This is a genomic window from Flavobacterium riviphilum (genome assembly GCF_055231795.1).
This window is the reverse complement of sequence record NZ_JBUYSY010000013.1, coordinates 1-57,671: the sequence shown is the minus strand read 5'-3', so window position 1 is coordinate 57,671 and position 57,671 is coordinate 1. Positions and strand designations below refer to the sequence as shown.

Sequence of the window (57,671 nt, the reverse complement as noted above, 5' to 3'; positions counted from 1 at the left end):
CAAGCATTAATTAGTGGTTCTTTTACCCTTATAAACGAAGCAATGCGATTGAATTTTTGGCCAAAAGTTAGAATCAAATATCCAACTGAGTTAAAAGGACAATTATACATTCCTTCCATAAATTGGCTATTATTAGCTGGATGTATTGGTATCGTACTCCATTTTGAAGAGTCAAGTAATATGGAACACGCATACGGTTTAGCCATCATACTTTGTATGATCATGACAACCATTTTATTAAATTATTATTTAATTCTTAAAAGAGTAAAATGGTACTATTTCTCTCCACTAATAACCATTTACTTGCTAATTGAATTTAGCTTTTTGGCAGCAAACATTACCAAATTTGCAGAGGGAGGTTATGTCACTTTATTAATTGCCATACTTTTAATTTCGATTATGACCATATGGTATTTAGCTAAGAAAGTTAACAAGAGCTACACCAAAATTGTTAAAATTGAAAATTACAAAAAAGTACTAGTTGAGCTAAGCAAAGACATGTCTATTCCAAAATATGCAACGCATTTAGTATACATGACAAATGCAGGTAGAGCTGATGAAATTGAAGAAAAAGTGACTTATTCCATTCTTCAAAAACGTCCCAAGAGAGCTGATGTGTATTGGTTTGTACACGTAAATGTGCTCAACGAACCCTACAAAAAAGAATACCGAGTTACCGAAATTGTAAAAGATGATATCTATAGAGTTGATTTTAACCTAGGATTTAGAGAGCCTACAAAAATCAATTTAATGTTTAGAGAAGTAATCACAGACATGGTAACCAAAGGTGAAGTTGATGTTACAAGCCGATACGAATCGCTTAATAAAAACAATATTGTTGGCGATTTCAAATTCGTTCTTTCAGAGAAATTTTTGTCCAATGACTCCGATTTATTGTGGCATGAAAAGATCATCATGAACTCTTATTTCTTAATCAAAAAACTCAGTTTATCTGAGGAAAGTGCTTTTGGCTTAGATAGTAGCTCTGTCAAAATTGAAAAATTCCCTATGGTGCTTCACGCTCCAGAAAAAATAGGATTAAAAAGAGTTAAATAATTATAATTCACAAAAAAGCATTGTTTCTACAATGCTTTTTTTATGTTTTGTACACTGTAACACAACAATATCAACTAAAAATTCAAGATTCAAGCAATAAATAGTACCTTTGCATTTCAATTATACAAAATGAGATTACATAGAAATTTAGTTTACACCACAATTGATGCTTTAAATGCTATTTTCAACGAAGGCGAATATGCTGACAAAGTAGTAGCTCGATCATTAAAAAAAGACAAAAGATGGGGAAGCCACGATAGAAAATTTGTAGCTGAAACCATATACGAAATAGTACGTTGGAAAAGATTATACGCCGAAATTGCAGAAGTTAAAGAACCTTTTGACCGAGATAATCTTTGGCGAATTTTTGCTGTTTGGGCCGTATTAAGAGGCTATCCAATTCCGGATTGGAGGCAATTAGAAGGAACACCGGAGCGAAAAATTAAAGGACGATTTGATGAACTTTCGAAAAAAAGAGTATTCAAAGAATCGATTCCAGATTGGATGGATGAATTAGGCGTTAAAGAATTAGGAGAAACGGTTTGGTCTAAAGAAATTGCCGCTCAAAACCAACCCGCAAAAGTAGTTTTACGTGTCAATACTTTAAAAACGACTAAAGAACAACTTAAAGCGATTTTGATGGATTTAGACATCGAAACCGAGACTTTAAAAAACCAACCTGACGCTTTAGTTCTAAAAGAAAGAGCAAATGTCTTCTTAACAGATGCTTTCAAACAAGGATTATTTGAAGTACAAGATGCCAATTCACAATTAGTAGCTCAATTTCTCGATGTTAAACCCGGAATGAGAGTGGTTGATACTTGTGCTGGTGCAGGTGGAAAAACATTGCATATCGCGGCCTTGATGCAAAACAAAGGCCAATTAATTGCCATGGATTTATACGAAAGTAAGTTAAAACAATTGAAACTAAGAGCTAAACGCGATAGTGCCTTCAATATTGAATATCGTATCATCGATTCAAGCAAAGTAATCAAAAAATTGCATCAAAAAGCAGACAGGGTCCTGATTGACGCCCCTTGTAGTGGCTTGGGCGTGTTAAAAAGAAACCCAGATTCAAAATGGAAATTACAACCTGAGTTCATTGACAATATTAGAAAAACACAAGCAGAAGTATTAGAAAGCTATTCTAAAATTGTTAAACCTGGCGGGAAATTAGTTTATGCCACATGCTCTGTATTACCATCAGAAAATCAAGAACAAGTTAAAAAATTCTTAGCCACAGAAATTGGTAAAGAATTTACATTTATCAAAGATCATAAGCTATTAGCTTCAGAATCTGGCTATGATGGTTTTTACATGGCATTACTAGAGAGAAAAGAAGCCAATTCTTAGTACTTTTTTAGTACTAAATAAAAATTACAACAACTAAAAAAGCCTAAAAAGTGAATCACTTTTTAGGCTTTTTTTTATAGAATTTATCGATTTTTAATCATTCATTGAGATTAAAAATTCTTCATTATTTTTAGTCTTTTTAAATCGGTCGTTGATGAAATCCATAGCTTCAACAGGATTCATATCCGACAAATATTTTCTCATAATCCACATACGTTGCAGCGTATTTGGATCTAACAATAAATCATCACGTCTTGTACTTGAGGAAGTTAAATCTATAGCTGGGAAAATACGTTTGTTAGCAATTTTTCTATCTAATTGCAATTCCATATTACCTGTTCCCTTAAACTCTTCAAAAATCACCTCATCCATTTTTGAACCAGTCTCGGTCAATGCAGTTGCAATAATACTTAATGAACCACCGTTTTCAACATTTCGAGCGGCACCAAAAAAACGTTTTGGTTTTTGTAACGCATTGGCATCTACACCCCCACTCAAAACTTTTCCAGAAGCCGGTTGCACGGTATTATAGGCTCTAGCCAATCGTGTGATGGAATCCAACAACACAACAACATCGTGTCCACATTCCACAAGTCGCTTGGCTTTTTCTAGAACAATATTTGCAATTTTAACATGCTCTTGAGGTTCCTTATCAAAAGTTGAAGCAATTACTTCTCCACGCACACTTCGTTGCATATCGGTAACCTCTTCAGGTCGTTCATCTATCAACAAGACAATCAAATAAACTTCTGGGTGATTGGCAGCAATGGCATTAGCAATGTCCTTTAACAGCATTGTTTTACCAGTTTTAGGTTGTGCCACAATCATACCACGTTGCCCCTTTCCTATCGGTGAAAACAAATCAATAATGCGGGTAGAAATCGTGCTTTGTTTCTCGGCCAATTTGAATTTTTCAGAAGGGAAGATTGGTGTTAAATGCTCAAAAGAGATTCGATCACGCACTACTTGTGGATCATGACCATTAATTTTTAAAACACGAACTAAAGGGAAATATTTTTCACCTTCCTTTGGAGGCCGAACCACTCCTTTGACAGTATCTCCAGTTTTAAGTCCAAACAAACGAATTTGAGAAGTAGACAAATAAATATCATCGGGAGAGGCTAAGTAATTATAATCAGACGAACGCAAAAAACCATATCCGTCGGGCATCATCTCTAAAACCCCTTCACTTTCAATTATCCCCTCAAATTCATAATCCGCATCTTTAAAGTGACTTTTTTTGTTTTTGAAATTTGGATTTTGATTCCCGTTGGAATTTTGATTTTGATTTTGATTTTGCTTCTTATTTTGATTTGCGTTGTTCTTAGATAATTGATTCGAATTATCTTCAACCGTGGCAATCGGAGAATCCCCTCCCTCCATTTGTTTTGCTTCCTCGGAAACAGCAGACTCAACAACTGGATTTGTTTTTTTATTAGAAGACTTCTCTTTTTGAAGAGCCATCTTCTTTTCATAAGCCGCTTTATTGAACTTCACTGGCTTCGTAACCTTGGGCTCAGTGGATTCTCTATCACTATGAGAAGATGAATCGGTATTTGATGCTTCTGTACTATTTACAGCAGAGGTATTTTCAATTACTTCGGGATTTCTTTCTGTTACTTGAGGCTTTTCCTCTTCAACTTTTGATTCAGGAGCAGGAAGTTGTGCTTCAGAATTTGCTTTTTTTGAAGGAGCAATACGCACCCGTTTAGGCCTTTCGCTTACAGCAGGCTCAGTTGCAGCCTCTACCTTTTCAACAGAGTTAGCAGCTGCTTGATGTTCTAAAATCATAGCAATCAGCTTTTCTTTCTTAACTCCGTTATACTTAATATTTTTAGCTGCCTTAGCAATTTCTTGAAGCTCAGCAAGCTTCAATTCTTTTAATACAGAAATTTCAAACATGAATGTTCTATTATATTGTTTATTTTGAAAAAATCGTGAGAAGTAATAGTATAGATTTTATTTTCTTGAACGCACCGCAAAATGAAGTGATTACGGATTTACAATGCAATAATACGAATAAAAATCTATCATACAATAGTATTTATAAAAAAGAAACTATATTTTTGCGAAAGAATATTGAATACAATGATACAACGTATACAAACCATTTATTTAGTTTTTGCTTTTTTAGTAGTTTTGGTATTGCCCTATTTATTCCCTTTGTGGACATATGACAATGGCCAATCCTATTATTTTATGCAAAATTTGATTTATGTTTCCTTATTTGGATTAAGTGCTACGTTGTCAATCTTTAGCGTATTTTTATATAAAAAGAGACAAAATCAATTTGTATTAGGCAGATTGAACATCATATTAAATTTAATTTTATTAGGATTATTTGTATATCGTTCACTAAATTTATCTGGAGAAACCCCTTTGGTTTCTGAGAAAGGTATTGGGATGTTTGTTCCTGTCTTAGCTATCGTATTGTTAGTATTAGCTAACAAGGCCATTAAGAAAGACGAAGGTCTTGTAAAATCTGTGGATAGATTGAGATAAACCTATAAACTTAGTTTATTTGTGCGAAAAAAACCCGAATTTTTATTCGGGTTTTTTATTTAATTATTCTTTTTTATTCAATAAATTCTCTATTTTTGGTAAGAACATAACCAATTCTAATGCCTAATACAACCATTAAAATTCATTTAGCCGATGACCATCAGATTCTTATTGATGGTATGAAAACCTTACTACAAACCCATCCTGAATTTCATGTTATTGGCAGTTCTTTAAACGGAGTGACAATATATGATGAAGTGACTCAAAATCAAGCCGACGTTTTAGTATTAGACATTAGCATGCCTGTCAAAGATGGAATTCAAGTTTTAAAAGAATTTGCAGAAAAAGGATTTCCCTGCAAAGTAATAATACTGTCTAGTTATGATGATTTGAAAATTGTTAAAGAAGTCATGAAACTAGGCGCAAGCGGATATCTCACCAAACAGTGTGCAAGCGAGAATATCATTGAGGCAATACAAGTAATTATCAAAAACGAAGAATATTTCTGTCAATCTATTCAAAAAAAGATTTTTGAAAAAGCTGCACAAATCAACCCCAAATCCCTGAGTTTCCCAATTCATGCAGACCCTATTTTATCCGATAGAGAAATCGAAATTATCCGTCTTATCGCACTAGAATATAGTGGAAAAGAAATTGGCGATCTTTTGTTCATCAGCGCCAACACTGTAGAAACGCATCGAAAAAACATCATGAAAAAAATAAAGGCCAAGAACACTATTAGCATTGTAAAATATGCACTAAAGCATCAACTTATTCTAAATTAAACCCTACAAATGAATACACAACAGTATTGTTCTTTGACTATTTTTTTCAGAAACTTCTTGTTGTGGATGGCTCTATTTTGCATACCGACGCAAATAACTTTTTCTCAAACTACAAGCCAAAAAAGTAAAAAAGCACACATTCTATCAGAAAATGCTATAAAAAACATGCACAATGATTTTTTTGAAAAATCATTGATTCAAGCAAGACAAGCTTTGGAAATTGCAGTAAATCTAAATGATGTGGCTTTAATCGCCTCATTATACAACACCATTGGAGGAAATTTCGATGGTCTATTGGAATACGAAAAAGCCCTATTTTTCTACAAAAAAGGACTGATATACGCTGACAAAGCAAATAAAGACGAACTAAAAAAACTTCTCCACAATAACATCGGTAACATCTATTTTTTTGACAAAAAAGAATTCGACAAAGGTGTTTATCATTACAACAAAGCCATAGAAAATAGTTTGGCTATAAACGATACTTCACAAGTAGTTTTTACAAAAATCAACATGGCCTGGGCCTATTTTGATATTGGTAGTTTTGATGAAGGCTTCAAACATCTTCAATTTGCTAATCAATATTTTAAAAAACATGGCGACCCGTCACTTTTATGTGTTCAAAACATGCTAAATGGCATGTATTATAATTATAAAAATGACAACCAAAAAGCTACACTTTTTTTTGATAATGCTATAAAATACGGTATCTCAGAAAACGAAAGATCTGATTTGTCTTATGCCTATTTGGAGTATTCTAAGTTTTTTAATAAAAATGGCGCTTACAAAAAAGCCTACAGTAATTTGTCCAAATTCAACAGTTTAAATGAAGAATTGAATGCCGAAGAAAAAATAAAAAAAGCTAATTTAGCCGGTATAAACTTAGAAATTGACGAGTATAAAAGAGAAATCGACAACATTTCAAGCGCCTACAAATCAAAAGAAATTATTTGGAAAGAAGAACATGAAAACCATCAAAAAACGGTAATTATTATTTTGCTGCTTTCCATTGTAACGGTACTTGTTTTCTTTGGTTACTCTCGTTATGAAAAGTTAAAACAATTGCACAAATACAGAGCCATAGAAATTGTAAACCAACAAAACATGATCAATGCCACCATTGATGGCCAAGAGATGGAGCGCAAAAAAATTGCTGCTTTTTTACACGATAATATTAGCGCTTTGCTTTCATCAGCGGGAATGCATCTGAATGTTTTTAGCACACAAAATAACAATAGCCCACAAGAAATCATCAAAACCAAAAACATACTTGAGGAAGCCCACAAAAAGGTGCGTGACCTTTCACACGAATTAATCCCTGCTTTATTAGTTCGATTTGGTTTAGTTTACGCTATTGAAGATTTGTGCGAGAAAATTTCCAACTCCAAAATCACCATACAGTTTGAACAAAAATCAGATAGTTCCTTCCGATTAGAAGAAACCTTAGAATTGAAAATTTATTTCATTTTGTCCGAATTAATAAACAATATCATCAAACACAGCGAAGCAAGTTGGGCCAAGATTAGTATCCATTTAGAAAACAACCAAGTCCACATTGAAGTAAAAGACAATGGTAAAGGATTTAATCTACAAGACCATCTAATAAAAGAAGGTTACGGAATCAACCGAATTAAGGCACGTATTACCAATATAAACGGGACGATTGACATTCAATCCGCCCCTCAAGAAGGGACAACTATTCGACTTTGTATACCGGTAGTTTAATGAATTATTTTTTTACTTCAATTACGCCTAAATCTTTTATTTCTTTCCCATCGATTACAAACCGAAGCATGGTTCTAACTTGATGAAAACCACTTTTACCAGCAGCACCAGGATTCATATGCAACAAATTATGCTGTTTGTCAAATTGTACTTTTAAAATATGCGAATGCCCACAAATAAACAATTTTGGCGGATTGCTTTTCAATTCATCTCTAACCGATGGATGGTATTTTCCGGGATACCCACCAATATGAGTGATCCAGACATCTACTTGTTCACAAACAAAGCGATTGTGTAATGGAAATCTCAATCGAGCCTCCGTACCATCAACATTTCCATAGACCGCACGTAGTGTTTTTAGTTGCGCTATCTTATCTGTTACTTCTAAAGCTCCAATATCACCCGCATGCCAAACTTCATCAGCCCAATGAACATGTTTTAAAATCACCTCATCTATATAACTATGCGTATCCGAAAGCAGAAGAATCTTTTTCATGGAGTAATTGATATTGCTGACAAAAATAGTTTTTATTTACAACAATAGCGCGCATAAAAGATTGAATCAACAACCATAAAGTCAAAGCATTTTATAAGTATCTTTGCGTATCAAAAAAACAACAGAATTCAAGTATGACTTGAATCTAAAAAGCATATATATTTTGAGGTATTTTATACAATTAGCTTATAACGGATCGGCTTTTCATGGTTGGCAAATACAACCCAACGCGTCATCTGTACAAGAAACACTGAACAATGCACTTTCGGTTTTATTAAACACTCCAATAAATTGTATGGGAGCTGGCAGAACCGATACAGGCGTTCATGCCAGTAAAATGTTTGCCCATTTTGATTGCAATACTCCATTACAAACTACCTCTTTTGCTCATAAATTAAATTCTTTTTTATCAAAAGACATAGCCATTCAAGCCATATACCCAGTTAGTCCAGAAGCACATTGCCGATTTGACGCTACCAAACGCACGTATGAATATCACATCCACTCTTTAAAAAACCCATTTTTAGAAGGTTTAAGTTGGTATAATCCTCAAAATTTAGATGTTGACCTCATGAATAAGGCTTGCGTAATTTTGTTGCTGCATACCAATTTTCAATGTTTTTCAAAAGTAAAAACCGAAGTCAATAATTTTGATTGCAGTATTTATGAAGCGTTTTGGAAAAAAGACAATGATCGACTTGTTTTTAAGATATCAGCCAATCGTTTTTTGAGAAACATGGTGCGTTCTATTGTGGGCACTATGATATCTATTGGTTTACACAAAATAACGCTATCAGAATTTGAAAGCATTATAGAAAGCAAAAATCGAGAAAAAGCAGGCTTTTCAGTTCCAGCTCACGGGTTGTATTTGACTGACATCACCTATGATTTTATCTAATAAAAATTTCAATTTTTAAAAACCAAAAGAATATTCCAAACACAATTTTCAATAAGTTTGTAACCTTCAAATTCAACAAAAAAAGGTTTCCCAATACGACCTTAAAATCAAAAACATGAAAGCAAAAGCATTCGACATACGGCTATTTAAAAGAATCCTACAGTACACCAAACCTTATCAACTACGATTCAATGGTGTAGTTGCCTTTGCCATTTCCCTGTCAATTTTTGCTGCACTTCGCCCCTACTTATTAAAATACACCGTTGATGGCTATATTAAAAATCATGATCTAAACGGCCTCTTTTTTTATGTTTGTTTAATGGGCGTAGTATTATTGCTCGAAGTTTTTTCTCAATATTACTTTGTATTTTGGGCCAATTGGTTGGGACAAGACATCATAAAAGACATACGCATCAAATTGTTTGGTCATTTGCTCAGTTTCCGAATGAAATACTTTGATCACGTACCTGTGGGGCAAGTAGTAACTCGATGTGTATCTGACATAGAAGCTATAGCGAGAATCTTTAGCCAAGGCTTGTTCATGATTATAAGTGACTTGATGAAAATGATAGTTGTGTTGGCTTTCATGTTTTATATGAACTGGAAACTCACCTGGATTGTTATTGTTGCCATGCCCATTTTGGTCTTTTTTACTCGAATTTTTCAAAAGAAAATGCAAGTTGCATTTGAAGAAGTTAGAACACAAATTGCCAATTTAAACACTTTCGTGCAAGAGAGAGTTACTGGAATGAAAATCGTTCAATTGTTTCATAGAGAAGATATCGAATTTGAAAAATTCAAATCCATTAATGAAAAACATAATAAAGCATGGATTAAAACCATCTTGTACAACTCCATCTTCTTTCCTATTGCTGATATCATTTCGTCATTAACTTTAGGATGTATTGTATTATTTGGGGGTATAAAAATAATCCACGGAGATGCTTTTACCACTTTTGGAGATTTATTCTCTTACACCATGTTTATCGGTATGTTATTCAACCCTTTGCGACAAATTGCAGACAAATTCAACGAAATGCAATTAGGGATGATTGCCGCCAATAGAGTTTTTGATATTTTGGATACCGAAGATCAAATACAAGATACCGGAACAATTATAGCTCCCGTTTTCCAAGGTACAATTTCATTTAAAGAGGTACGATTTGGCTACATCCCCGAAGAAGAAGTACTCAAAGGCATCAATTTGGAAGTCAAAGCAGGACAAACCATTGCCATTGTAGGATCTACAGGCGCTGGAAAATCAACAATTATCAATTTACTGAATCGATTCTATGAAATCAACAGTGGTAGTATTTGTATTGATGGTTTCAATATTGAAAATTACACTTTAAGTTCATTACGAAAACAAATTGCCGTGGTTTTACAAGATGTTTTCCTATTTGCCGATAGTATTTACAACAACATTACACTAAACAATCCGGAAATTTCCAAAGAAGAAGTTATAATTGCAGCCAAAAAAATTGGGGTTCACGATTTTATCATGAGTCTCCCCGACAACTATGACTTTGATGTAAAAGAAAGAGGAGCCGTTTTATCGTCGGGTCAACGACAATTGATTGCCTTTCTACGTGCCTATGTTTCCAATCCGAGTATATTAATTCTAGACGAAGCCACCTCATCTATTGACACGCATTCTGAAGAAATGATACAACGCGCCACCGAAACTATTACCAAAAACAGAACATCAATTATCATCGCCCATCGCTTAGCCACAATTGTTAATGCAGATCAGATAATCGTAATGGATCAAGGAAAAATTGTAGAACAAGGCACACATCTTGAATTGATCAATCAAGAAAATGGGGTTTACAAAAATTTATATGAAGTACAATTTGCAATTGCAAATTAAACGAGAGGTTTTCCTCTGATTGGTAAAAAGAATAATAATTAAAAAAAGTTTGAAAAACACTATTTGTGAAATTCCTACTTTATGTGATTTAAAGTTTCTTAGAAACAGAATAAATGTTTATTTTTGACCGATTTTTCAAAATCACTTTCAAAAGTATAAACTACAATCATAGACTTAAATAATTAATATTAATAAAAATGAAATACGACATCATAGTATTAGGAAGTGGGCCTGGAGGTTATGTTACTGCAATTAGAGCTTCACAGTTAGGGTTCAAAGTAGCGGTAATCGAAAAAGAAAACTTAGGCGGTGTTTGCTTGAATTGGGGATGTATTCCAACCAAAGCTTTATTGAAATCAGCTCAAGTTTTTGATTACCTAAAACACGCCTCTGATTACGGATTGACTGTAAAAGAATTTGACAAAGACTTTGGTGCAGTGGTAAAACGCAGTCGTAATGTTGCTGAAGGAATGAGCAAAGGAGTTCAATTCCTAATGAAAAAAAACAAAATTGATGTTATTGAAGGTTTTGGAAAACTTAAACCAGGAAAAAAATTAGACGTTACTGCTAAAGATGGAAAAGTAACAGAATATAGCGCAGACCATATTATTATTGCTACAGGTGCTCGTTCTCGTGAGTTACCAAACTTACCACAAGATGGTGTAAAAGTAATTGGTTACAGACAAGCCATGACGTTACCAACCCAACCTAAATCCATGATTATTGTTGGATCAGGTGCAATTGGAGTGGAGTTTGCACATTTCTACAACTCCATGGGAACTGATGTAACTATTGTTGAATTCATGCCAAATATTGTTCCTGTAGAAGACGAAGACATTTCAAAACAAATGGAGCGTTCTATGAAAAAAGCAGGAGTTAAAATCATGACTAACTCTTCTGTAGAACGTATCGATACTACTGGTGCTGGCGTGAAAGCGTTTGTAAAAACAGCTAAAGGCGAAGAAGTTTTAGAGGCAGATATCATTTTATCAGCTGTTGGAATCAAAACCAACATCGAAAACATTGGATTAGAAGAAGTAGGTATTGCTACTGATAGAGATAAAATTTTAGTAAATGCATACAATGCTACTAACATTCCTGGTTACTACGCAATTGGAGATGTAACTCCAGGTCAAGCATTAGCACACGTGGCTTCTGCTGAAGGAATTAACTGTGTTGAAAAAATTGCAGGTCTTCACGTAGAACCAATCGATTACGGAAATGTACCAGGTTGTACTTATGCAACGCCAGAAATTGCTTCTGTTGGTTTGACAGAAAAACAAGCCAAAGAAAAAGGATACGAATTGAAAATTGGTAAATTCCCATTCTCTGCTTCTGGAAAAGCTAAAGCTGCTGGAGCTGCTGATGGTTTTGTAAAAGTAATTTTCGATGCCAAATACGGCGAGTGGTTAGGATGTCATATGATTGGTGCTGGTGTTACAGATATGATTGCTGAAGCAGTTGTAGCTCGTAAATTAGAAACTACAGGTCACGAAATCTTAAAAGCCATTCACCCTCACCCAACCATGAGTGAAGCGGTTATGGAAGCTGTAGCAGATGCTTATGGCGAAGTAATTCACTTATAAAAATAAATTAAAACCTGATATCACACATCCGTTTTGTACCTTACAAAACGGATGTTTTTTTTTTCTAAATAACTGTTTTGTACTAAATTAATATTAAGATAATTTGCTACAACCAATTTATTCTATATATTTACTAGGAATTAAAAATATATCATAATGGTTTACAATAACATACTCGAAACTATTGGAAATACACCACATGTTCGAATCAATAAATTGTTTGGGTAAGACGCTGCAGTCTGGGTCAAATTAGAGCGTAACAATCCTGGGGCCAGCATTAAAGACCGCATTGCTTTAGCTATGATTGAAGATGCAGAAACAAAAGGAATTTTACAAAAAGGCAGCACCATCATCGAAGCCACATCAGGTAACACTGGAATTGGTTTAGCTATGGTTGCAGCTGTAAAAGGATACCGTCTTATTTTAGTAATGCCCGAATCGATGTCGATAGAAAGACGTCGCTTGATGAGTATCTATGGTGCTGAATTTGTATTGACTCCCCGCGAAAAAGGTATGAAAGGCGCTATCGAGAAAGCACAAGAATTAATCCAAGAGATCCCAAATTCATGGTCTCCCCTTCAGTTCGAAAACCCAGCAAATATTGAAGTACACAAACAAAAAACTGCTCAAGAAATCATCAACGCCTTTCCAAACGGAATAGACTACCTCATCACTGGAGTAGGTACAGGAGGCCATATAACAGGTTGTGCCGAAATCCTAAAACAGCACTATCCCAACCTAAAAGTTTTTGCGGTAGAACCAGAGGCTTCGCCAGTTATAAGTGGCGGTGCGCCAAGTCCACACCCCATTCAAGGGATTGGTGCTGGATTTATACCCACCAATTTACACACCGAATTATTAGATGGCACTATACAAGTTAGCAAAGACGAGGCTTTTGCATTTGCTCAACGTGCGGCCAAAGAAGAAGGAATCCTATTAGGTATTTCATCTGGTGCATCTTTAGCTGCTGTGGCCAAAAAACTAAACGAAATCCCAGAAGGGGCAACGGTACTAACTTTTTGCTATGACACAGGAGAGCGCTACTTAAGTATAGAAGGATTATTTGACTAAATTCACAAAAAAACCTGCTCTTTTCTTGAACAGGTTTTTTTTTATTTTTATGCTTTCAAAAACTTTTTAGCGCTTCTATCAAAGCATCAACTTCTGATTTTGTAGACAAATGACTAAATGATATTCTTATACTTGGTTGTTTCAACTCATTTTCCGAAAGCATCTCAGCCAACACATGCGATGGTTTGATGCTCCCAGATTGACACGCACTTCCACGAGAAACCATAATCCCCTTCATATCCAAATAGAATAAAATCATAGCCGTTTTATCTTCAGAAAAAGGCAATCCGACATTCAGAATGGAATACAACGTATCCACTCCATGTACTTTGGTACCTGGAAAATTAAGCTGTAATTGAGCAACCGCATATTCTTTAAGATCACTAATATGACTACTTTCTTGAGCAAGATTGGCATAAGAGCATTCCAAAGCTTTGGCCATGCCCGCAATTTGATGAACGGCCTCGGTACCAGCTCTGAGTCCTTTCTCTTGTTCTCCTCCTAAAAACAGTGGTTGTATTCCACTATTTTTTCTAACAAAAACAAATCCCACACCTTTAGGACCATGAAATTTATGCGCACTACATACCAAAAAATCGACAGCCACTTGCTGCAAATCTATTGTCATTTTACCAATTGATTGTACCGTATCTGAATGAAATAAAGCATGATACTCTTTACAAAGTTGTGCAACTTTTGCTAAAGGCAAAATTACTCCCGTTTCATTATTTACATGCATCAAACTCACTAACGTATTCTCTTCACTTTCCGCCAACAAACTTACCAAATGCGTTAAATCAATTGAGCCATTTAAATCATTTCGAACATAATCAACAACAATCCCGTATTCCTTTTCTAAATCAATTATAGGATACAAAACCGCATGATGTTCCATTTTGCTTGTAATGATACGTCGTACCTTTAAATCTTTAACCGCTGAACGCAAAATCCAATTATTGGCCTCTGTCCCACCCGATGTAAACAAAATCTCTTGCGCTGTTGCGTTCAAAGCCTTAGCAATGCTCTTTCTAGACAGTTCCAAAATATTTTTGGCTTGTCTTCCTAAGCTATGCGTAGAAGAAGGGTTTCCGTAGTCATGCAACATATGATCAGCCATGATTTGTACCACTTCTGCACGCATGGCCGTTGTAGCGGCATTATCAAAATAAACTTTAGTCATGGGAGTAAAATAATTCCATTAAACAATTAAACATAGTTAGTTTCAAAATCAAGAATTCAAGATTTTTGATCGTTTGTATCGTTGAGCCAAAAATGATGAATTAAAAACCACTACCGAAAAAATAATCAAGGCATAGGAAAAAAGCTGTAACTCACTTGCTTTTTCCTCAAAATAAAAAAAGGCTATTCCAAAATTTATAATAGGGTTAATATACATTAAAATGCCTACTGTTGCCGAGGGTAACCCTTTTAAAGCATACAAATTTAAGAATAAAGGCAATATGGTAAAAAATACCACAATACAGCCTAAACAAATGTAAAACAAAGGTTCTTGAGGAATAGCTGCACTTACTACCGGATAAAAAGGCACTATCAATAGCGAAACAAATAGCAATTGAATAGTCAGTACAATTAATTTATCAATTTGATTGTTCTTTCTTTGACTTACCAAATATAAGGCATAAGTAGTAGCTACAAGTAAACTAAAGAAAATATCCTTCCAATCATTCATGGAAAGAACCACACAACTTATGGAACTTAAACCAACAGCAAACCATTGCACCCTAGACAATGTTTCTTTTAGGATAAAAAAAGCAAATACAGTAGTCAATATAGGACATATTAAATACGCCAAAGACCCCGCCTTTACACTTACATGATTGACTACATAAATAAAAATAAACCAATTGGAGGCAAGAATAACACTCCCACCAAGCGTTAATTTTACGATGTTTTTTTTAACCGAAACTTCAAATGATTGAAACAAATTCCAATTATCCAACAACACTTTTCTTCTAAAACCAACAGTAATTACCAACAAAACCCCAACACTGAAAAAAATACGGTAAAAAAGAATATCCAGAGAAGGATAAGCTGCTATAGGTTTGAGAGCCAAACTAAAAAAGCCCCAAATAAAGAAAGCAGAAAAAGCAGCCAAGTAATAATTAAATTGTTTCATTATGTTTATAATTTGAGACAAAGATACTAATTTGTAAGCTGCACCATTTTCCAATTGCGCCAACCTTAAATTAAATGTATTTTACCAATAGAAATGCAACACATCCCAATTAAAAATTCTATTTTTGCTTAAAATTTACTAGAAATGAAACGTTTTTTTGGAGTCCTATTTTTATCATTATTTTTAACAAATTGCGATGACGGTGATTTGATTTTGGAAGAAATCAATTTTGAAGATGTTGCCATATCCGCTTGTTCTACAAATAAAATTTTGTACAAATTAAACGAGAAAGAAGCACTAATTTTAGAACTCCCAGAAGTTACTTTTCCAGATGAAACTAAAGTTCAAGAAATTACAATTGGTGGCAGCAATAGACTGTTTTATCGTTTTTACAACGGAAAAGTAGCCTCCGAAAACATCTGTGAAACAATTCCTCCGGTAACTCCTAATGTGATTGATCAATGGATTGGGCAAGATGGAAAAGTGATCATAACCTCTACCCCCATCAAAAAAGTGGATGAAACCACCAACAGTACAAAAATTACAGGTTACAACCATTCCATCGTTTTAAAAAACATAACATTTGTAAAAGCCAATGGTACTCAAGTATACGAAGAACTTATTTTTGGAGACTATGCTACTTCAGTAACCTCATTGCCATTTGCATTCACCAAATTATGCAATCAATGTAGTTCGTCGAAACAAATTTACAACTTCATCAACAGTGAAGCTTTAACGATAGACAACATTGACCCGAATTTAATCAAAAACGAAGTAACCCCGTTGAATACTCCAAGAATCGGTCTTTTAGGTGAAAGCAAAAACATACTTACCTACAATTCGTACAATGGATTATTAACCAGTGACTTTTTTTGCAACGCAACTCCCCCTCTTTTACCTACGGTTAAACAAGAATGGAAAGGAGCTGCCGGTGTAGCCAACACCTCAGGTATCATTGAAGTAACTACAACAACGTTTGGCACAGGCTTTAAACACACTATAGTGCTGAAAAAAGTAAAAATGACAAGAAAAAATGACGACTTCCTACTCGGAGATAGTTTTATATATGGAGAATTAATTACTAATTAATCTATTCTTACGATCAAAAAAGCAATTCTAAATGAATTGCTTTTTTTTTATTACTACTAAAACAATCTAAGAATACGACCATACGAGTTTGTTCTATAAAGCCCCTATATTTCAGACAACATTCATTCTTTTTCTAGCCACTACCCTTATCTCAAGAACAAAATAACTTGTTAAATTTATGTTAATTTTAAATTAAACAATTGTTTAATTTAAACAGTCGTTTAATTTTGTTTTAACAAATAATTAGTCGTTGAAAACAGAATTTACAGAAAAACAAATTCACATTCTAGAAGTAGCTGAAACGCTTTTTGCCGAAAAAGGTTTTGACGGCACTTCCATTCGAGACATCTCTAAAGTAGCAAAAATCAACATTGCAATGATTTCCTATTACTTTGGTTCAAAAGAGCGTCTCCTGCAGTCATTAATCATTCATAAAACTTCAGACATTAAAATCCAACTACAACAATTGTTGGAAGAAGACCTAGATCCTATTGAAAAAGTCAACAAACTAATCGAAATTTACATCAACAGAATCAACAATAATAAAGGTATCTATCGCATCCTTCATTTTGAACTTACATCCAAAAAAAGAGAGGAAAACCTAATGGCTTTCACAGAATTTCGCAAAGGCAATCTCAAATATCTGGAAGCAATCATCGAAGAAGGACAACAAAAAGGAGTTTTTAGAAAAGATGTAATAATTCCATTAATCACCCCAACCATTTTAGGTACTTTTTTTCATTTTCATTTGAACAAAACCTATTTTGAAAACCTACTGAATCTAACAACTGAGACTTCATACAACAATTACATCAAGACTAACTTGACAAAACACATACAACAAACCATTAAAGCCCTTTTGATTTATGAAAATTAGCCCACTATTTGTTTTTGGGATTTTGTGTTGGGGAACTTCGACGGTAACTGCTCAAGATAAAACACATCTTAAGCTGGAAGATGCCGTACAATTGGCCTGGAGCAAAAGCAACGAAATATTGCTAGCTACAACCAAAGTTGCCACCAAAAAATACGAATTACAGGCCAGCAAAAATAATCAATATCCAGATTTGAAAATTTCTGGACAGTACCAGCGCCTTACCAATGCCAATATCGACCTAAAAGCCAATGCAGGCGGTGGCGGCGGATTGGCGGCAGGACCCGTAGACCAATTGATGTTAGGACAAGTTTCGGCCAGTGTCCCCGTTTTTGCAGGGTTTAAAATTCAAAACAATATTGATTTACACGATAATTTATACCTAGCAGAAACAGCAAACGCAGTACAAACCAAAGAGGAATTGGCACTAAAGGTCGTTAACTATTATGCCAACTTGTACAAAGCACAAAAGACTATCGAAATCCTTAAAGAAAATCAAAAACGTGCCAAACAACGCGTGATTGATTTCACCGACTTAGAGAAAAACGGAATTATTCCACGCAATGATTTATTGAAATCACAATTGCAAGTGTCCAAAATTCAACTAGCAATAGATGAAGCCACCAATAATCTGAACATCGTTAATTTCTATTTGGTCAATCTTTTAAAATTAGATCCCAAAACTCAAATTGAAATTGTGGAACAAGATTTTGTCAATTTCCAAATGAATAATGTACCAACCGATGAAGCCCCCGCTTTACAAAACCGAAAAGATCTCGAAGCGCTTCGTCTTCAAGGAAAAGCCACGCAATCAAACGTTAAAATTGCCAAAAGCGCCTACTTCCCAAGCATTGCTATTCTAGGTGGTTATACAGCATTAGATTTACATAACGTGGTAACGGTACAAAACGCAATGAACATTGGAGTGGGTCTATCCTACGATTTAACCAGTTTACTAAAAAATGAGGTGCTCGTAAAAATAGCCCAAAGCAAAGCTTTAGAAGTTCAAAACACACAAGCCATTTTAACCGATTACATCAAAGTACAGGTTCAAAAAGCTATCGAAGAGTATCAATTAGCTATAAAACAAGACATTGTATATGCAGAAGCTATAGACCAAGCCTCCGAAAACTACCGCATTGTCAAAGACAAATACGATAATGGGCTTTCAAACACCAACGATTTACTAGAAGCTGATGTAGATCAATTAACCGCCAAAATCAACAAAGCGCTAGGCAAAGCCAATATCATTCAAAAGTATTATGAATTACTGTCTGTGACAGGACAATTAACCCAAACTTTCAACTCTACAAAAATATAAGTACCCGTTCCATGGAAAAGAAAAAAACAAATATAAAGTTCCTAATGCTTTCGGTAACATTAGTCGTTTTAGGCAGTATTTATGGTATTTACAAATACAATCATGCCCAATCTCATGAAGAAACTGATGATGCACAAATAGAAAAAAACATGGCGCCCATTATTCCAAGAGTTGCGGGTTACATAAGCAAAGTGTATGTACAAGACAATGATTATGTTAAAAAAGGAGACACTTTATTTACCATTGATAAAAAAGATTTTTTAGTAAAAATTGAAGAAGCTAAAGCCGCTTTAATTGGTGCCGAAGGTGGTTTTGAAGCAGCAAAAGCGGATATTGGAAGTGCCTTAGCCAGTATTTCTGTTTCTGAAGCCAATGTACTTTCGGCTGGAGGAAATATTGAAACCGCAAAAATACGATTAGGAAGAGCCTCTAGCGATTTTGCTCGTTACGAAAATCTCTACAAAAATCACACCATCACAAAACAACAATACGAACAAGCATTGGCAGCTAAACAGGAAGCCGAAAGTCAATTGAGAGTATTACAACAACAACAACGTGCTAGTGCCTTTCAAAAATCGGTTATTGAAGCTAAGTCGAAGGTTTCTAACAAACAAACAGAAGTAGCTGCAGCTAACATCAAAAGAGCACAAGCCGTTTTAAATGCAGCCAAACTTAATTTAACCTACACTGTGGTTACCGCTGCAATTGATGGACAAGTGTCTAAAATAGACATTCAACCCGGACAACTGGTACAAGCTGGGCAATCGTTATTTTACATTATTAACAATGACCAAGCTTGGGTAGTTGCTAATTTTAAAGAAACCCAATTGAATAAAATGGTAGTTGGTCAAAAAGTAAGCATGAAAGTAGATGCTTATCCTGATTATGAATTTGTAGGCGCTATTACTTCATTTTCTCCAGCTACAGGATCTCGATTTTCGTTGCTACCCCCAGACAATGCTACCGGTAACTTTGTAAAAACCATTCAAAGACTACCCGTAAAAATTAGTTTGGACAAAACCAATGATGCCAACAAAATTAAACTGTTGCGCCCTGGAATGAATGTAGAAGTTGATGTTCATTTAAAGTAAATTTTGATTAGTGAAAAGTGATTTGCCGGTTGGCCAATTACTATTTACTAATTACCAATTACTAATCACATAGAAATAAAAAAAATGGTGCAAACAGAAGCAGACGACTTAATTGAATATGGCTTTAGAAGAGTAATTATCACAATTACTTGCGTGCTATGCGCAATGCTAGAAGTGGTCGATACAACAATTGTGAACGTAGCGCTCAATAACATGCGAGGTAGTTTGGGAGCGACACTAACTGATGTGGCTTGGGTAATTACTGCTTATGCAATAGCCAATGTAATCATCATCCCCATGACCAGTTGGTTATCACAGCAATTTGGTCGACGCAATTATTTTGCTGTTTCTATTATCATTTTTACTATTTCCTCTTTTTTGTGTGGTAACGCCACCAATATATGGGAATTGGTAGCTTTTCGTTTCATTCAAGGATTGGGTGGTGGCGCCCTTTTGGTAACTGCACAAACAATTGTTACTGAAAGTTACCCTATAGCTAAACGAGGTATGGCTCAAGCTATATATGGCATGGGTGTTATTGTGGGACCAACTTTAGGGCCTCCTCTAGGCGGATATATTGTAGACCGTTTTTCTTGGCCTTATATTTTCTACATCAACATTCCTATTGGAATTATTGCTGCCCTACTGACGCTTTCATTTATAAAAAGTCCAAAATATGGCGTTAAGTTAAAAGTCAACCAAGTCGATTGGTGGGGAATTGTTTTTCTCTCCGCCTTTATTGGGTCCTTACAGTTTGTTTTAGAACATGGGCAACAAGACGATTGGTTCAACAACTCAGTTATCGTGACTTTGAGTGTGGTTTCCTTTTTTGGCTTGTTATTCTTCATTTGGCGCGAACTTACATACGAGCATCCAATAGTGAATTTAAGAGTGCTCAAAGATTCGAACCTAAGAATTGGTACCATCATGTGTTTCATCCTTGGATTTGGATTGTATGGCTCTACTTTTATCATTCCCATTTACACCCAGTCGGTTTTAGGATGGAGTGCTACCGATGCCGGTTTATTATTGATTCCAAGTTCGATTACCACAGGTGTAATGATGCCTATTATTGGTAAAATGATTCAAAAAGGTGTACCACAAACCTATCTTGTGGCCGCTGGTTTTTTCTTGTTTTTCATTTTCACCTATTGGATGCACCTCGTTATCACTCCAGATTCTGGTGTTGAACATTTATTTTGGCCATTGATTCTTAGAGGTGTTGGCTTAGGGCTTTTATTTGTGCCTATCACTACTCTTTCGCTCTCTACCTTAAAAGGAAAACATATTGGCGAAGGTGCCGCCTTTACTGGAATGATGCGTCAATTGGGAGGTTCTTTTGGTATTGCCATTATTACAACCTATATCGCTCGTATCAATCAAGAGCATCGAGTGAATATGATTGGGTATTTAGACCAAACTTCTTTCGAAGTCCAACAAAGAATCCACCAACTACAAATGGGCTTTATGTCCAAAGGTTATGCCATAAACGAGGCAACTTCCAAAGCTTATAAAACATTAGAAATGATGGTAACCCAACAAGCTGCAGTGCTCACTTTTACCGATATATTCTTGTATTTGGGTTATTTGTTCTTACTCTGTATTCCTTTTATTCTATTGATCAAAAAAGGAAAAAACAAAATTAATCCAGCCGATGCCATGCATTAATTTTGAAAACTAACTTTTAGTAGTTAGAAACAAAGTAATTAGGGAGGATACTTAAAAAAAATGGTCCTAAAAGTTCTTTAATTTTAATAATACAATCTAAAATCCAACATCTGGCAAATTGCATATTGCTTTTCAAATAAACTTTCTACTATATCTCTTAAATCATCTTCTTTTTGGCAAAGATCAAAAAAAGTTTTATCGAGCAATTGACTACTAAGTTGACTTGAAGTTACACCGTAACCCGATACTGCTCTGGCCCCGGTTATATCTAAAAAATACTGTGCTTCTTCCTGGTCTAAATCCAATATTTTAGTATTGGCAAAATGTATTATTTTGCCTTTCATTTTCCCTTCGAACAGTTCGGCAATTTCCTCTAAACTATAAAAATAATCATTCAAACAAATAGAATTGGCTTGGCCTGGCATCACCAAATAGATTATTTCATAGGCTTGAAAATTGTTATCATCATACAGTAAAGTACCCAAACTTTCTTCCAATCCTTCGATGGTATCACAAGTTTTGTAGACACTCGTCAAACCAAGTTCGAGCGTCATGTTCTCTAAGTTTCGTAAGGTAATGGTAGGTTGCTCTTGAGAAACATCCGCAACACCTTCCAAGCAAAAAATTAATTTCTCATGAAGCATAGGTATGGGTTTAAAATGGGAGTACAAAAGTAGCACTTCTAATAAGGATACCCTATTTTGAAATGGATAATCTATACATTCACTTTAACCCAGATTCCGCATTAGAAATCTACTCCAACCGAATTCTTCTTCAAAACCAAGTACTTACTCCCATTTTTAAATTCAAAATACAGAAGTATTACATCTTCAAAAATAGTCCGTGAGCACTTGCTTTTATTGAATAATTCAGTTTCGCTACGAAGTCTAATGCGGATTCTGGGTTTAACTTACAGCTTTAAACTAGGGCTACTCTAGGAGTAGGTTGGTTTGCTTCGTACTAACATCTTACTGTTTTCTTCTTTTTTCCCAAAGCCCCACGTGCAATAATTTTCTCTATATACTCTGGGGCATAAGGAGTGGAACACGCTGTGTTACCCATAGCCACAGAAACTTTTCCTATTGCAACAGCAATTTCTTTTGCCTGTTCAGTCAAATCTGGAATACCTCCTCCTACTGCAATAACAAAACCATTCATCACTTGTTTGACTCTATTTTGACTCGTATGTATTTCTTCTTTAATCTTTTGCAGTAAAGCCAAAATCTCTGCTTTATCCAATTGTTCATCAGGTAAAAGAGAGATTAAATTTGAATAGGTTGCCCAACCTGCAGCACGAATATTTTCCTGCTCCGATTGCATCCATTCTAAGGCGAGTTCATGGCCAAACTCACTCTCTGCAGCAACCCATGGCACAGTAAACTCACTTAACATATACCAATACGCGTTTTGAACCCAATGATGTAAAATTTCTTTAGTCATTTTGCTTTCATCGGCTATTAAACCCGCCAAATACATGGCATCCGAGTTACCCGTATCATAAAGTTGTAATGCGAGTGGGAAATCTTTCTTGATTTTTTTCTGAATAATCTTTAAATCTTGTACTCTGACCCCAAAAAACGGTTCACGCGCACCATGTTTTACAAATATTTTTTTAACAGAATCGTTTCCATACGAAGCCAATTCCTGCATTACTTCAATTAGGTCCATCACTTTTCTATTGATTAAACCCTATAAAATTACATAAAATAAATGGGTTCAGCTCTTTATAAGGTAGAAGTTATTATTTGAAAACAACTAGCACACACATACTTTTCAAATAAGCATTTTGAATGATTAACATACTAGGGAATATAAAAGTGACACTATACCCTTTTGAATCGTTTAAAAAAAGACCAAATAATTTCACATGCATTCATATCCTGACTTGTCTTTCCTATTATGGCTTCACTAAGGTATTGATAACCTTGAGGCCATGTGTGTCCTCCATTTAAGACCACATAACTTACTACCTCACTGCTGTTGGTCCCATTAGAGTAAACTCTTTTTTTAATTGTAGTTCCATCGTTGGCAATATCGGGTACATCGGTAATAGTAGGCGTAGGATTACAACCATTTAGTACTACCCATTGATCTATTACTTGAAAATGAGACAAAACCGTTCCTCCGGCAGTTCCACCCGCTGTCATTGCTCCTCCGTTAAACGGCACAAAGGTATCCGAAGTTCCGTGTATATACATTACGGGCACCGATTTTCCTGGTTTACAATTTGGAGCAATTGTAGTTGCTTCCATTGTTGCAGCATCTACTGCAATGGCCGCAATTCTGTTGCTCAATTCACAGCCCAATCGAGAGGACATAAAGCCTCCATTAGAAATACCTGTTGCAAAAATTCTCGAACCATCCACAGCGTAATTAGCTATCATATAATCACACATTTGGTTGAAAAATTTAACATCATTTATCCCCATTTGATTGGGAGTGGTGGGTCTTCCGTCATTCCAGTTTTTTTCAATTCCAGCGGGATATACTAAAACGACTTTATCTCTATCGGCAATAGTTTTAAAATCAGCTATTTTCATCATTCCTTCGGGCGTACCACTTCCACCGTGAATAGCAAAAATCATTGGCATTTTCCCAGCGTTATTGTATCCTGTTGGAAGATAAACCACACAACTTCTTACAATTCCATCCACCGTTAGAGTTATTGTTTTTTGTTCACTCGGTTTTTCTGCTGGCGCAGATATAATCTCATCTTTACTACAAGACAGCATTGTAAATAAAAGAGTAAAGATTACCATAGTAGCTCTCATATGTATATACTTATTTTGGATTAGACATTGGTAATGGCTTTGGTTTGCTGCAATTAAACCAACCTTAAATTACCTGCCATATATTTATTCAAATGTAATTGATTTATGAAAAAAATATTGTCTTAATGATTAGCCATACTCGTTATTCACTTTTAACACGAGTGGAATGCAGCATATCAAACTTCCAACCTTTGTCGGTTAAAATGGCTGTGGCGCTTTCTAGCCAATGTACTTTTCGAATGATTTTATCATCAACAGAAATGGTAGCGTAGTTGTGATAAGCCACCCAAGCCGTTTTATTGGTGACTTTGACATCTATAATTTCAATTTTGTTTACTCGTTTTGGGATGGGCAATTTGAGTTTGGCTTTATTCAAATATTTTGAGATGGTATCGTTATTCCAAACTTCGCCGTGTTCCAAAAGCAAGAAATCTTTGGTATAGTATTTCTCAATGTTTTTAGCTTCTAATTTTGACCAGATTTCATCGAATGATTCTTGCACTAAATTTTGAAACTGTTTTTTGTGGGTTTCCATTACACCTTGAGCGAAGGCTATCGTCGTAAAAAATAGCATTAAAAGTAGGGTGGTATGTTTTTTCATTGTTGTTGAGATTAGAGTGTTGCGTTTATTTTCACTGGGGTTGAGATTAATTTTAGGAATTGCTCTAAATGCACAGAATAACTTGATGATATTTTATACGGGAATAACTGTAAGTGCCTGCCATTATTCATGTTTATCATTTAATTTATTTAATATATTCGGTAAAGAAGATAAAATGATAATTCCATATAGGAAAGTAATTAATATTTGAAAAATCACTACTGTTTTTGCTAAATGGGACACAGGGTGTATATCACCAAAACCCACTGTTGCAGAGGTTGCAGTGCTAAAATAGAACGAATCAATAAAATTAAGCATTGGTTGATTAAAACTTACTTTGTCATACCATGACAATAGCTGATATATATTTGCAAAAAATAATAAAAACAGCAGAAAGCCAAGCAAAGTATGCACTATTCTTTCCTTATAACTGGGATTATGCTTATCATTTTTTGGGTCTTTATAAATTAAAAAAAGAGGGTTTATTGAATTGAGAATATTATCTTTAGAATATAACCAATCGAAAGATGCTACTATTTGCTTGAAAAATACTAAAAAGATAAATCCCATGGTTATCAATGCTATTATTTTTAAAATAATTATTGATATTTCATTATCCTGATGATTACCAAAAGTTTCGAAAATAGCCGCAGGAGTTGTAAAGATCATAATTACTAGAAACCTATTTACATTATTGATTTTCATCTTATACTCTTTTTTATGACTTTGTTCGTTCGCTTACCACTAACCAGCATATAGGTCTGAAAAACCAAGCCTATCAACTCTAAATAAAAGCCCTAGGTCTGACCATATTCAAACTTTATACTTTCCCAAATATATCCTTTTCCTTACTAAAAAAATAAAAATTTCCTAAAATATTCTTTACGAATTTGATATCTTAAACTCCCGTGATTGCCCGCGTGAGGGATAGGAATAAACTACCGAAGTAGTATGGATAGCCCGACCGCAGACAGACAAAGGGGCTCATAACACGTTTGCTATTCGCCCCTTTGGGTGGATGGGGTCACGCCCTAATTATTTTAAAAAACAGGTTATCGAGTAAAAACGAGTTGGTTGCCTTTGGATAAATTGGCATCAAAGGCATAGCCGTCGTAATTGAAGCCTTTCAAATCGTCGAGGGTTTCGGCTTGGGTGTCGAGAATGTAACGCACCATCATTCCGCGGGCTTTTTTGGCAAAAAAACTAATCATTTTTAGTTTTCCGTCTTTGTAGTCTTTGAACTCGGGCGTGACTACGGGCACTTTGAGCGCCTTGGCATCTACGGCAGAAAAATATTCGTTGCTCGCCAAGTTGACAAACAGTTCGTCTTTTTTGAGCTCCTTGTTTAACGCTTGGGTCAAGGTGGTTTTCCAGAATTGGTACAAATTTTGGCTCTCGCCTACGGGCATTTTGGTTCCCATTTCTAAGCGATACGGCTGAATTAAATCTAAGGGTTTGAGCAATCCATACAAACCCGAAAGGATGCGCAAGCGGTCTTGCAACAAGGGCAATTGGTCTTCGGTAAGTGTGTAGGCATCTAAGCCCGTGTACACATCACCATCAAAAGCATAAATGGCAGGACGCGCATTACTTGGGTTGAATGGCGTTTTCCAGTCTTGATTGCGTTGCCAATTCAAATCGGCTAACTTGTCTGAAATCGACATCAAACTAGCTAATTCCTTGGAGGTTTTGAGTTGCAATTCGGCATGCACCACTTTGGATTGCTTTAAAAAAGCAGGCTGCGTAAAGGTAGCAACGGGTAATTCTTGTTCAAAATTTAAGGATTTGGCTGGCGATATGACAATTTTCATCTGTAGATAATATTTTGTTTTTTAAGGTCATATGTTATTCGCATTTCTTCATTGGTATCTGCAACAAACCTTATGTTACTGGCGATTTCACAACTGACTTTTCTTTGCTTTCAAAAATACAATTTGACAAGTTAATACTAACCACTTATGACATTTTTTTAATAAATATTCCTATAGTGATATTCTATAGACTGAATTATAATGTTTATTTTTGGCAATTATCAATAATTAAAAATGGACTATTTTATTATCTGCTTAATTGCAATGCTTGGCTCGGGTTTAACCTTATTTTCAGGCTTTGGACTAGGCACCTTACTTTTACCGGTTTTTACTCTTTTTTTTCCAGTTGAAATAGCAATTGTATTGACAGCCATTGTTCATTTTTTAAATAATATTTTCAAACTTTTCTTATTAGGTAACAAAGCCAATCTACAAATCTTGATTCGATTTGGCATACCGGCAGTGCTATTTGCCTTTCTAGGAGCCTATACCCTTTCATTGATGAATAGTATGAAAACACTTACTACTTTTACCTTTGGCGGTCATGTTTTTAAAATTTTACCAACCAAATTTTGTATTGGTACAATTTTATTCTTTTTTGCTCTTTTCGAGATTATTCCTAGTTGGTCCAAAGTAACTTTTGATAAAAAATTCATTCCAATTGGTGGTATGCTAAGTGGTTTTTTTGGCGGATTGTCTGGAATTCAGGGGGCATTACGTACTGCATTTTTGATACGATTGGATTTGAGTAAAGAATCATTTATTGCTACAGGGGTTGTTATTGCATGTTTCATCGATATTTCTCGACTTTGGGTATACCTTCAAAACTGGTCACAATACGATTCTAAAATCGACTATTACTTGGTCTTTTTTTCAACCTTATCAGCTTTTTTAGGGGCATTTATCGGAAATCGCATTTTGGAAAAAGTCACTTACAATACCATTAAATTGCTAGTAGCGCTATTGCTCATCGTTTTTTCGATACTGCTAATCTTGGGCATTTTATAGAAAAAACAAAAACAATGATTTTTTTTATGTAGATTTGCACTCCAAACTTTAAAAACTGTAAAAAGTATGCGAAATGTTTGGTTCTTATTCTTCTTTTTAAATGCCTTTTTTGGCACAGCTCAGAGTGTAGATTCTTATTTTGAGAAAATCCGCAATAACGACGCAATGCTCACGGCTTTCTTTTCTCAAATGCCCAAAGGAGGCGATCTACATCATCATTACTCCGGATCGGTTTACGCAGAACCCCTAATAGAGTATGCCATAAAAAACAACTTTTACCTCAACTTAGAAACACTCGAAGTACGACCCGAAAGAGGTGATAAAGGCATATGGGAATCCTTTGAAATGATTCAAAAAAATAACGCTTTAACTTTTTACAAACAAAAAATTATCGAAAAATGGTCGATTAAAGACTATAACGGGGTAAGTTACCCCTCAGATAAGCAGTTTTTTGAATCCTTCGAAAAGTTTGAAGCTGCTGTAGCTGGCACTTTCAAAAATGGCCTGTTGGAACTAAAAAACCGCGCCATTAAGGAAAATGTGAGCTATATCGAAACGCAATTATCTACCATCCCTTGTGATATGCAAACGGAGGATTTAACTTCATTTAACGAAAAGCTCCGTCTTTTGGTCGCTCAAAAAGACGAGAAAGCAGTGCTCAAAACCTTGGAACAATTGCATGCCACTTTCACTAAAAGAGACGCTACAAAATATGCCACCAACTTCAACAACGATTTTGTTGAAAAAATGCACAAAGAATTAAAAATTGATGACTCACAATTTACCATGCGCTATCAAAATTTTGTCTTGCGTTTTATGGAACCGGTAGATTTGTTTAAAAACCTAATCATTGCTTTTATCTCTGCCGAAAAATGCGAACTGATAGATGGTGTGAATATCGTTTCGCCAGAAGATGGCGATACCGCTATGAAAGACTATGAATTGCACATGTTGATGTATCAATATTGTCATACCAAATTTCCAAAAGTAAAATACAGCATGCACGCCGGGGAGTTGACTCTTGGATTGGTGCAACCCGAAGAGCTAACGTGGCACATCAACTCTGCTGTCTACACTGCGGGAGCAAACAGAATTGGTCACGGGGTAGATTTGGCTTACGAAAAAAACAACTACGAGTTATTGCGCTATATGGCGAAAAACAAAATCGCGATAGAAATCAATTTGACGAGTAACGAGTTTATTTTGAAAGTAAAAGAGAATCGTCATCCATATAGTATATACAAAGAATTTGGTGTTCCCATCGTAATTAGTACCGACGATGCCGGTATTTTGAGAACCAATCTCACCGAGCAATATGTGCTTTTGGCCAAAAGATACCCACAAGTGAGCTACAAAGACATCAAACAATACGTGTACAACAGTATTCTTTATGGCTTTATCGAAGAAAAGAAAGTAAAAGACCAACTACTAGACGATTTGGATCGCCGATTTAAAAAATTTGAAGCACAATTTCCTTTGAACTAGAAAACTAATATAAACGCTGCTCGTGTTTTCAATGAAATTTCAAAAAAACCATAGATTACAGCTAAAAAAAACATAATTTGTTTAATTTTAGAAACTATTACTTTCTAAAATTAAACAAATTTATGAAATACCAAAAAACCAGCTTATACCACTGTATACTATTACTTGCAGTAGGTTTCTTTCAAACAGTAGGCTTACAAGCCCAAAATCCTGCTAAAAACAAAAAAAACAACACCACAAAATCTTCAACCGTTACTCTTTATAATGGATTAAAATGGCGCAACATTGGTCCGTTTAGAGCAGGTCGCTCATTGGCAGTAGCAGGTCACGCAGATCAACCTTTAACCTATTACTTTGGAGCTACAGGCGGTGGCGTTTGGAAAACCACCGATGGCGGCAACGAATGGTTACCCGTTTCTGATAGTACCTTTACTTCTTCCTCTGTAGGAGCAATTACCGTAGCTCCTTCTGATCCCAACGTGGTGTATGTAGGAATGGGCGAAGCCGATATGCGTTCTAATATCTCCTTTGGCGACGGGATGTACAAATCTGTAAATGCCGGCAAATCTTGGAGCAAAATTGGACTCGACAAAGCCGATGCTATCGGAAACATCGAAGTGCATCCCAACAATCCTGATATTGTTTTTGTAGCTGCAATGGGTAATCCGTTTCATTCCAATCCAGAGCGCGGCATTTACCGCAGTACCGATGGGGGCAAAAACTGGAAATTGGTATTGTCTAAAAATGACAAAACCGGTGGAATGGTGGTCCGCATTGACGTGAACAATCCAAGAGTAATCTATGCGACACTTTGGGAAGCCTACAGAAATGGGCATTCTATGTCTTCTGGAGGAACAGATTCTGGTCTTTTCAAATCTACCGATGGTGGCGACACTTGGACTAACTTAAGTACCAAACCTGGAATGCCAGTAGGACTTTTGGGTAAAATTGGAATCGCCGTTTCGCCAGTAAACTCGAACCGATTGTATGCTTTAGTAGAAAATGACAAAGGTGGACTCTACCGTTCTGATGATGCAGGAGAACATTGGTCACTTATCAACGAAGACAAAAACTTATGGCAACGACCTTGGTACTATATGAACTTACAAGCCGACCCAAAAAATGAAGACGGCTTGATTGTGCTGAATGTAGACGCATGGAAATCCTCTGACGGTGGAAAAAACTTCAAAAAAATACCTGTTCAACATGGTGATACACATGATGTGTGGATCAATCCGAAAAACCCAGAAAACTTTATTATTGGAGATGATGGTGGAGCAGAAATTACCTTTAACGGAGGTGCCAATTTTTCAGATATAGACATTCCAACGAGTCAATTTTATCATGTATCCTTAGACAATGATTTCCCGTACAATATTTATGGTGCACAACAAGACAATTCCTCTGTTAGAATTCCTTCAAGAACCACGGGTTCCAGTATTGACAGAGAAGATTGGTTTCCAGTAGCAGGTGGAGAAGCAGGATACATTCAAGCCGACCCAACCAATTCGGACCTTACTTATGGCGGCGAATATGATGGACAGTTGAGCAAATACAATTCGAGAACCAAACAAGGACAAGACATTTCACCTTATCCTGAATCCAATATTGGTTCACCAGCAAAAGCCAAAAAACACCGCTTTCAATGGACCTACCCTATCGTTTTTTCTCCTCATAATCCCAAAAGAATGTACGTAACCTCACAATATGTGTTAGTTACCGAAGACGGAGGACATTCCTTTACTGCCATAAGTCCAGACTTAACCCGAAATGACCCAAAAACCACTGGAGACACAGGAGGTCCAATTACCAAAGACCAAACGGGAGCCGAAGTCTATGCTACTATTTTTACTTTTTCAGAAGCGCCAACGGAACAAGGGGTACTTTGGACAGGCTCTGACGATGGTTATATTCATGTTTCTAAAAACAATGGAGCAAGCTGGGACAAAGTCAACATTCCGACTTCAATGTTACCCGAGTTTTCTTTGATAAGTATCATTCACACTTCGGAACATACCAAAGGAAAAGCTTATGTGGCTGCCAACAAATACATGTATGGCGACCGCGCTCCTTACCTTTTCAAAACCACAGATTACGGAAAAACTTGGAAGAAAATCACCGCTGGAATTCCTGCTGATGAATATTGCAGAGTACTGCGCGAAGACCCTAACAAACCTGGCCTTTTGTACGCTGGAACTGAGAGAGGCATTTATGTTTCCTTCAACGATGGGGATTCTTGGGAAAAGCTAAACTTGAATTTACCCCTTACGCCTATTCGCGATTTACAAATTCACAAACGCGATAAAGATTTGGTGGTGGCGACACACGGACGTGCTTTCTGGATTTTGGATGACATTACGCCTTTGCACGAAATAATGGATAAAAAGGTAACAGGCGAAAAATACCTTTTCCAACCGAGAACTGCCTTTAGAACACAAGGTCGTCAAAGCGATACCCAATCAGCGGGCACCAATGCTCCAAATGGGGTAATTGTTCGTTTCTATCAAAAAACAAAAGCGACCAAAGAATTAGAACTCGAATTCTTGAACGACAAAAACGAGAGTATTATCAAGTATTCTTCTGTTAAAAATACCAAAGGCGAACCCCAAAAAGTAGCCAAAGAATTCCACCAAGACACGGAAAAAGAAAAAGCAGGTTACGTACCCAACAAAACCGGAATGAACGTATTTGTTTGGAATATGCGTTATCCGAATGCTACCGAAGTGGAAGGTACTAATGTAATGTGGGCCGGTTCTGGCGTGGGTGCCAAAGTTCTTCCGGGCACGTACAAAGTTCGTTTTATCGAAGACAAAAAAATCATTGGTGAGCAAACCTTTGACATCAAAAAAGACCCAAGAGCCGAAGGAACCGATGCCGACTTGAAAGAACAATTCGAATTCCACCAAAAAGTCAACAAAAAAGTAGACGAAGCACATGTAGCCATCAATAAAATCCGCAAAATTAAAGGACAAATCAATGGGTATGTTGGGGCCGTGAAAGATTCGGTGATGGTGAAAGAAATGAAAAAAATGACCGAGCCTACCATCAAATCTTTAGAAGAACTCGAGGCTACTTTGATGCAGGCCAAAGCCAAAGCCCCACAAGACGTTTTGGCCTACCCTATTATGCTAAACGATAAAATGGCGGGATTGGGTTCGAATGTTTCCTCAGGAGACACCAAACCAACCAAAGGCGCTTATGAAGTGTACGACGATTTGGCCAAAAAAATTGATGCCGCCGTAGCGAAAGTCAACGAAATCGCAACGGTCAAAGTACCCGAACTCAATGCCTTTATCCAACAAAAGCAGATTCCTGCCATAGTGATAGAGGATAAAAAATAAAACACAAAAAGCCGTCTTTAGCATGCACCCAAAGACGGCTTTTTATTTATAAATTTGATTATTTCAAATCACTCAAATCGGAACCACTTTCTAATTCTACTGGTTCTTGTTGAGGCAAAAACAACCTTGCTGTAAGATCTCCTTTTAACTTTACAGCAGCCCCTTTAACCTCTAACCAACTTCCTTCTCTTAATCCTAGTACAGGCAAAGAATTGTAGGCATGAAATTCTTTAATTCGAGTTTCTCTTGTTTCTCCCATATGGGTAGAATCAGGAATTGGATCTAAATAATGAGGATTCAAATTAAATGGAATGACACCTAAAGTTTGAAAGCTTGGCGGATACATTATAGGCATGTCATTTGTAGTCTGCATACTTAGCCCGCAAATATTACTTCCCGCACTGGTGCCCAAATAAGGAGTCCCATTTTTAATGGTATCGGACAAGAGCTGCATCACATTGTTTTTATACAATTGGCTTACCAATACAAAAGTATTACCGCCACCTGTAAAAATTCCTTGAGCCTCACGAATCGCTTTTTGAGGATCATCAAACTCATGAATTCCTTTCACCTTAATTCCAATGCTGGCAAACGCTTGGGCTACCTTCTCCGTATACTCGTCATGAGAAATTCCACTAGGTCTAGCATAGGGAATAAATAAAATTTGAGAACATGAGCCAAAATGAGAGGAAAGTTCTGGTAACAAATATTCTAAATAGGAGCCTCCATGCAAAGTTGATGTACTGGCGATAATGCAATTTTTCATAATTGTTTGTTTAAATAGCTAAAGGTGTTGAAAGTAATTTTTAAATTAACATATTTTTACCAACCCATTAATAATTAATTGGGAAGTATTTGAAATACTTTTACCACAATTCATCACGATGATACAACAAATGTCTTAATTAATTTCATAAGATAAATAAAAACTAAGTAACTAATTACATTAAACCTTGTTTACCATTGAAACTAAATAAAATTCTAGTTATTGCATGTATTATCTGGTATACAGAATCGCTGAGTCAATCCATTACAAATCAATTTGTTCAAGGCAAAATTCTAGTAGACACTAACTTTATTGATGGCGTAAATATAAAAAACGAAACCACAAAAACCTCCACCACTAGCCGAATTGAAGGTTATTTCAGAATACCGGCAAAAGAAGGTGATATTCTAGTTTTTTCGGCAGTAAATTTAGAAACCAGAACAAAAATCATAACCAAGACCGATCTTAATTCGAACAACTTGATTGTTAAAATGCATATCAAAAGTGTTATTTTGAAAGATGTAAACATTAACGATTATCAAAGTATTACTACGCAAAGTGTGGGCATTCCATCGGCTAGCAAAAAATTCACCCCAGCCGAACGCAAACTCCATACAGCGACTTCAGGATTTGGAATTGATGGCATTCTTAACACATTTTCTGGGCGGAAACAAATGCTTGAAAAAGAAATTATCATTGAAAAAAAAGAACAACTTTTACTTAAACTTGAGTACCTGTTCAAAGAAGAATATTACATAAATAGGCTACAAATCCCCAAAGACCACATTAAAGGCTTTCAATACTACTGCATAGAAGATACGCCATTTACTAATGCTATAACCACTAAAAATAAAACTTTATGCGAATTTTTAATCATAAAGTTGGCCGAAAGATACCTTCAAACTATTGCAAATGAAAATAAGTAACACTTGTACTCTGATTTTATGTCTGATTGTAAATTTCGTGTTTGCACAATCGCCCGAAGTATCCAAAAACTGGATTCGAGGTAAAATCTTAGCCCATTCAGGGCTTTTTTCCGAAATTGAAGTAATCAACTTGACCTCTGAAGAAAGTGTAAAAGTAAATAGCAATGGAGAATTTCAAATAGAAGGAAAAACTGGGGATATTTTATTCTTTTGCTCCAAAAACTTTAAACCTTATAAAAAAACCATTACAACGGAGGAACTATCAAAACAAACCCTTTGTATCGAATTAATACCTAAAGGTATTGAACTAGAAGAAGTAATCATCAATCAATATCCCAACATCAATGCAAAAGCGCTAGGAATAATACCCAGCAACCAAAAGTCATACAGTGTAGCAGAAAGGAAATTAAAATCCAGTGGCAGTGGAATTGATGGAGTCATCAACCTATTGTCAGGACGCAAAGAATTGCTTAAAAAAGAATTGGAAATAGAAACAAAAGAAAAAAATCTGGCACAATTACGACTATGGTATTCAAACGACTTCTTTTACAAGTCTTTGAATATGAACCAAGACAACCTCGCATCTTTCCAATATTATTGCATTGAAAACGAGAGCTTTGCCAAACTCCTCAATACAAAAAACAAAAAAGAAATAGTCGCGGCATTACTTCAATTGGCAGATAGATATAAAAATTTAAATGCCAATGTCGAAAAAATATAAGCTATTTATCTGCCTTTTTTTACTATCCGCACTAGCATTAGCACAAGAAAGAGTGCTTTTGAGAGGAAAGGTTAGTAATAATGTCGGGGTTATTGTCAATGGTTTTGTTTTTAATCTCAATGCAAAAAAGAGAGTTTCGGTATCCGAAGAAGGCTTTTTCGAGATACTTGCAAAACCAAAAGATACTTTGATGCTAGGATGTTTGGCTTGTTATCCAAAAAACAAAATCTTAGACAAATCTAACTTCAACCTACCAATCATTGAAATCCATTTAGACTTGTTCGACAATGAGTTAAAAGAAGTTATTGTAAAGAATGCTAAAAAATTAAAAGTTACAAATGAAAATTCGCAACAATATGTGGACCGCATGTATGTAGACGATATTCAATCTTCGCCTACCAATCCGCTATTGCCTCCAACCTTAACAAACGGAGTTAATTTTGTACGCCTTTTTAAAGAAATTAGCAAAATACTACAAAAGAAAAAAGAACTTAAGCAAACAAAAAATAAACCCATAAATTATTACAAAGAAGTTACCCAAAGAATTCCTATTGAAACCTTGACTAAAAACTTAAAAATACAAGAGCAAGATTTGGTAACCTTTTTCCATTTTTGTGAAAATGACAAGCGGTTTTTCGATATAGTTTCAGAGCAAAATGATTTTATTCTTATGGATTTTTTGATAACCAAGAACAAAGAATTTAAAAGTTTGTTTACTTTTGAAAAATGAAAAAAACAGTATTTCTACTAGGATTAGTTTTCCTTTTCGTTTCCACTTCTGCCTTTGAATTTCACAAATTTTATGTATCCATTACTCAAGTACAATTTGTACCCGCAAAAAAAAGAGTTGAAATTACCTCTCGTATTTTTTTGGATGATTTGAATAAAGTCTTGGAAAAAAAATACCAAAAAAAAATACTCACCTATACGAATACAACGACAAACGAAGAGCAGCTAATCTTAAAAAAGTACCTAAATGACCATTTTAAGATAAAGATAAATGGGCAGCAAAAACCACTACAATATCATGCTTCGGAACTCGAAGAAGATGTCGTGGGAGTCTATCTTTCCATACAAGAGGTAAAAAGTATTCAAAGCTTTGAAATACAAAACAGCGTATTAATGGATTTTATTGCTGAACAGCAAAACATCATGCACTTCACCGCAAATGGAGTAAAGAAAAGTTTAAACTTTACCGAAAATTCCAAAGTTCAAATGTTAAAATACTAGTTGTTACTACTCTTTTACGTTAAAATTATTATTTTCACGCCCAAAGTTAAATTTTCCATAAACACTTAGTCTTACACGGGGAAGGAAACAGATAAATGGAGGCCCAAATCTTAACTTTGAGAAACCAACTAGAAACAGCAACTTTCCAAATAAAACCAAATAGTATAACACATGAAAAAAAACCTATTTTTATTACTAATCCCAACAATGATGTGGGCCCAAGAGAAAGCTACTTCCCCTCAGAAAGGCTCTTACGATCATAATAAGTTCAGTCAAATGTATGATGTACTGGCCACACCAAATATGTTTCGTACTGCTGCGGGGGCTCCAGGTCCAGCTTATTATCAGCAACAAGCTGATTACAAAATTGACATAGAATTAGATGATAAAAATTCAAAATTATATGGTGTTGAAACAATTACCTACCACAACAATTCACCTGATAAACTAGAATATCTGTGGTTGCAGTTAGACCAAAATCAGGCAGCTAAAAACTCACAAACACCTTTAGCTGAAAATGAAAAAATCGAAGCGGTATTATCACCCAACAAATTCACAAACAAATATCTAAAAGAAAAATTAGATCGAGGTTTCAAATTAGAATTCGTTAAGGATGCTAATGGAAAACCAATGAATTACACGGTAAATCAAACCATGATGCGTATCGATTTACCAACACCAATGAAACCAGGTGAGAAAATTTCATTCTCCATAAAATGGTGGTATAACTTGAACAACTATCAACAAGACGGTTTCCGTTCTGGATATGAATTTTTTGAAAAAGATGGTAATAAACTGTATATCATTGCCCAATTTTACCCAAGAATGGCAGTTTACAACGACGTAGAAGGCTGGCAAAATCAACAATTTTGGGGAAGTGGTGAGTTTGCTTTACCATTTGGAAATTTTGATGTAAATATTACTGTTCCTGCTGACCACGTTATGGAAGCTACAGGCGAATTACAAAACCCAGCCGAAGTTTTCTCTCCTGAACAACTAAGACGCTATAATCAAGCCAAAACGAGTTTTGATAAGCCCGTAATTATTGTTACTCAAACAGAAGCAGAAGCAGCTGAAAAAGGATTTTCAACTCAGAAAAAAACTTGGAAATTTAGCGCCAAAAATGTGAGAGACTTTGGAATAGCTACCTCTAGAAAATTCATTTTTGATGCTATGGCGGTAAAACTAAACAACAAAGTTGTTATGGCCACTTCGGTTTACCCAAAAGAAGCCAACCCACTTTGGGAAGAAACTTCTACAAGAACCGTAGCACATACTTTAAAGAGTTATTCTTCTCATACTTTTGACTACCCTTATCCAAAGGCCGTATCAGTATCCGCCGAAGATCAAGGTATGGAATATCCGATGATTTGCTGGAATTTTGGAAGACCTGATGCCAATGGCGTTATCGATCCTCAAATAAAAAACGGTATGATCGGTGTTATCATTCACGAAGTAGGACACAACTTTTTCCCAATGATTGTTAACTCGGACGAACGCCAATGGACATGGATGGACGAAGGTTTAAATACTTTCATGCAATACATGGCTGAGCAAGAATTAGGAAACAATTTCCCATCTAGACGTGGGCCTGCGAAAAACATAGTGCCTTATATGAGTGGCGACCAAAAAATGTTAGAGCCAATCATGAGCAATTCAGAAAGTCTTATTCAATTTGGCAACAACGCTTATGCAAAACCAGCAACAGCATTAAACATTTTGAGAGAAACGGTTATGGGTAGAGAGTTGTTTGATCATGCTTTTAAAACGTATGCCAACCGTTGGAAATTCAAACACCCAACCCCAGAAGATTTTTTCAGAACGATGGAAGATGCTTCGGCTTTTGATTTGGACTGGTTTTGGAGAGGTTGGTTCTACTCTACTGATGTTGTTGATATCGGTATTTCGGAAGTGAAACAATATTTTGTAACCGACAATCCTACAACAGAGTTGTCCAATTCTAAAGTTCGCAAAGGAAGATTTGGAGAAGAAAAAGGACCATTTGTGTATTTGGTTGACTCTAAAAACCCTGAGTTAAAAGAAGCCCACAAAAAAGCATTAGAAATTAATGATTTTGCTTTACTTTCTGATTTTGTAAACGAAAAATTAACTGCTGAAGAAAAGTCAAAGTTAGAATCACCTAAATACTTTTACGAAGTAGAATTTAACAAACCTGGTGGGTTAATCATGCCTATACTTGTAGAATTGACTTTTGAAGATGGTACTACGCAAAACTTCAAATACCCTGCGCAAATTTGGAGAAAAAACAACGATACTGCCAAAAAAGTATTTGCTACATCAAAAGCAATTAGAAAAATTCAAATTGACCCCAAATTAGAAACTGCGGATATCGATGTGTCAAATAACTCTTGGCCCAAAGAAGAAGTAAAATCTCGATTTGATTAAAACTTCAATTACAAATTTACAAGCCCGATTATCATCGGGCTTGTTTCGTTTTAACAAGTGAATCAAGGACTATTCAATATAAAAAAAAGTTAAATAAAAGATAAATTTCACGGAGTAAGTCATTAAGCAAAGCCAATAAACACCGAAACAAAGATTAATTTAATAAGTTTGCTTATCTATTCCAAAACATTACTTTTCATAAAAAACGAAAACCCAAAAATATGGCAATTGCTGAAAATTTACTGCAAATCACACAATCCCTTCCTCAACATGTTACGCTCGTGGCGGTATCTAAAACTAAGCCTGTAAAAGATTTAATGGAAGCCTATGCTGCCGGACAACGTATTTTTGGAGAAAATAAAATCCAAGAAATGGTTGATAAATGGGAACAAATGCCCAAAGACATTGATTGGCATATGATAGGCCATGTTCAAACGAATAAAGTAAAATACATGGCTCCTTTTGTAAAATTAATTCACGGAGTCGATAGTTTAAAGCTGTTAGAAGAAATAAATAAACAAGCCCTAAAAAACAATCGAATAATTGATTGTTTATTACAAATTTATATTGCCGAGGAAGAATCAAAGTTTGGTATGGATGAAACAGAATTAGAAAACCTACTCCACTCCACTTCTTTCAAACAAATGAATAACATTAGAATCGTTGGACTTATGGGAATGGCCACCTTTACGGATAATCAGGCTCAAATCAAAAAAGAGTTCAGCCATTTAAAATCAATATTCGATTCACTTAATACCAAAAACATAAAAAACTGCCAGCTGAACATTATCTCTATGGGCATGTCTGGAGATTATCCATTAGCCATTGAATGTGGCAGTACTATGGTTAGAATTGGAAGTAGTATCTTTGGCGGAAGGTAATAACCCATTATACCTGCCTAAAATTTGAAATTATTATACTGAATACTAAAATTTGTAAACTGAATACTGAATTTGTACGCAATACTTGACATAGAAACCACTGGAGGACAATTCAATGAAGAAGGAATCACCGAAATTGCTATCTACAAATTCGATGGTCACCAAATAGTAGATCAATTTATCAGTTTGGTCAATCCTGAAATTCCTATACAACCGTTTGTGGTGAAACTCACCGGAATAAACAATGCCATGTTGCGTTCGGCTCCAAAATTCTATGAAATTGCCAAACGCATCATCGAGATCACCAACGATTGTATATTAGTGGCACACAATGCTAGTTTTGATTATCGAATCTTAAGAACAGAATTCCGAAGATTGGGCTATGATTTCAACATGAAAACCCTTTGTACGGTTGAGTTATCTCAAAAATTACTACCCGAACAACCTTCGCATAGCCTAGGCAAACTCGTAAGAGCACTTGGCATTCCTATGGCAGATAGACATCGTGCCAACGGTGATGCAATGGCCACTGTCAAACTCTTTCAATTATTACTCGAAAAAGATGTCGAAAAAACAATCCTAAAAGATTTAATTAAAACCGAAATTGAAAAGGGACTCACACCAAAATTATTAGATATTGTTCAAAGTCTTCCCTCTCGCACGGGCATCTATTACATCCATAATGATAAAGGAAATCTCATTTATATAGGAAAAAGTAGAAATATAAAGAAAAGAGTCAATCAACATTTTACAGGAAAATCGAATAAATGTAAAAAAATTCAAGCCGAGGTCTATACAGTTACTTTTGAAGAAACAGGAAGCGAATTGATTGCATTGCTCAAAGAAAGTGAAGAAATAAAGATCAACAAACCCATTTTGAACCGCGCTCAGCGCAAAAGTATTTTTCAACTTGCCCTTTATGCTGAAAAAGATAAAAATGGCTATTTGAACCTTAAAATTCAAAAATTTGACGGGAGAAAAAAAGAAATCACTTCTTTTTCCTCTTTACAAGAAGCCAAAAACACCTTGTTTAAAATTACCACGCAATATCATTTATGTCAAAAATTAAATGGTTTGTATCAATCCAAAAAAGAATGTTTCCAATACGGAATAAAAGAATGTGATGGTGCCTGCGTTGGCGAAATTTCATCTGACGTATACAATCAAAGAGTAGAGCAATTTATTACCGAAAACAATTTCCAAACGCAAAACATGATTCTTATCGACAAGGGTCGAACAATTAGCGAACGTTCTGCCATTTTAATTGAAAATGGCATCTACAAAGGCTACGCTTTTTACCAACTGAATCACCAAATAACACAACCAGAGATATTACGCAACATTCTTATCCCCATGCAAAATACCAGAGATGCTAAAAACATCATTCAAAGTCACATCAGAAAAAGTAAATCATTAAAAGTAATTCACTTTTAGACTCATAAACAATGAAGTATTTAATCACCATTGTTGGTCCAACAGCTATAGGAAAAACGGCTTTAAGTATTGTGCTTGCTCAACACTATAACTGCGAAATTATTTCCTGCGATAGCAGACAGTTTTTTAAAGAAATGACCATTGGAACAGCAGTTCCTACTCAAGAAGAACTACAATCGGCCCCTCATCATTTCATACAGAATAAATCCATTTTTGAAAATTACACGGTAGGTGATTTTGAAAAAGAAGCACTCGCTAAAATTGAGCAATTGTTCACCACCAACGATTTTGTGGTCATGGTTGGCGGTTCGGGTTTGTATGTAGATGCGGTTGTAAAAGGGTTTGATGATTTTCCAGACATTGACGCTTCGATCAGAACAAGCATTCAACTACAGTACGAAACAGATGGTATTATTTTTTTACAAAACCAACTAAAAACTCTAGACCCCATTTATTTCGAAAAAATTGCAAAGGAAAATCCCCAAACCTTACTCAACCCACAACGAATGATGCGTTTTGTAGAAGTTTGCATAGGTACTGGAAAACCCTACTCTTCATTTTTGAATCAAAAAAAGAATACACGCAATTTCACTCCAATTCTAATTGGTTTAGAAGCTGACAGAAATGTAATGTACGAAAGAATTAATTTACGTGTCGATCAGATGATACAAGAAGGTTTACTTGCCGAGGCACAAAATTTATATCGCCATCAAGCACTAAATGCGTTACAAACTGTAGGCTATAAAGAATTGTTCCGCTATTTGGAAGGCGAGTACGATTTAACTTTTGCTATTGAGGAAATTAAAAAAAATACCCGACGTTTTTCGAAAAGACAACTCACTTGGTTTAAACGAAAAGAAAACACACAATGGTTTGATTATTTAGTTGATAGAAAAGAAATTATAAAACACATAGATTCAACCATAGCATCTGATGTAAAGCCCTAAAACAAGGTATTCTAGCCTCGACTGAAAAAATTAACCTTTTAAATCGATTTCTAAGTTTAGGATTACTTACGGGCAAGTTGTTTTTACAACTACCCAAAGATTCACTCCAAATAAAATTTAATACTTATTGCAACACTATGCCAATATCGCCTAATTTCACTTCAATATTTTCAAAAAACTGGGACATTAATTTTACACAATGTGCACCAAATGGCTATCTAAAATACACCGAATTGTGTAATTTACTTCAGTTAACTGCATCAGCTCATTCTGAAATTGGCGGTATTAGCTTTATGGATATGCAAGCCTTTCATCAAGCTTGGGTTTTGAGCCGAATGCGGGTTGAAATCACAGAATTACCAAAATGGGGAGACAAAGTAACTGTTGTTACATGGATTAATTCGCTTGAAAATTCTCGTTCGGTTAGAGCGCTTGAAATGCACTTGAATGGAAAAAAAATAGTAGGATCCGAAACGTTTTGGGCAGTCATCAATACTCAGAAAAGAAGACCTGAGTCCTTAGCTTTACCGCATGACCATTTTGAATTGTTTCCAAACCGAAAAGCCACCGTGCAAACATTTTCTAAAATCAACATCGAACATGAAAAAGAAATAGTGTTTGATAAAACTGTATTTCTATCTGATTTAGATATTGTAAATCACGCCAATAATGTAAAATATTTTGAATGGTGTTTGGATTTGATGGATCCAAAAGTAATTTTAAAACAAAAGATTGATAGTTTTGAAATGAATTTTATCAAAGAACTTTCGCTAAATGATAAAGTCGAGATTCATGAAAACATATCGGATGAGGAAACTATTTTTTCGATAACCAAACAACATAAAGTTTGTTTCGCCTTACAACTTCATCTAAAATAAAAAAGCTTCGATTTACGAAGCTTTTTTATTTCAAATTATGTAGTTTGATTGTTTTTAACCACCAAACGGAATCCTTCACCATGAATGTTTAAGATTTCGACATCTTCGTCTAATTTGAGATATTTTCTCAATTTGGCAATATAAACATCCATACTTCTTGAAGTAAAATAGTTGTCATCTCTCCAAATTTTAGTAAGTGCTAATTCTCTTGGCATCAAATCATTTTCGTGAAGAATTAACATTTTAAGCAATTCGTTTTCTTTTGGAGATAATTTCACAGGTTCTTCGTCTTGGAACGTTAAAAAACGTAATTTAGAATTTAAATGAAACTTACCGATGTTAAATTCAAACTGAACTTGGTCTGGTTTCACCTCTGAAGATTTTCTTTGAATGATGGCTTTTATTTTCATCAATAAAACTTCTGAATCAAAAGGTTTATTCAAATAATCATCAGCGCCTGCTTTATAGCCTTTCATGACATCTTCTTTCATGTTTTTGGCCGTTAAAAAGATGATTGGCACATCAGCGTTTTTCTCGCGAATTTCTTTAGCTAAGGTGTATCCGTCTTTATAAGGCATCATTACATCCAAAATACATAAATCAAAATTATCTTTTTTGAATTTTTCAAAACCTTCCATACCATTTTTTGCCAAGACCACTTCAAAGTCATTTAGCATTAAATAATCTTTTAAAACCGCTCCAAAATTTAAATCGTCTTCTACAAGTAGAATTTTTTTATTTACATTTTCCATAAACTAATTTATTAGTGGTATTTTAATAATAAAGGTACTTCCTTTACCTTTTTCGCTTTCAACATATACTTGACCGTTATGGTCTTCAACTATTTGTTTGACATAGGCTAATCCTAGTCCATGTCCTTTTACATTATGTACATCTCCGGTATGTTCTCTATAAAATTTTTCAAAAACACGTTTCTGCGCTATTTTACTCATTCCTAATCCATTATCTTTAATTTTTATCAAAAGCATATCTTTGATGTTTTCGGTAAAAATTTCAATTTCAGGGGTACCTTGTGTATATTTTATAGCATTTTCTAATATATTCACTATTACGTTTGTAAAATGAAAATCATTCAACAAAACCGTGGTTCTTGAGGCATTATAAAACTTGCGAATGGAACCGCCTCGGTCTTCCAAAATTAGATGTACGTGTTCGATGGCGTCTTCAATGACTTCTTCTGCATTTTTAGATTCTTTTACGATATCTAATTCTTTCTTCTCGAGTTTAGAAATTCTAAGAACATTTTCTACTTGAGCATGCATTCGTTTATTTTCCTCCCGAATCATCCCTAAATATTTATAAACTTTTTCTTTGTCTTCAATAATTTTAGGGTTTTTAATAGCATCTAAAGCTAAATTAATGGTTGCAATAGGTGTTTTAAATTCATGCGTCATATTGTTGATGAAATCGGTTTTAATCTCAGAAATTTGTCGCTGACGAATTAACTGATTCAAAGCCGAAGTATAAGCAATAAGAATAATTAAAGTAAAGATAATTGACAGTACGGTAATACTTACCAATTCTGATAACAAAAACTTTTTCTTATTTGGAAACGTAACAAGCAACTTGTATTTTTCTACTCCTTCATTATCGGTAAAAATTGGAATCGAATAAGTAGCTTCTTCATCAAAAGCAAAATTTTCAGTTCTAATTTTAGTAGCTAATCCATTACTATAAACGCCAAATTCAAAGTGAGTATTTACTCCATTTTCATCTAACTCTTTTTTTATCAATTTGTAAAGAACTTCATTTGAAACTCGCTCTTGTATTGGCATAGCCGAGGCTATATCTTTGTATGAAATTTCAAATTGAGCATTGTCCAAAATATCTAGACTTCCTGATTTCTCAATTTTTATATCAGGGATTAAACTCTTTTGATACTCAGAATTATCAACACTATTGTTGTTGTATACTTCTGTCTTTCTTTTTGAATTAAAATTTTTAAACTTTAAATCATCTTTATTTCCTGACGAAAAAGAAGGATTTAATCCATAATCCTCAGAAATGATACTATTTGAATAAACGATGGTTTTATTCGTCTTTTTGTTTTTTTGCACTAAGGTAAATTCCATAATATCCTCTCTTTGAGGAATTCTACCCGTACTGTCTTTTAGTTTTGTATAGCGATCATAAAAATTATAAGCTTCTTGCTTTTCTAATTTCTCGGCAACATTTCCTATAACTTGTTTGACATGAAATTTAAATTGTTCGTCATTATTTTTAAAAGAGGAATTAAACCAATACACCTGAACTAGTATAATCCCAATTAGAGACAAACTCATTAAAAGCACTAATAATCTAAAAAACATTTTATTCATGACACAAAATTAACATTTTAACACTATAACAAATAATGTATTAACCAAATATTAACAAAATATCACCAAATTGACGATTCTATAAAAATTTAAGAATTTTAACAATTTGAGCTTTTGTATCTTGGTATTCTATGTTCTCTATCACAAAATCGCTTTTAGGAATACGTTGTGCATCGGTCCATTGTGCAGCCATTCTATTACGTATAGAGGCTATTGTAGCAGCATCTCTTTGCTGAACACGCTCCAACCTGAGATTTTCTGGAGCCGTTACAGTTATGATTTTATCACATTTTTTATCACTGCCACTTTCAAACAATATTGCTGCCTCATAGATTACATAAGGATGATCTTGATGTAGGTTAAGCCAATCATTAAAATGTTTTGCTACTGCAGGATGAACAATAGCATTAAGTTGTTGAAGTTTATCAGGGTCTGAAAATACTATTTCAGCCAATCGCGACCTATTTAAGGATTGTCCATCAAAGATACTATCCCCAAAACATTGGCGTATTGCAGTCAAAATACTATCGTTCTGCATCACCTCTTTGGCAGCATCATCAGCTATATAAACAGGAAAACCAAATTCTTTAAAAATTTTGGCAACGGTAGTTTTTCCACTACCTATTCCTCCTGTCAAACCGATTATTTTTGTCATTTACACTTTAAAGAATAATTCAGGAAATGCCTCCTGAGGCTTTTGTTTTAAAACCAACACTTTGATGTAAGACCATAAAAACCCAGTTCCATAACCCCAAAATTGTTTCCAAACCGCAATAATGGAGTAATAGCCAATTTTAATACTCTTGTTTTGAATTGACGATGTCAAAAATATGATGATAAAATACAAGAAGTACAATTGCAATACAAAATCGAATTTTTGACTAAAAAGATACAACAAAATAGCAACTACAAACCCAACTGTAAAAAATGTAGGAAAAAAATAAGTGATTTTATTGTATTTGGGATACCAACTATTTAATATTGGTCTAGCCTTTCCAAATTTACTCACTTGAATACTGAATTTATCCCAATCTATTCTACGTTTATGATATACATAAGCTTTCGGAATCAATTTTGTCTCAAAACCAAGTTCCCACAATCGAATAGACAAATCCGGGTCTTCACCTGGGTGAATATTTCCAAATCCTTTAGAAGCTTCAAAAGCTTTTCTTGACAACCCCATATTAAAACTTCTAGGTTGAAATTTGTCAATTTTCTCAGAACCGCCTCTTATACCACCAGTAGTTAAAAAAGAAGTCATGGCAAAATTTATCGCCTTTTGAATATCGGAAAAACTATCTAAAGCACTATCTGGACCACCAAAACAATCCACATAGTGTTCATTTAAAGAAGCTTCTACTTCATTTAAATAATTAGAAGGAATAATACAATCAGAATCAAAAATGATGAAATAATTCCCTCTAGCTTTTGTCATTCCATAGTTTCTGGAATCTCCAGGTCCTGAATTTGCTTTATAATAATACGAAATATTCAAAGAGTGAGCATATTTCTCCAATACTTCTTGACACCTTACTGTTGATCCATCCTCTACGATTACAACTTCAAACACATCGTGATATTGTACTTTTGATAAACTCAATAACAATTCATCAATTTCATCAGGCCGGTTATAAACAGGAATTATTAAAGAAAAAAACATAAATTTTAAACAATAAGTATTAAAAATAAATTAAAAAGCAAAGATAACATTTATTCAAACATTTCCATTATTTCTTGACTGACACCCACACTAGAAAATCCGCCATCATGCATTAAATTTTGCATCGTTACTTTGCGTGTTAAATCCGAAAAAAGTGTTACAGCATAATTAGCGCATTCCAAAGCTGTAGCATTGCCTAATGGAGCCATTTTTTCAGAATAAGCAATAAAACCTTTAAAACCTTTCACCCCGTGCCCTGCTTTAGTAGCTGTTGGCGATTGTGAAATAGTATTGACTCTTACTTTTGATTTCTTACCAAAAAAGTAACCAAAACTTCTAGCGATAGACTCCAAGAATGCTTTGTTATCAGCCATATCGTTATAATCAGGAAACACCCGTTCCGCTGCCATATAACTCAATGCCACTATACTTCCCCATTCGTTCATCGCTTCTTTTTGATATAAAACCTGAAGTACTTTATGAAAGGAAACTGCTGACACATCCCAACCTTTTGTAGTAAAATCATAATTTTGGTTAGTATAATGATTCCCTTTGCGCACATTCACGGACATTCCAATAGAATGCAATACAAAATCAATTTTACCACCTAAAACTTTGAGAGACTCATCTACCAAATTCTCCAAATCCGAAACAGAAGTTGCATCTGCAGGGATAATCATAGCGCCAGTTTTCTTGGCCAAGTCTTCAATATTCCCCATTCTAATAGAAGCGGGTGCATTCGACAAAACAAAAATCCCTCCCTCTTCATGAACTCTTTCGGCGGTTTTCCAAGCTATGGAATTCTCATCCAAAGCCCCAAAGATAATTCCTCTTTTTCCTTTCAGTAAATTATACATACGTTCATTTTTTGATATAAAAAAAACACCTTACTTGCATTTTAAATGAATAAAACAAAAATAAGGTGTTTCAAAAATAAATTCTTTATACTATACTCGGCACATTGACCAATTCATTAGCTTCTGCTTGGTAATCTACTCCTTCACATTTAAACCCGAATAAATTATAAAAATCTTGTCGGTATCCTTCTAAATCAGCAATTTCGGATAAATTTTCAGTTGTAGCTTGCGGCCATAAATTGGAAATAAACTCTTGTACATCTACTCTCATTTCCCAATCATCTATACGGATACGACCTTGTTCGTCTGTTGCTATACCATTTGCTGAATACAAACGCTCACTGTACAAACGTTGAATTTGTTCAATACAACCTTCATGAATCCCTTTTTCTTTCATGATTTTGTACAATAACGAAATGTACAAAGGAATAACCGGAATAGCCGAACTTGCTTGAGTAACTAGAGCTTTATTCACAGAAACATAGGCTTTACCATTAATATCTTTTAAACTATCGGCAATTGTAAAAGCGGTTGCTTCTAAATGATCCTTTGCTCGACCAATTGTTCCTTTTCTATATACAGCTTCCGTCAATGCAGGCCCAATATAAGAATACGCTACAGTCATTGCACCATCAGCCAATAAATTTTTAGCTTTAAGCGCTTCGATCCACATAGCCCAATCTTCACCTCCCATTACTGCAACTGTATTTTCAATATCATCGCCATCGCAAGGTTGAATGGAAATTTCAGTCACTTTACCCGAATGAAAATCTACGGTCTTATTAGTGTAAACACCTCCAATAGGTTTTAATGTAGAACGATGCAATACACCTGTTACTGGGTGCAAACGAACTGGAGAAGCTAAACTATAAATCACTAAGTCAACTTGACCTAAATCTTTTTTAATTAAATCTATAGTTTGTTGTTTTACTTCATTTGAAAACGCATCGCCATTGATACTTTTAGCATACAAACCAGCTTTATGTGCTTCTTTTTCAAAAGCAGCTGCATTGTACCACCCTGGTGAAGCTGTTTTTCCAGCCTCGGCTGGTTTTTCAAAAAACACCCCTATAGTTGCGGCATCAGAACCAAAAGCACTAGTAATTCTTGAGGCCAAACCAAAACCTGTTGAAGCACCTACCACAAGTACTTTTTTCGCACCTTCAATTTTACCTTTGGATTTGATGTATTCAATTTGATTTTTTACATTTTGCTCGCATCCTTCTGGGTGAGAAGTCAAACAAATAAACCCTCGCATTCTTGGCTCTATAATCATAGTATTGTAATTTCTTTAATTAACTAAATATTTTACTTGATAACACTATCAGTAATTACTTTTGATTTAACATTCTTTTTCTTGAAACAAACAAGCTAAAAAGCGCAGCAAATATAGCCTATTTTTTTAGTTGAGCAAGGCTTTAGCATGATTTAAAGCGGATTCAGAAATAGAAGTTCCTGATAACATTTGCGCAATTTCAACCACCCTTTGTTCTGTATTTAACAACTTTAATTCTGAAGTAGTGACTTCGCCACTTGTAGTTTTGGCCACTTTAAAATGTGTATCCCCTTTGGCTGCAATTTGAGGCAAATGAGTAATGGCAAAAACTTGCATTTCTGTACTCATCTGCTTCATGATTTCACCCATTTTCATAGCTATTTCACCAGAAACACCTGTATCAATTTCATCAAAAATTAAAGTAGGTAATTTTGAATATTGAGCCAAAATAGCTTTGACCGCTAACATAATTCTTGACATTTCACCGCCAGAAGCCACTTTTTTCAGTAATCCAAATTCACTTCCTTTATTCGCAGAAAACAAAAATTGCAATTCGTCTTTACCATTAGAATTATACGACGAAGTCAGCTCCAAATCCAATTTAAACCGAACATTAGGCATCCCTAATTTCTCTAAAATTTGAGTCAACTTATCTGTTAAAATCGGAATTGAATCTTTTCTTTTGTTGTGAAGTAATAAAGCCAATGCATCTAATTCATTTTCATGATTTTTAATACTTACTTTTAACGCTTCCATTTCACCATCTAGATTAGTAATAGCCAAAAGTGATTGTTCTAAATCGTTTTGTATGGACAAAAGCTCACTAATAGTGCTAACTTGATGCTTTTTCTGTAAACTATACAGCATTTGCAACTTTTGATTGGTCAACTCAAGCTTTTCAGGATCTACCAAAAGTGAATCTGCTTCTGCTCCAATTTCCGAAGCAATATCATCTACTTCAATAATCACACTGTTGATTCGATCAAAAAGTTCCTGATATTTTGCTCCAAAAGGGGAAATTTTTTGAAGTGCATTTTTAATTTCTTTCAAATGCAAAAGCACCCCCATACTATCATCATTTATAATTACAAACGATTTATCTATTGCCTCTTTTATAGATTCAACATTGTTTAAACGCTCAAAATCTTCTTCTAATACTTCTTGTTCACCTTGGATTAAATGTGCAGCTTTAAGTTCTTCAAATAAAAAACTTTGATAATCTTGCTCTTTTACAACTTCCTGCTGTTTGTGTTGCAATGTGAGTAATTGCGATTTTTCACTGCGATAAACTTTAAGTAATTCTTGAAAACTTTGAAGTTCTAGTTTTGTATCGGCTATTGCATCAATTATTTTAAATTGCATGGCTTCGTCCGATAGTTCCTGTGTTTGATGTTGAGAATGAATATCAATTAAAAACACGCTTAATTCTTGCAATTCTTGAAGATTTACAGGACTATCATTTATAAACGCTCTAGATTTTCCTGAAGGCAAAATTTCTCTTCGAATTATGGTTTCATCTTCGTAATCCAGATCATTTTGCTCAAAAAAAGCATGAAGATTATATTTAGAGATAGAAAATTGCGCTTCGATAATACATTTTTCCTCCGTATTTTTTAAGGAAGACAAATCGGCTCTTTTTCCCAAAACCAAACCTAAAGCACCGAGAATAATAGACTTACCAGCACCAGTTTCTCCTGTAATTATTGAAAAACCATCCGTAAAATCTATAGTCAATTGATCAATTAAAGCAAAATTTTTAATAGAAAGTGTGGTAATCATGGTAGCGTGATTTGGAAAAGCAACAATTAAAATTTAAAAGGTACAGCATTAAAATTTCATCTGATTCCATTTACTAGAATTCATTGGTGAAATTTTGTTTAAGACATCTACTAAATCAGATATTGAAATACTGGGACCACCAGAAAAAATAGAAACAATTTCATCGGCTTTAGCATCAAAAAAAACACGTGTCAAAAAAGCGTTAGGTCGAGAAGAATGAATTTTTGATAAATTGAGTAAAGCCAATTTCACCTTTTCCTTACCACTTTTTAGATCACTTGACATAAGATCTAAACCATTGTGATATTCAAACATAGCTTGACGATAGGCCGAGAATGTAGAAGACAACAAATCATTAGTCAAAAAGAAACGGTTTTGAAGCCCATCTGCCTGGCTCCATCCTTTATATCCTCCTTGTTGCGCAACGGTTAATATATTTTGAGCCGTTTCTAAATGTTCATTTCCTCCTGAAACAAGAAAAGAATCTTTGTTTAATCCTAAAATCAAATAACTATAATATGCCAGCATAGACACCAAATTGGACTCAAAAACGGCAGGATTATATATTAAATTTTCAAATTCAACATATTTAAAATTAAAATCTTTCTCATTAAAATTCAACACAGGAGAACTATAGGTAGAATTATAAATTAATCGTGAAGATTGCACTTGAATAGTACCAGAAAATTGATTTGAATTAATAGCCGAAAGCGTAATAAACATCGAACATTTCACCTTCTCATTTTGTTTTAGCGGTTCTCCAGTCCAATCAGTTTTATTAACAAAATCACTAATAGCCGTTTCCAAAGATTTGATAAGCTGTTGATTGGAATTAGTAACTTTCTGCGAATTAATCATAATTGCACAATCCAATTGTTGAGCATTTACAAATAAAATATTCGAGAAAATCAACAATAGAAAGCTAATAGATCTTTGCATAAACTAATGGATTAATATTTTGAACCACCCTAAAACATCAAAAGAAAAAAACACAAATCACTATTCAAAAAAAGGGCGAACTCTTTCTACTATATCGACTGCTACTTCCGACTTTGATTTAAGCTCCATAGGTGTAATTGAAAAATTCTTATCTATAAAGGTAACCTTATTTGTGGATTTTCCAAAACCAGCCCCTTCGTCTTGTAAAGAATTCAAAACTATCAAATCAAGATTTTTCTTTTTAAGTTTATTTTTTGCATTCTCAATCTCATTTTCAGTTTCTAATGCAAAACCCACTAAAATTTGATGCTGCTTTATTGCTCCAAGAGAGGCCAAAATATCTTGTGTTTTCTCTAATTCAATCACAAAATCATTTGTTGATTTTTTAATTTTTTGAGAAGCAACCTCCTTGGGTTTATAATCTGCAACGGCTGCTGCAGCGATAGCCAAATTCATCTCAGGAAACAATTTCACACACACGTCATACATTTCTTGAGCCGAAACTACCGGATAGAGTTGTACAGAAGGGTAAAGCACTTTACATTGAGTAGGTCCCGAAACCAAGTAAACTTCGGCGCCTAAAGCAGCTGCATGATTGGCAATTTCATAACCCATTTTTCCTGAAGAATGGTTCCCAATGAAACGAACAGGATCTATTGCTTCGTAGGTTGGGCCTGCTGTTATTAGAACTTTTTTACCTTTTAATGGCAAACGACTTTCCAAATCATTTTCAATAAAAGCAATGATATTTTCTGGCTCTGCCATTCTTCCTTCTCCTACTAAACCACTTGCTAATTCACCGCTTTCTGCAGGAATCATAGTATTGCCAAAATCCTGTAATTTTTGTAAACTCTGCAAAGTAGAAGGATGTTTATACATATCTAAATCCATTGCAGGAGCAAAATAAACAGGGCATTTAGAAGAAAGATAAACGGCCATAAGTAAATTATCACAGATACCGTTACCCATTTTGGAAAGGGTATTTGCTGTTGCGGGCGCAATCAACATTAAATCTGCCCACAGCCCCAAATCCACATGATTATTCCACATTTCTTTTGCTTCTTCCACAACATCAACATCTGCTGTTTCTTTGTCATAAAAAGTTGAGAAAACGGGTCTTTTAGATAATACAGATAATGTAAGTGGGGTTACAAAATCCTTAGAAGCAGGTGTCATGATCACTTGGACCTCGGCACCTGCTTTGATAAAGAGACGTACTAAATTTGCGGTTTTATAGGCAGCAATCCCACCTGAAATACCAAGTAAAACCTTCTTGCCTTTTAAAACTGACATCAGTACTGTATTTTATTTATTGGTATCTCTGTGATAAATTTTACCATCTAACCACTCTTGAACAGCTAAAGCATGTGGTTTAGGTAGCTTTTCGTAAAATTTAGACACTTCAATTTGTTCTTTGTTTTCAAAAACTTCCTCAAGACTGTCATTATAGGTAGCAAACTCTTCTAACTTCTCAGTCAATTCTTTTTTAATCTCAGAATTGATTTGGTTTGCACGTTTAGCCATAATCGTAATTGCTTCATATACATTACCCGTAGGTTGTTCAATCAAAGTTTTGTTGTAGGTAATTGTATTTACAGGAGCATTTGTCTTTTTTAAATCCATGACTTTTTTTATTTAGTAAATTTTTGTAAATCAGTTTCTATTTTTGCCAACATCTCATTAGCTTTTTCTTTGTACTGTGTATCTTCTTTAAAACGAATAAGTGCCGTATATGCTAATTTTGCAGTTTTTAAACGCTCTTCTTGTTTTTCATATACACTATTAATTGCTAGATTATAAGCAGAATCTAACTTATAATACAAAGCATTTTCTTTATAGGAAGTTCCAGGAAAATCAGCAATAAAATTATCCAAAGCAACCATGGCCGACTTATAATCCATAATAGTATGATAGCCTACAGCATTTTCATACACTTTTTTTTCTATTTTTTCATTCAACAAAGCCATTGTCTTGTTAGCTTCTGGAATGTATTCTGAATTAGGATAATTATCAATAAAGTTTTGCAATTTTTCTATTGCTTTGTGTGTATCCGTTTGATCAATACTGTACACTGGCGAAAGCATTGAATAACATTTTGCCCCTAAAAAAGCAGCTTCTTGTACTTTTTCACTTCTAGGATAACTAGAAGCAAAGCTTTCAAATTGATAACCTGCTAGATAGTATTGTCTTGTTTTATAGTAGGACTGCGCAAACATATAAAACATTTTTTCAGCTTGTGGTTTTCCTCTATATGCCGGTGCTATTTGTTCAAAAAGACGAATTGCTTTAGAATATTTATTTGCATCATATAACTTTTCTGCTAATTCATACTTCACTCCTATATCTTCGGTTTTCAATGCTTTTTGATATTCCCCACAAGAAAATACTACTTGAGCAAGAAGTAATAACGCAATTAATTTCTTCATTTAATTCTATTAAGATTACAATTTAACACCAAAAAGTTAAAAACAAACAAGTTTGGTCGGCAAATTTAGGCAATAATTTAGCGACTACAAAATATATTTTTTATTTAAAAAAAAGCTTACTTTTAAAAAAGCTAAAAGGAGTTGACAAATTGATTAATTCTGGCAGAAAGTTCCGTATCAACATTTACTAAAGGCAAACGAAGGGTGTTCTCTGTTAATTTTAATACTTTAAAAACTTCCTTGATTCCTGCTGGATTACCTTGTTCAAAAATCATATCAATACCATCCATCAGTCGATAATGTATAGCATACGCTTCTTTAACTTTGTTATTAAGCCCAAGTCGGATCATTTCGCTAAACTCTTTAGGAAACCCTTGCCCAATCACCGAAATCACTCCCACACCACCAGCCAATACCAAAGGTAAAGCGGTCATATCATCACCCGAAATCACTAAAAAATCTTTTGGTTTATTTTGAATAATTTTCATTGCCTGTACAATATCACCCGAAGCTTCTTTAATACCAACGATGTTATCAAATTCATTTGCTAAACGAAGCACTGTTGAAGGCAGCATATTACTCGAAGTTCTACCAGGTACATTATACAAAAGTATTGGCAAAGTAGAAGCTTGTGCTATTTCACTAAAATGCTGATAAATACCCTCTTGGGTAGGCTTATTATAATATGGTGAAACTGAAAGTATTGCTGCAAAGGCACTAAAATCTCTAGTCTTCAATTCATTCACAACTTCTAAGGTATTATTACCCCCTACTCCTAAAACCAAAGGAAGCCTTCCATTGTTTACCGTTACAACAGTCTCAATAACCAATTCTTTTTCTTGAGTAGTAAGTGTAGCGTTCTCGGCTGTCGTCCCTAAAACCACTAAATATTCAACACCGTTTTCTACAGAAAAATTAACAATATCTTTCAACGCCTCAACATCTATAGAAAAATCAGTTTTAAACGGTGTAATTAACGCAACTCCTGTACCTATCAATTCTTGCATAAGAAATTCAATTTTTATTAAATAATTTTAAAATACGATTCATTTCGAAAACAAATTCATTGTAATTCTGCAGGTGAGTATGTATCATTATATCATTTAATCGTTTATCAGAAGTATAAAACCCAACTCTAAATTTTGCCTTAGAACACATGGTTAACCACTCTAAGATGGTCTTTTTTCCTTGATAATAATTGATCAATATATCAAATGGCTTTTGAATAAAATCCAATACTACCGGATCCTGAACCTGACCTTTCCAATTTATCTTTTTCCAACTCACATGAGGATACAAAAGAGATGAATTAAAAGTATTCTTCTTTAAAGTTAAAATTGAGATATTATTATCTAAAAAACCAATTTGATTCAATACTTTCCTCAACTCATTAGTTTGAAAAAAAGCACTTTCATCTACTATAATCCCAATCGAGGTTAACTCATTAAAACATGGCATTATAAACGAATGCATGGAGCTATTTTTTAACTTCCTTTTTAAAAAATATTCTTTAAAATGATTAAAAAACATACTACTTTTACCAGATTTCAAAATTAATTAATAAAGACACATTCCTAATGGTAAAATTAAAAAAGTATCTCTGCGTTTTTAGACTTTTTGTTATATTCTTAACATTTTCAACTCTTACATCTTGCTCCACTTCAAATTACCAACTTACCAAAATTGAAGCAAAACGCAACCCCATAAATTCTACCTTACCCAATGTTAGCGATATTGAAACATTTATCAAACCATATCGTGATCACATTAACAAAGACTTAAGTACCGTTTTAGCGTATTGCCCTGAAACATTAGATAAGAATTCTGGGAAATGGCAAACAACCATCGGAAACCTTATGGCGGATATTTGCATATTAAAAGGTAATCCAATTCTTAATTCAAGAGAAAAAAAACAAATTGATATGTGCATTCTTAATCACGGAGGAATTCGTGCTGTACTTCCTAAAGGGGATATTACCGCAAGAGAAGCTTATCAAATTATGCCTTTTGAAAACAGTTTAGTTGTGGTAAGTTTAAAAGGAGAAACAATAATGGAATTGATACATTACTTTATTAAAACACAAAAACCACAACCCTTATCAGGATTAACATTTACTATTGACAAAGACAATCAACCAAAAAACATAGCTATTCAAGGAAAAGCTATCGAATTATCAAAAGTATACAATGTTGCAACCAACGATTATCTTGCAAATGGTGGTGATAATATGTTTTTTTTCCAAAAAGGATTTAAAACTTACGACTTAGATTATAAATTACGAAATGTCCTTATTGATTACTTCAAGGATGTTGATACCATTCCCGTAATCAAAGACACAAGAATCACTGTCGAATAAACAAGAAACTACTAACACATCTTCTAAATAAAAAACACAAAAAATGAAAAGAAGAGATTTTTTACAAAAAAGTTCAGCTGCTACTACTTTTTTAGCACTACCTAGCTTACCTCTTTTTAGTTTTACAAAACCTGAAATTAAAAAAATCACGATACTACACACCAATGATGTTCATAGTCATATAGACCCATTCCCGTCTGACGATCCCAGAAATGCCAATATGGGTGGCGTTGCACGAAGAGCCGCATTAGTAAATTCCATTAGAAAAGAAAACCCAAATGTTCTTTTGTTAGATGCCGGAGATGTATTCCAAGGCACTCCATATTTTAATTACTATGGAGGAGAATTAGAACTAAAACTAATGAGTATGATGCAGTATGATTTAGCGACTTTAGGAAACCATGATTTCGACAATGGATTGGATGGATTATACACTCAATTGCCAAACGCGAATTTCGACTTTGTGTCTGCGAACTACGATTTTAAAAACACATTACTAGACTCTCACATTAAACCCTATAAGATTTTTGACAAAGAAGGAATTAAAATCGGAGTATTTGGACTTGGGATTGAACTTAAAGGGTTAGTAGATAAAAAAAACTACAAAGAAACCGTTTATCTAAATCCAATTGAAATTGCACAAGAAATGACCAAAATACTTAAAGTCGAAAAGAAATGCGATTTAGTTATTTGTCTATCACATCTAGGTTATGATTACAAAAAAGGGGATGAAAATAAAATATCTGACTTAAAATTAGCTCAACAAACAAAAGATATCGATCTAATTATTGGTGGACATACACATACTTTTTTAGACAAACCTACCATTGTAAAAAACTTAGTTGGGAATGACGTTTTAGTAAACCAAGTTGGTTGCTATGGCTTATACTTAGGACAAATTGATTTCTATTTTGACCGTAACAAAAAAAGCATCTCCCAAGGCAAGGCTATTATAGTGTAAGTTCATTTTATTCTACAAAAAAAGGTTGTTTGAAATCACATTCAAACAACCTTTTTTTTATACTATTATTTTGACAACAGGTACTCATAATATGCAACAAACAATACAGATTTACCATACTAATTGAATACATATAAATAGAGTAAATAATAATTGTAAAAAACAAACCATGACACCTACTAAAAATCCTCATTCCAAAACAATCACCCAATTGAGTTATTCTATATCAACCATTAGCTAAAAACAAATAAACCCTCATAATCAAAGATAAAGGAATTTTAAAGAATCTGAAAAAATTTCAGATTAAAGAAAGACCGCGACATACTCTCCCACAAAATGCAGTACTCCC

The 57,671-nt window shown here is 34.6% G+C and carries 51 protein-coding genes and 1 pseudogene (1 of these 52 running past the window's edge); 28 read left to right on the top strand and 24 right to left on the bottom strand.

What is annotated here, in order from left to right; genetic code table 11:
* Both ACZIX2_RS11475 and ACZIX2_RS11470 read left to right on the top strand, forming a co-directional pair.
* Nucleotides 1-1,056, top strand: partial view of a KUP/HAK/KT family potassium transporter gene (locus tag ACZIX2_RS11475; protein WP_463340228.1) — the 3' portion only. Its footprint begins 906 nt before the window's first position; the window shows 1,056 of its 1,962 coding nt (coding positions 907-1,962); its start codon lies beyond the left edge, outside the window; its stop codon occupies nt 1,054-1,056.
* Between the two features lie 129 nt (nt 1,057-1,185).
* Nucleotides 1,186-2,409: an RsmB/NOP family class I SAM-dependent RNA methyltransferase gene (locus tag ACZIX2_RS11470; protein WP_463340227.1), complete on the top strand. Its 1,224-nt coding sequence runs from the start codon at nt 1,186-1,188 to the stop codon at nt 2,407-2,409.
* Nucleotides 2,410-2,502: 93 nt separating this feature from the next.
* On the opposite strand, the gene rho is transcribed toward ACZIX2_RS11470, so the two are convergent.
* On the bottom strand, nt 2,503-4,311 hold the full coding sequence (rho, locus tag ACZIX2_RS11465) for a transcription termination factor Rho (RefSeq protein WP_463340226.1): 1,809 nt from the start codon (nt 4,309-4,311) through the stop codon (nt 2,503-2,505).
* Nucleotides 4,312-4,497: 186 nt separating this feature from the next.
* Here rho and ACZIX2_RS11460 point away from each other — a divergent pair, with 186 nt between their 5' ends.
* From ACZIX2_RS11460 to ACZIX2_RS11450, 3 genes are all read left to right on the top strand, one after another.
* Nucleotides 4,498-4,911, top strand: coding sequence for a DUF4293 domain-containing protein (locus ACZIX2_RS11460; protein WP_463340225.1), 414 nt, complete (start codon nt 4,498-4,500; stop codon nt 4,909-4,911).
* A gap of 119 nt (nt 4,912-5,030) precedes the next feature.
* Nucleotides 5,031-5,696: a response regulator gene (locus tag ACZIX2_RS11455; protein ID WP_463340224.1), complete on the top strand. Its 666-nt coding sequence runs from the start codon at nt 5,031-5,033 to the stop codon at nt 5,694-5,696.
* Nucleotides 5,697-5,705: 9 nt separating this feature from the next.
* Nucleotides 5,706-7,421 (top strand): tetratricopeptide repeat-containing sensor histidine kinase, encoded by a 1,716-nt coding sequence (locus ACZIX2_RS11450; RefSeq protein ID WP_463340223.1) that lies wholly within the window; start codon nt 5,706-5,708, stop codon nt 7,419-7,421.
* Nucleotides 7,422-7,425: 4 nt separating this feature from the next.
* Here the strand turns inward: ACZIX2_RS11450 and ACZIX2_RS11445 are convergent, their stop codons facing one another.
* Nucleotides 7,426-7,917, bottom strand: a complete 492-nt coding sequence (locus ACZIX2_RS11445; protein ID WP_463340222.1) for a metallophosphoesterase family protein — start codon at nt 7,915-7,917, stop codon at nt 7,426-7,428.
* 163 nt (nt 7,918-8,080) lie between these two features.
* Here ACZIX2_RS11445 and truA point away from each other — a divergent pair, with 163 nt between their 5' ends.
* The 4 genes and pseudogenes from truA (at nt 8,081) to cysK (ending at nt 13,342) form a co-directional block, all read left to right on the top strand.
* Nucleotides 8,081-8,815, top strand: coding sequence for a tRNA pseudouridine(38-40) synthase TruA (gene truA, locus ACZIX2_RS11440; RefSeq protein WP_463340221.1), 735 nt, complete (start codon nt 8,081-8,083; stop codon nt 8,813-8,815).
* Nucleotides 8,816-8,930: 115 nt separating this feature from the next.
* Complete coding sequence (locus tag ACZIX2_RS11435) at nt 8,931-10,685, top strand: ABC transporter ATP-binding protein (RefSeq protein WP_463340220.1); 1,755 nt, start codon at nt 8,931-8,933, stop codon at nt 10,683-10,685.
* Nucleotides 10,686-10,882: 197 nt separating this feature from the next.
* Nucleotides 10,883-12,271 (top strand): dihydrolipoyl dehydrogenase, encoded by a 1,389-nt coding sequence (gene lpdA / locus ACZIX2_RS11430; protein ID WP_463340219.1) that lies wholly within the window; start codon nt 10,883-10,885, stop codon nt 12,269-12,271.
* A 156-nt stretch (nt 12,272-12,427) separates the two neighbouring features.
* A pseudogene (gene cysK, locus ACZIX2_RS11425) lies at nt 12,428-13,342 on the top strand (cysteine synthase A).
* 55 nt (nt 13,343-13,397) lie between these two features.
* On the opposite strand, the gene ACZIX2_RS11420 reads toward cysK, so the two are convergent.
* Nucleotides 13,398-14,522 carry a cysteine desulfurase family protein gene (locus ACZIX2_RS11420; protein WP_463340218.1) on the bottom strand — a complete coding sequence of 375 codons (1,125 nt, stop codon included), beginning with the start codon at nt 14,520-14,522 and terminating at the stop codon, nt 13,398-13,400.
* Nucleotides 14,523-14,570: 48 nt separating this feature from the next.
* The gene (locus ACZIX2_RS11415; protein ID WP_463340217.1) at nt 14,571-15,479 is read right to left on the bottom strand and encodes an EamA family transporter; all 909 of its coding nucleotides are present in this window, start codon (nt 15,477-15,479) and stop codon (nt 14,571-14,573) included.
* Nucleotides 15,480-15,623: 144 nt separating this feature from the next.
* Here ACZIX2_RS11415 and ACZIX2_RS11410 point away from each other — a divergent pair, with 144 nt between their 5' ends.
* From ACZIX2_RS11410 to ACZIX2_RS11390, 5 genes are all read left to right on the top strand, one after another.
* Nucleotides 15,624-16,568 carry a hypothetical protein gene (locus tag ACZIX2_RS11410; protein WP_463340216.1) on the top strand — a complete coding sequence of 315 codons (945 nt, stop codon included), beginning with the start codon at nt 15,624-15,626 and terminating at the stop codon, nt 16,566-16,568.
* A gap of 250 nt (nt 16,569-16,818) precedes the next feature.
* Entirely contained in the window at nt 16,819-17,445 is a 627-nt protein-coding gene (locus ACZIX2_RS11405; RefSeq protein WP_463340215.1) for a TetR/AcrR family transcriptional regulator, read from the top strand.
* Complete coding sequence (locus ACZIX2_RS11400; protein ID WP_463340214.1) at nt 17,435-18,763, top strand: TolC family protein; 1,329 nt, start codon at nt 17,435-17,437, stop codon at nt 18,761-18,763. The genes ACZIX2_RS11405 and ACZIX2_RS11400 overlap by 11 nt, the downstream gene beginning before the upstream one ends.
* Nucleotides 18,764-18,774: 11 nt before the next feature.
* Nucleotides 18,775-19,854: an HlyD family secretion protein gene (locus tag ACZIX2_RS11395; protein ID WP_463340213.1), complete on the top strand. Its 1,080-nt coding sequence runs from the start codon at nt 18,775-18,777 to the stop codon at nt 19,852-19,854.
* Nucleotides 19,855-19,938: 84 nt separating this feature from the next.
* Complete coding sequence (locus ACZIX2_RS11390; protein ID WP_463340212.1) at nt 19,939-21,522, top strand: DHA2 family efflux MFS transporter permease subunit; 1,584 nt, start codon at nt 19,939-19,941, stop codon at nt 21,520-21,522.
* 83 nt (nt 21,523-21,605) lie between these two features.
* Here the strand turns inward: ACZIX2_RS11390 and ACZIX2_RS11385 are convergent, their stop codons facing one another.
* The 6 genes from ACZIX2_RS11385 to yaaA form a co-directional block, all read right to left on the bottom strand.
* Nucleotides 21,606-22,166: a DUF6642 family protein gene (locus ACZIX2_RS11385; protein ID WP_463340211.1), complete on the bottom strand. Its 561-nt coding sequence runs from the start codon at nt 22,164-22,166 to the stop codon at nt 21,606-21,608.
* A 316-nt stretch (nt 22,167-22,482) separates the two neighbouring features.
* Entirely contained in the window at nt 22,483-23,190 is a 708-nt protein-coding gene (locus ACZIX2_RS11380; RefSeq protein ID WP_463340210.1) for a DNA alkylation repair protein, read from the bottom strand.
* A 155-nt stretch (nt 23,191-23,345) separates the two neighbouring features.
* Nucleotides 23,346-24,293, bottom strand: coding sequence for an extracellular catalytic domain type 1 short-chain-length polyhydroxyalkanoate depolymerase (locus tag ACZIX2_RS11375; RefSeq protein WP_463340209.1), 948 nt, complete (start codon nt 24,291-24,293; stop codon nt 23,346-23,348).
* A 142-nt stretch (nt 24,294-24,435) separates the two neighbouring features.
* Complete coding sequence (locus ACZIX2_RS11370) at nt 24,436-24,894, bottom strand: DUF4440 domain-containing protein (RefSeq protein WP_463340208.1); 459 nt, start codon at nt 24,892-24,894, stop codon at nt 24,436-24,438.
* A 123-nt stretch (nt 24,895-25,017) separates the two neighbouring features.
* Nucleotides 25,018-25,599: a potassium channel family protein gene (locus tag ACZIX2_RS11365; RefSeq protein WP_463340207.1), complete on the bottom strand. Its 582-nt coding sequence runs from the start codon at nt 25,597-25,599 to the stop codon at nt 25,018-25,020.
* 347 nt (nt 25,600-25,946) lie between these two features.
* Complete coding sequence (gene yaaA / locus ACZIX2_RS11360) at nt 25,947-26,705, bottom strand: peroxide stress protein YaaA (protein ID WP_463340206.1); 759 nt, start codon at nt 26,703-26,705, stop codon at nt 25,947-25,949.
* A 234-nt stretch (nt 26,706-26,939) separates the two neighbouring features.
* Here yaaA and ACZIX2_RS11355 point away from each other — a divergent pair, with 234 nt between their 5' ends.
* The 3 genes from ACZIX2_RS11355 to ACZIX2_RS11345 all read left to right on the top strand — a co-directional run bounded on the left by ACZIX2_RS11355 (nt 26,940) and on the right by ACZIX2_RS11345 (nt 32,539).
* On the top strand, nt 26,940-27,713 hold the full coding sequence (locus ACZIX2_RS11355) for a sulfite exporter TauE/SafE family protein (RefSeq protein WP_463340205.1): 774 nt from the start codon (nt 26,940-26,942) through the stop codon (nt 27,711-27,713).
* Nucleotides 27,714-27,779: 66 nt separating this feature from the next.
* Nucleotides 27,780-29,198 carry an amidohydrolase family protein gene (locus ACZIX2_RS11350; protein WP_463340204.1) on the top strand — a complete coding sequence of 473 codons (1,419 nt, stop codon included), beginning with the start codon at nt 27,780-27,782 and terminating at the stop codon, nt 29,196-29,198.
* Nucleotides 29,199-29,320: 122 nt separating this feature from the next.
* Entirely contained in the window at nt 29,321-32,539 is a 3,219-nt protein-coding gene (locus ACZIX2_RS11345; RefSeq protein WP_463340203.1) for a WD40/YVTN/BNR-like repeat-containing protein, read from the top strand.
* A gap of 58 nt (nt 32,540-32,597) precedes the next feature.
* On the opposite strand, the gene pepE is transcribed toward ACZIX2_RS11345, so the two are convergent.
* A complete protein-coding gene (gene pepE / locus ACZIX2_RS11340; protein WP_463340202.1) occupies nt 32,598-33,305 on the bottom strand; it encodes a dipeptidase PepE in 708 nt (235 codons plus the stop codon).
* A gap of 197 nt (nt 33,306-33,502) precedes the next feature.
* On the opposite strand from pepE, the gene ACZIX2_RS11335 reads away from it, so the two are divergent.
* From ACZIX2_RS11335 to ACZIX2_RS11295, 9 genes are all read left to right on the top strand, one after another.
* Complete coding sequence (locus ACZIX2_RS11335; RefSeq protein WP_463340201.1) at nt 33,503-34,231, top strand: peptidase associated/transthyretin-like domain-containing protein; 729 nt, start codon at nt 33,503-33,505, stop codon at nt 34,229-34,231.
* Nucleotides 34,218-34,952 carry a hypothetical protein gene (locus ACZIX2_RS11330; RefSeq protein WP_463340200.1) on the top strand — a complete coding sequence of 245 codons (735 nt, stop codon included), beginning with the start codon at nt 34,218-34,220 and terminating at the stop codon, nt 34,950-34,952. Before ACZIX2_RS11335 ends, ACZIX2_RS11330 begins: the two co-directional genes overlap by 14 nt.
* Complete coding sequence (locus tag ACZIX2_RS11325) at nt 34,936-35,682, top strand: hypothetical protein (RefSeq protein WP_463340199.1); 747 nt, start codon at nt 34,936-34,938, stop codon at nt 35,680-35,682. Before ACZIX2_RS11330 ends, ACZIX2_RS11325 begins: the two co-directional genes overlap by 17 nt.
* Complete coding sequence (locus ACZIX2_RS11320; RefSeq protein ID WP_463340198.1) at nt 35,679-36,182, top strand: DUF6702 family protein; 504 nt, start codon at nt 35,679-35,681, stop codon at nt 36,180-36,182. The genes ACZIX2_RS11325 and ACZIX2_RS11320 overlap by 4 nt, the downstream gene beginning before the upstream one ends.
* A gap of 171 nt (nt 36,183-36,353) precedes the next feature.
* Nucleotides 36,354-38,588 (top strand): M1 family metallopeptidase, encoded by a 2,235-nt coding sequence (locus tag ACZIX2_RS11315; protein ID WP_463340197.1) that lies wholly within the window; start codon nt 36,354-36,356, stop codon nt 38,586-38,588.
* A gap of 221 nt (nt 38,589-38,809) precedes the next feature.
* Nucleotides 38,810-39,469, top strand: coding sequence for a YggS family pyridoxal phosphate-dependent enzyme (locus ACZIX2_RS11310; protein WP_463340196.1), 660 nt, complete (start codon nt 38,810-38,812; stop codon nt 39,467-39,469).
* A 72-nt stretch (nt 39,470-39,541) separates the two neighbouring features.
* Nucleotides 39,542-40,903: an exonuclease domain-containing protein gene (locus ACZIX2_RS11305; protein ID WP_463340195.1), complete on the top strand. Its 1,362-nt coding sequence runs from the start codon at nt 39,542-39,544 to the stop codon at nt 40,901-40,903.
* A gap of 11 nt (nt 40,904-40,914) precedes the next feature.
* Nucleotides 40,915-41,850 (top strand): tRNA (adenosine(37)-N6)-dimethylallyltransferase MiaA, encoded by a 936-nt coding sequence (gene miaA, locus ACZIX2_RS11300; RefSeq protein ID WP_463340194.1) that lies wholly within the window; start codon nt 40,915-40,917, stop codon nt 41,848-41,850.
* A 137-nt stretch (nt 41,851-41,987) separates the two neighbouring features.
* The gene (locus ACZIX2_RS11295; RefSeq protein ID WP_463340193.1) at nt 41,988-42,728 is read left to right on the top strand and encodes an acyl-[acyl-carrier-protein] thioesterase; all 741 of its coding nucleotides are present in this window, start codon (nt 41,988-41,990) and stop codon (nt 42,726-42,728) included.
* Nucleotides 42,729-42,763: 35 nt separating this feature from the next.
* Here the strand turns inward: ACZIX2_RS11295 and ACZIX2_RS11290 are convergent, their stop codons facing one another.
* The 13 genes from ACZIX2_RS11290 to ACZIX2_RS11230 form a co-directional block, all read right to left on the bottom strand.
* Complete coding sequence (locus ACZIX2_RS11290) at nt 42,764-43,480, bottom strand: response regulator transcription factor (RefSeq protein WP_463340192.1); 717 nt, start codon at nt 43,478-43,480, stop codon at nt 42,764-42,766.
* A gap of 3 nt (nt 43,481-43,483) precedes the next feature.
* Nucleotides 43,484-45,067: a sensor histidine kinase gene (locus ACZIX2_RS11285; RefSeq protein ID WP_463340191.1), complete on the bottom strand. Its 1,584-nt coding sequence runs from the start codon at nt 45,065-45,067 to the stop codon at nt 43,484-43,486.
* A gap of 79 nt (nt 45,068-45,146) precedes the next feature.
* The gene (gene coaE, locus ACZIX2_RS11280) at nt 45,147-45,722 is read right to left on the bottom strand and encodes a dephospho-CoA kinase (protein WP_463340190.1); all 576 of its coding nucleotides are present in this window, start codon (nt 45,720-45,722) and stop codon (nt 45,147-45,149) included.
* Nucleotides 45,723-46,727: a glycosyltransferase family 2 protein gene (locus ACZIX2_RS11275; protein WP_463340189.1), complete on the bottom strand. Its 1,005-nt coding sequence runs from the start codon at nt 46,725-46,727 to the stop codon at nt 45,723-45,725.
* 50 nt (nt 46,728-46,777) lie between these two features.
* Nucleotides 46,778-47,584, bottom strand: coding sequence for an enoyl-ACP reductase FabI (locus ACZIX2_RS11270; RefSeq protein ID WP_463340188.1), 807 nt, complete (start codon nt 47,582-47,584; stop codon nt 46,778-46,780).
* Between the two features lie 85 nt (nt 47,585-47,669).
* Nucleotides 47,670-48,860 (bottom strand): enoyl-ACP reductase FabV, encoded by a 1,191-nt coding sequence (fabV, locus tag ACZIX2_RS11265; protein ID WP_463340187.1) that lies wholly within the window; start codon nt 48,858-48,860, stop codon nt 47,670-47,672.
* A gap of 126 nt (nt 48,861-48,986) precedes the next feature.
* A complete protein-coding gene (gene recN / locus ACZIX2_RS11260) occupies nt 48,987-50,639 on the bottom strand; it encodes a DNA repair protein RecN (RefSeq protein ID WP_463340186.1) in 1,653 nt (550 codons plus the stop codon).
* A 48-nt stretch (nt 50,640-50,687) separates the two neighbouring features.
* Nucleotides 50,688-51,578, bottom strand: coding sequence for a type IX secretion system protein PorD (porD, locus tag ACZIX2_RS11255; RefSeq protein ID WP_463340185.1), 891 nt, complete (start codon nt 51,576-51,578; stop codon nt 50,688-50,690).
* Between the two features lie 60 nt (nt 51,579-51,638).
* On the bottom strand, nt 51,639-52,871 hold the full coding sequence (gene coaBC / locus ACZIX2_RS11250; RefSeq protein WP_463340184.1) for a bifunctional phosphopantothenoylcysteine decarboxylase/phosphopantothenate--cysteine ligase CoaBC: 1,233 nt from the start codon (nt 52,869-52,871) through the stop codon (nt 51,639-51,641).
* Nucleotides 52,872-52,883: 12 nt separating this feature from the next.
* Complete coding sequence (locus tag ACZIX2_RS11245) at nt 52,884-53,201, bottom strand: DNA-directed RNA polymerase subunit omega (RefSeq protein ID WP_463340183.1); 318 nt, start codon at nt 53,199-53,201, stop codon at nt 52,884-52,886.
* 8 nt (nt 53,202-53,209) lie between these two features.
* Complete coding sequence (locus ACZIX2_RS11240; protein WP_463340182.1) at nt 53,210-54,004, bottom strand: outer membrane protein assembly factor BamD; 795 nt, start codon at nt 54,002-54,004, stop codon at nt 53,210-53,212.
* Between the two features lie 131 nt (nt 54,005-54,135).
* Nucleotides 54,136-55,011, bottom strand: a complete 876-nt coding sequence (gene dapA / locus ACZIX2_RS11235; protein ID WP_463340181.1) for a 4-hydroxy-tetrahydrodipicolinate synthase — start codon at nt 55,009-55,011, stop codon at nt 54,136-54,138.
* Between the two features lie 7 nt (nt 55,012-55,018).
* Entirely contained in the window at nt 55,019-55,534 is a 516-nt protein-coding gene (locus tag ACZIX2_RS11230) for a DUF6913 domain-containing protein (protein ID WP_463340259.1), read from the bottom strand.
* 47 nt (nt 55,535-55,581) lie between these two features.
* Here ACZIX2_RS11230 and ACZIX2_RS11225 point away from each other — a divergent pair, with 47 nt between their 5' ends.
* Nucleotides 55,582-56,361 carry a 5'-nucleotidase C-terminal domain-containing protein gene (locus ACZIX2_RS11225; RefSeq protein ID WP_463340180.1) on the top strand — a complete coding sequence of 260 codons (780 nt, stop codon included), beginning with the start codon at nt 55,582-55,584 and terminating at the stop codon, nt 56,359-56,361.
* A 43-nt stretch (nt 56,362-56,404) separates the two neighbouring features.
* Nucleotides 56,405-57,322 (top strand): bifunctional metallophosphatase/5'-nucleotidase, encoded by a 918-nt coding sequence (locus tag ACZIX2_RS11220; protein ID WP_463340179.1) that lies wholly within the window; start codon nt 56,405-56,407, stop codon nt 57,320-57,322.
* Nucleotides 57,323-57,671 lie beyond the last annotated feature (349 nt).

Coding starts and splice junctions, on each gene's coding strand:
- ACZIX2_RS11470 (WP_463340227.1), top strand. CDS start 1,186: ATGAGATTACATAGAAATTTAGTTTACACCACAATTGATGCTTTAAAT.
- rho (WP_463340226.1), bottom strand. CDS start 4,311: ATGTTTGAAATTTCTGTATTAAAAGAATTGAAGCTTGCTGAGCTTCAA.
- ACZIX2_RS11460 (WP_463340225.1), top strand. CDS start 4,498: ATGATACAACGTATACAAACCATTTATTTAGTTTTTGCTTTTTTAGTA.
- ACZIX2_RS11455 (WP_463340224.1), top strand. CDS start 5,031: ATGCCTAATACAACCATTAAAATTCATTTAGCCGATGACCATCAGATT.
- ACZIX2_RS11450 (WP_463340223.1), top strand. CDS start 5,706: ATGAATACACAACAGTATTGTTCTTTGACTATTTTTTTCAGAAACTTC.
- ACZIX2_RS11445 (WP_463340222.1), bottom strand. CDS start 7,917: ATGAAAAAGATTCTTCTGCTTTCGGATACGCATAGTTATATAGATGAG.
- ACZIX2_RS11435 (WP_463340220.1), top strand. CDS start 8,931: ATGAAAGCAAAAGCATTCGACATACGGCTATTTAAAAGAATCCTACAG.
- lpdA (WP_463340219.1), top strand. CDS start 10,883: ATGAAATACGACATCATAGTATTAGGAAGTGGGCCTGGAGGTTATGTT.
- ACZIX2_RS11420 (WP_463340218.1), bottom strand. CDS start 14,522: ATGACTAAAGTTTATTTTGATAATGCCGCTACAACGGCCATGCGTGCA.
- ACZIX2_RS11415 (WP_463340217.1), bottom strand. CDS start 15,479: ATGAAACAATTTAATTATTACTTGGCTGCTTTTTCTGCTTTCTTTATT.
- ACZIX2_RS11410 (WP_463340216.1), top strand. CDS start 15,624: ATGAAACGTTTTTTTGGAGTCCTATTTTTATCATTATTTTTAACAAAT.
- ACZIX2_RS11400 (WP_463340214.1), top strand. CDS start 17,435: ATGAAAATTAGCCCACTATTTGTTTTTGGGATTTTGTGTTGGGGAACT.
- ACZIX2_RS11395 (WP_463340213.1), top strand. CDS start 18,775: ATGGAAAAGAAAAAAACAAATATAAAGTTCCTAATGCTTTCGGTAACA.
- ACZIX2_RS11390 (WP_463340212.1), top strand. CDS start 19,939: ATGGTGCAAACAGAAGCAGACGACTTAATTGAATATGGCTTTAGAAGA.
- ACZIX2_RS11385 (WP_463340211.1), bottom strand. CDS start 22,166: ATGCTTCATGAGAAATTAATTTTTTGCTTGGAAGGTGTTGCGGATGTT.
- ACZIX2_RS11380 (WP_463340210.1), bottom strand. CDS start 23,190: ATGGACCTAATTGAAGTAATGCAGGAATTGGCTTCGTATGGAAACGAT.
- ACZIX2_RS11375 (WP_463340209.1), bottom strand. CDS start 24,293: ATGAGAGCTACTATGGTAATCTTTACTCTTTTATTTACAATGCTGTCT.
- ACZIX2_RS11370 (WP_463340208.1), bottom strand. CDS start 24,894: ATGAAAAAACATACCACCCTACTTTTAATGCTATTTTTTACGACGATA.
- ACZIX2_RS11365 (WP_463340207.1), bottom strand. CDS start 25,599: ATGAAAATCAATAATGTAAATAGGTTTCTAGTAATTATGATCTTTACA.
- yaaA (WP_463340206.1), bottom strand. CDS start 26,705: ATGAAAATTGTCATATCGCCAGCCAAATCCTTAAATTTTGAACAAGAA.
- ACZIX2_RS11355 (WP_463340205.1), top strand. CDS start 26,940: ATGGACTATTTTATTATCTGCTTAATTGCAATGCTTGGCTCGGGTTTA.
- ACZIX2_RS11350 (WP_463340204.1), top strand. CDS start 27,780: ATGCGAAATGTTTGGTTCTTATTCTTCTTTTTAAATGCCTTTTTTGGC.
- ACZIX2_RS11345 (WP_463340203.1), top strand. CDS start 29,321: ATGAAATACCAAAAAACCAGCTTATACCACTGTATACTATTACTTGCA.
- pepE (WP_463340202.1), bottom strand. CDS start 33,305: ATGAAAAATTGCATTATCGCCAGTACATCAACTTTGCATGGAGGCTCC.
- ACZIX2_RS11330 (WP_463340200.1), top strand. CDS start 34,218: ATGAAAATAAGTAACACTTGTACTCTGATTTTATGTCTGATTGTAAAT.
- ACZIX2_RS11325 (WP_463340199.1), top strand. CDS start 34,936: ATGTCGAAAAAATATAAGCTATTTATCTGCCTTTTTTTACTATCCGCA.
- ACZIX2_RS11320 (WP_463340198.1), top strand. CDS start 35,679: ATGAAAAAAACAGTATTTCTACTAGGATTAGTTTTCCTTTTCGTTTCC.
- ACZIX2_RS11315 (WP_463340197.1), top strand. CDS start 36,354: ATGAAAAAAAACCTATTTTTATTACTAATCCCAACAATGATGTGGGCC.
- ACZIX2_RS11310 (WP_463340196.1), top strand. CDS start 38,810: ATGGCAATTGCTGAAAATTTACTGCAAATCACACAATCCCTTCCTCAA.
- miaA (WP_463340194.1), top strand. CDS start 40,915: ATGAAGTATTTAATCACCATTGTTGGTCCAACAGCTATAGGAAAAACG.
- ACZIX2_RS11295 (WP_463340193.1), top strand. CDS start 41,988: ATGCCAATATCGCCTAATTTCACTTCAATATTTTCAAAAAACTGGGAC.
- ACZIX2_RS11290 (WP_463340192.1), bottom strand. CDS start 43,480: ATGGAAAATGTAAATAAAAAAATTCTACTTGTAGAAGACGATTTAAAT.
- ACZIX2_RS11285 (WP_463340191.1), bottom strand. CDS start 45,067: ATGAATAAAATGTTTTTTAGATTATTAGTGCTTTTAATGAGTTTGTCT.
- coaE (WP_463340190.1), bottom strand. CDS start 45,722: ATGACAAAAATAATCGGTTTGACAGGAGGAATAGGTAGTGGAAAAACT.
- ACZIX2_RS11275 (WP_463340189.1), bottom strand. CDS start 46,727: ATGTTTTTTTCTTTAATAATTCCTGTTTATAACCGGCCTGATGAAATT.
- ACZIX2_RS11270 (WP_463340188.1), bottom strand. CDS start 47,584: ATGTATAATTTACTGAAAGGAAAAAGAGGAATTATCTTTGGGGCTTTG.
- fabV (WP_463340187.1), bottom strand. CDS start 48,860: ATGATTATAGAGCCAAGAATGCGAGGGTTTATTTGTTTGACTTCTCAC.
- recN (WP_463340186.1), bottom strand. CDS start 50,639: ATGATTACCACACTTTCTATTAAAAATTTTGCTTTAATTGATCAATTG.
- porD (WP_463340185.1), bottom strand. CDS start 51,578: ATGCAAAGATCTATTAGCTTTCTATTGTTGATTTTCTCGAATATTTTA.
- coaBC (WP_463340184.1), bottom strand. CDS start 52,871: ATGTCAGTTTTAAAAGGCAAGAAGGTTTTACTTGGTATTTCAGGTGGG.
- ACZIX2_RS11245 (WP_463340183.1), bottom strand. CDS start 53,201: ATGGATTTAAAAAAGACAAATGCTCCTGTAAATACAATTACCTACAAC.
- ACZIX2_RS11240 (WP_463340182.1), bottom strand. CDS start 54,004: ATGAAGAAATTAATTGCGTTATTACTTCTTGCTCAAGTAGTATTTTCT.
- dapA (WP_463340181.1), bottom strand. CDS start 55,011: ATGCAAGAATTGATAGGTACAGGAGTTGCGTTAATTACACCGTTTAAA.
- ACZIX2_RS11230 (WP_463340259.1), bottom strand. CDS start 55,534: ATGTTTTTTAATCATTTTAAAGAATATTTTTTAAAAAGGAAGTTAAAA.
- ACZIX2_RS11225 (WP_463340180.1), top strand. CDS start 55,582: ATGGTAAAATTAAAAAAGTATCTCTGCGTTTTTAGACTTTTTGTTATA.
- ACZIX2_RS11220 (WP_463340179.1), top strand. CDS start 56,405: ATGAAAAGAAGAGATTTTTTACAAAAAAGTTCAGCTGCTACTACTTTT.